General features: G+C 64.1%; 51 protein-coding genes and 1 tRNA gene (2 of these 52 only partly in view). 34 read left to right on the top strand and 18 right to left on the bottom strand.

From position 1 onward, the window contains the following. Window positions 1-352, top strand: partial view of a bifunctional phosphopantothenoylcysteine decarboxylase/phosphopantothenate--cysteine ligase CoaBC gene (gene coaBC / locus KOL99_RS10865; RefSeq protein ID WP_216510498.1) — the end only. The gene continues 872 nt to the left of window position 1, outside the view; the window shows 352 of its 1,224 coding nt (coding positions 873-1,224); its start codon lies off the left edge, out of view; it ends in the stop codon at window positions 350-352. 95 nt (window positions 353-447) lie between these two features. On the opposite strand, the gene KOL99_RS10870 is transcribed toward coaBC, so the two are convergent. After that, complete coding sequence (locus tag KOL99_RS10870; RefSeq protein ID WP_216510499.1) at window positions 448-1,368, bottom strand: zinc dependent phospholipase C family protein; 921 nt, start codon at window positions 1,366-1,368, stop codon at window positions 448-450. A gap of 34 nt (window positions 1,369-1,402) precedes the next feature. On the opposite strand from KOL99_RS10870, the gene KOL99_RS10875 reads away from it, so the two are divergent. Further along, on the top strand, window positions 1,403-2,083 hold the full coding sequence (locus KOL99_RS10875) for a uracil-DNA glycosylase family protein (RefSeq protein WP_216510500.1): 681 nt from the start codon (window positions 1,403-1,405) through the stop codon (window positions 2,081-2,083). On the opposite strand, the gene KOL99_RS10880 is transcribed toward KOL99_RS10875, so the two are convergent. After that, window positions 2,080-2,496, bottom strand: a complete 417-nt coding sequence (locus tag KOL99_RS10880) for a hypothetical protein (RefSeq protein WP_216510501.1) — start codon at window positions 2,494-2,496, stop codon at window positions 2,080-2,082. The two genes, KOL99_RS10875 and KOL99_RS10880, sit on opposite strands and share 4 nt — an antisense overlap. A 170-nt stretch (window positions 2,497-2,666) precedes the next feature. Between KOL99_RS10880 and KOL99_RS10885 the strand changes: the two genes are divergently transcribed. Then, window positions 2,667-2,987, top strand: coding sequence for a BON domain-containing protein (locus tag KOL99_RS10885; protein ID WP_216510502.1), 321 nt, complete (start codon window positions 2,667-2,669; stop codon window positions 2,985-2,987). A 295-nt stretch (window positions 2,988-3,282) separates the two neighbouring features. Here the strand turns inward: KOL99_RS10885 and KOL99_RS10890 are convergent, their stop codons facing one another. Then, window positions 3,283-5,322 carry an amylo-alpha-1,6-glucosidase gene (locus KOL99_RS10890; protein ID WP_216510503.1) on the bottom strand — a complete coding sequence of 680 codons (2,040 nt, stop codon included), beginning with the start codon at window positions 5,320-5,322 and terminating at the stop codon, window positions 3,283-3,285. Next, the gene (gene treZ / locus KOL99_RS10895; protein ID WP_216510504.1) at window positions 5,319-7,196 is read right to left on the bottom strand and encodes a malto-oligosyltrehalose trehalohydrolase; all 1,878 of its coding nucleotides are present in this window, start codon (window positions 7,194-7,196) and stop codon (window positions 5,319-5,321) included. The genes KOL99_RS10890 and treZ overlap by 4 nt, the downstream gene beginning before the upstream one ends. Window positions 7,197-7,529: 333 nt before the next feature. Here treZ and KOL99_RS10900 point away from each other — a divergent pair, with 333 nt between their 5' ends. From KOL99_RS10900 to KOL99_RS10980, 17 genes are all read left to right on the top strand, one after another. Next, complete coding sequence (locus tag KOL99_RS10900; protein ID WP_216510505.1) at window positions 7,530-8,651, top strand: NAD-dependent epimerase/dehydratase family protein; 1,122 nt, start codon at window positions 7,530-7,532, stop codon at window positions 8,649-8,651. Continuing rightward, on the top strand, window positions 8,648-10,714 hold the full coding sequence (locus KOL99_RS10905) for an NAD-dependent epimerase/dehydratase family protein (protein WP_216510506.1): 2,067 nt from the start codon (window positions 8,648-8,650) through the stop codon (window positions 10,712-10,714). Before KOL99_RS10900 ends, KOL99_RS10905 begins: the two co-directional genes overlap by 4 nt. Next, a complete protein-coding gene (locus tag KOL99_RS10910; protein ID WP_216510507.1) occupies window positions 10,714-11,685 on the top strand; it encodes an MDR/zinc-dependent alcohol dehydrogenase-like family protein in 972 nt (323 codons plus the stop codon). The genes KOL99_RS10905 and KOL99_RS10910 overlap by 1 nt, the downstream gene beginning before the upstream one ends. Before the next feature lie 13 nt (window positions 11,686-11,698). Next, the gene (locus KOL99_RS10915; protein WP_216510508.1) at window positions 11,699-12,700 is read left to right on the top strand and encodes a Gfo/Idh/MocA family protein; all 1,002 of its coding nucleotides are present in this window, start codon (window positions 11,699-11,701) and stop codon (window positions 12,698-12,700) included. A gap of 213 nt (window positions 12,701-12,913) precedes the next feature. Next, entirely contained in the window at window positions 12,914-14,059 is a 1,146-nt protein-coding gene (locus tag KOL99_RS10920) for a glycosyltransferase family 4 protein (protein ID WP_216510509.1), read from the top strand. 2 nt (window positions 14,060-14,061) lie between these two features. Next, the gene (locus KOL99_RS10925) at window positions 14,062-15,174 is read left to right on the top strand and encodes a CgeB family protein (RefSeq protein ID WP_216510510.1); all 1,113 of its coding nucleotides are present in this window, start codon (window positions 14,062-14,064) and stop codon (window positions 15,172-15,174) included. Window positions 15,175-15,306: 132 nt separating this feature from the next. Then, entirely contained in the window at window positions 15,307-16,416 is a 1,110-nt protein-coding gene (locus tag KOL99_RS10930; protein WP_216510511.1) for a CgeB family protein, read from the top strand. Further along, window positions 16,413-17,468 (top strand): CgeB family protein, encoded by a 1,056-nt coding sequence (locus KOL99_RS10935; protein ID WP_216510512.1) that lies wholly within the window; start codon window positions 16,413-16,415, stop codon window positions 17,466-17,468. The genes KOL99_RS10930 and KOL99_RS10935 overlap by 4 nt, the downstream gene beginning before the upstream one ends. Continuing rightward, entirely contained in the window at window positions 17,465-18,262 is a 798-nt protein-coding gene (locus KOL99_RS10940) for a TIGR04290 family methyltransferase (protein ID WP_328760134.1), read from the top strand. Before KOL99_RS10935 ends, KOL99_RS10940 begins: the two co-directional genes overlap by 4 nt. Before the next feature lie 257 nt (window positions 18,263-18,519). Continuing rightward, the gene (locus KOL99_RS10945) at window positions 18,520-19,332 is read left to right on the top strand and encodes a TOBE domain-containing protein (RefSeq protein WP_216510513.1); all 813 of its coding nucleotides are present in this window, start codon (window positions 18,520-18,522) and stop codon (window positions 19,330-19,332) included. 115 nt (window positions 19,333-19,447) lie between these two features. Next, the gene (locus KOL99_RS10950; RefSeq protein WP_216510514.1) at window positions 19,448-20,314 is read left to right on the top strand and encodes a substrate-binding domain-containing protein; all 867 of its coding nucleotides are present in this window, start codon (window positions 19,448-19,450) and stop codon (window positions 20,312-20,314) included. Then, a complete protein-coding gene (locus KOL99_RS10955; protein WP_216510515.1) occupies window positions 20,315-21,013 on the top strand; it encodes an ABC transporter permease in 699 nt (232 codons plus the stop codon). Then, entirely contained in the window at window positions 21,010-22,110 is a 1,101-nt protein-coding gene (locus KOL99_RS10960; protein ID WP_216510516.1) for an ABC transporter ATP-binding protein, read from the top strand. Before KOL99_RS10955 ends, KOL99_RS10960 begins: the two co-directional genes overlap by 4 nt. Window positions 22,111-22,186: 76 nt before the next feature. Next, a complete protein-coding gene (locus KOL99_RS10965; RefSeq protein ID WP_216510517.1) occupies window positions 22,187-22,522 on the top strand; it encodes a DUF2845 domain-containing protein in 336 nt (111 codons plus the stop codon). 171 nt (window positions 22,523-22,693) lie between these two features. Next, window positions 22,694-23,257 (top strand): manganese efflux pump MntP, encoded by a 564-nt coding sequence (locus KOL99_RS10970; RefSeq protein WP_216510518.1) that lies wholly within the window; start codon window positions 22,694-22,696, stop codon window positions 23,255-23,257. Between the two features lie 178 nt (window positions 23,258-23,435). Then, window positions 23,436-25,154 (top strand): hybrid sensor histidine kinase/response regulator, encoded by a 1,719-nt coding sequence (locus KOL99_RS10975; RefSeq protein ID WP_216510519.1) that lies wholly within the window; start codon window positions 23,436-23,438, stop codon window positions 25,152-25,154. Between the two features lie 11 nt (window positions 25,155-25,165). Next, the gene (locus KOL99_RS10980; protein ID WP_216510520.1) at window positions 25,166-25,606 is read left to right on the top strand and encodes an EamA family transporter; all 441 of its coding nucleotides are present in this window, start codon (window positions 25,166-25,168) and stop codon (window positions 25,604-25,606) included. 9 nt (window positions 25,607-25,615) lie between these two features. Here the strand turns inward: KOL99_RS10980 and KOL99_RS10985 are convergent, their stop codons facing one another. Beyond that, window positions 25,616-25,891 carry a DUF2917 domain-containing protein gene (locus KOL99_RS10985; protein ID WP_216510521.1) on the bottom strand — a complete coding sequence of 92 codons (276 nt, stop codon included), beginning with the start codon at window positions 25,889-25,891 and terminating at the stop codon, window positions 25,616-25,618. 200 nt (window positions 25,892-26,091) lie between these two features. Beyond that, entirely contained in the window at window positions 26,092-27,069 is a 978-nt protein-coding gene (locus KOL99_RS10990) for a GlxA family transcriptional regulator (RefSeq protein ID WP_216510522.1), read from the bottom strand. A gap of 197 nt (window positions 27,070-27,266) precedes the next feature. Here KOL99_RS10990 and KOL99_RS21995 point away from each other — a divergent pair, with 197 nt between their 5' ends. Both KOL99_RS21995 and KOL99_RS11000 read left to right on the top strand, forming a co-directional pair. Continuing rightward, window positions 27,267-27,494, top strand: a complete 228-nt coding sequence (locus KOL99_RS21995; protein ID WP_216510523.1) for a DUF4160 domain-containing protein — start codon at window positions 27,267-27,269, stop codon at window positions 27,492-27,494. Next, entirely contained in the window at window positions 27,491-27,934 is a 444-nt protein-coding gene (locus KOL99_RS11000) for a DUF2442 domain-containing protein (RefSeq protein WP_216510524.1), read from the top strand. The genes KOL99_RS21995 and KOL99_RS11000 overlap by 4 nt, the downstream gene beginning before the upstream one ends. 70 nt (window positions 27,935-28,004) lie before the next feature. Here KOL99_RS11000 and KOL99_RS11005 read toward each other — a convergent pair whose 3' ends face one another. Beyond that, window positions 28,005-28,508 carry a ferritin-like domain-containing protein gene (locus KOL99_RS11005; protein WP_216510525.1) on the bottom strand — a complete coding sequence of 168 codons (504 nt, stop codon included), beginning with the start codon at window positions 28,506-28,508 and terminating at the stop codon, window positions 28,005-28,007. 226 nt (window positions 28,509-28,734) lie between these two features. Between KOL99_RS11005 and KOL99_RS11010 the strand changes: the two genes are divergently transcribed. Beyond that, window positions 28,735-30,354 carry an NADP-dependent glyceraldehyde-3-phosphate dehydrogenase gene (locus tag KOL99_RS11010; protein ID WP_216510526.1) on the top strand — a complete coding sequence of 540 codons (1,620 nt, stop codon included), beginning with the start codon at window positions 28,735-28,737 and terminating at the stop codon, window positions 30,352-30,354. Window positions 30,355-30,360: 6 nt separating this feature from the next. On the opposite strand, the gene KOL99_RS11015 is transcribed toward KOL99_RS11010, so the two are convergent. From KOL99_RS11015 to KOL99_RS11025, 3 genes are all read right to left on the bottom strand, one after another. Further along, on the bottom strand, window positions 30,361-32,973 hold the full coding sequence (locus KOL99_RS11015) for a GGDEF/EAL domain-containing response regulator (protein WP_216510527.1): 2,613 nt from the start codon (window positions 32,971-32,973) through the stop codon (window positions 30,361-30,363). A gap of 318 nt (window positions 32,974-33,291) precedes the next feature. Beyond that, window positions 33,292-33,368: transfer RNA gene (locus KOL99_RS11020), tRNA-Arg, on the bottom strand. Window positions 33,369-33,446: 78 nt separating this feature from the next. After that, the gene (locus tag KOL99_RS11025) at window positions 33,447-34,145 is read right to left on the bottom strand and encodes a DUF1573 domain-containing protein (protein WP_216510528.1); all 699 of its coding nucleotides are present in this window, start codon (window positions 34,143-34,145) and stop codon (window positions 33,447-33,449) included. Window positions 34,146-34,300: 155 nt separating this feature from the next. Between KOL99_RS11025 and KOL99_RS11030 the strand changes: the two genes are divergently transcribed. Further along, window positions 34,301-36,313 carry a DUF3426 domain-containing protein gene (locus KOL99_RS11030; protein WP_216510529.1) on the top strand — a complete coding sequence of 671 codons (2,013 nt, stop codon included), beginning with the start codon at window positions 34,301-34,303 and terminating at the stop codon, window positions 36,311-36,313. A 72-nt stretch (window positions 36,314-36,385) separates the two neighbouring features. Here the strand turns inward: KOL99_RS11030 and KOL99_RS11035 are convergent, their stop codons facing one another. Together KOL99_RS11035 and mutS are read right to left on the bottom strand one after the other, a co-directional pair. Further along, entirely contained in the window at window positions 36,386-37,651 is a 1,266-nt protein-coding gene (locus tag KOL99_RS11035; protein WP_216510530.1) for an N-acetylmuramoyl-L-alanine amidase, read from the bottom strand. A 26-nt stretch (window positions 37,652-37,677) separates the two neighbouring features. Continuing rightward, the gene (gene mutS, locus KOL99_RS11040; protein ID WP_216510531.1) at window positions 37,678-40,287 is read right to left on the bottom strand and encodes a DNA mismatch repair protein MutS; all 2,610 of its coding nucleotides are present in this window, start codon (window positions 40,285-40,287) and stop codon (window positions 37,678-37,680) included. 286 nt (window positions 40,288-40,573) lie between these two features. Between mutS and KOL99_RS11045 the strand changes: the two genes are divergently transcribed. Genes KOL99_RS11045 through KOL99_RS11055 form a run of 3 tightly spaced genes read left to right on the top strand, consistent with a single transcriptional unit; the run spans window position 40,574 to window position 44,405 of the window. Further along, the gene (locus tag KOL99_RS11045; protein ID WP_216510532.1) at window positions 40,574-41,860 is read left to right on the top strand and encodes a nucleotide sugar dehydrogenase; all 1,287 of its coding nucleotides are present in this window, start codon (window positions 40,574-40,576) and stop codon (window positions 41,858-41,860) included. Window positions 41,861-41,876: 16 nt separating this feature from the next. Next, the gene (locus KOL99_RS11050; protein WP_216510533.1) at window positions 41,877-43,214 is read left to right on the top strand and encodes a putative sensor domain DACNV-containing protein; all 1,338 of its coding nucleotides are present in this window, start codon (window positions 41,877-41,879) and stop codon (window positions 43,212-43,214) included. Window positions 43,215-43,235: 21 nt separating this feature from the next. Continuing rightward, window positions 43,236-44,405, top strand: a complete 1,170-nt coding sequence (locus tag KOL99_RS11055; protein ID WP_216510534.1) for a glycosyltransferase family 4 protein — start codon at window positions 43,236-43,238, stop codon at window positions 44,403-44,405. 66 nt (window positions 44,406-44,471) lie between these two features. Here the strand turns inward: KOL99_RS11055 and dinB are convergent, their stop codons facing one another. From dinB to lexA, 3 genes are read right to left on the bottom strand one after another with little or no spacing between them, the layout of a single operon-like run. After that, window positions 44,472-45,701 carry a DNA polymerase IV gene (dinB, locus tag KOL99_RS11060; RefSeq protein ID WP_216510535.1) on the bottom strand — a complete coding sequence of 410 codons (1,230 nt, stop codon included), beginning with the start codon at window positions 45,699-45,701 and terminating at the stop codon, window positions 44,472-44,474. A 3-nt stretch (window positions 45,702-45,704) separates the two neighbouring features. Further along, entirely contained in the window at window positions 45,705-45,950 is a 246-nt protein-coding gene (locus tag KOL99_RS11065; protein WP_216510536.1) for a hypothetical protein, read from the bottom strand. Between the two features lie 4 nt (window positions 45,951-45,954). Next, entirely contained in the window at window positions 45,955-46,560 is a 606-nt protein-coding gene (gene lexA, locus KOL99_RS11070; RefSeq protein ID WP_216510537.1) for a transcriptional repressor LexA, read from the bottom strand. A gap of 270 nt (window positions 46,561-46,830) precedes the next feature. Here lexA and KOL99_RS11075 point away from each other — a divergent pair, with 270 nt between their 5' ends. Next, window positions 46,831-48,093 (top strand): porin, encoded by a 1,263-nt coding sequence (locus KOL99_RS11075; protein ID WP_216510538.1) that lies wholly within the window; start codon window positions 46,831-46,833, stop codon window positions 48,091-48,093. A gap of 50 nt (window positions 48,094-48,143) precedes the next feature. Here KOL99_RS11075 and KOL99_RS11080 read toward each other — a convergent pair whose 3' ends face one another. Next, the gene (locus tag KOL99_RS11080; RefSeq protein WP_236026058.1) at window positions 48,144-49,007 is read right to left on the bottom strand and encodes a ChaN family lipoprotein; all 864 of its coding nucleotides are present in this window, start codon (window positions 49,005-49,007) and stop codon (window positions 48,144-48,146) included. 135 nt (window positions 49,008-49,142) lie between these two features. On the opposite strand from KOL99_RS11080, the gene KOL99_RS11085 reads away from it, so the two are divergent. The 4 genes from KOL99_RS11085 (at window position 49,143) to KOL99_RS11100 (ending at window position 52,898) form a co-directional block, all read left to right on the top strand. Next, entirely contained in the window at window positions 49,143-51,188 is a 2,046-nt protein-coding gene (locus tag KOL99_RS11085) for a M1 family metallopeptidase (RefSeq protein ID WP_328760145.1), read from the top strand. A gap of 265 nt (window positions 51,189-51,453) precedes the next feature. Beyond that, window positions 51,454-52,272, top strand: coding sequence for a flagellin N-terminal helical domain-containing protein (locus KOL99_RS11090; protein WP_216510539.1), 819 nt, complete (start codon window positions 51,454-51,456; stop codon window positions 52,270-52,272). A 56-nt stretch (window positions 52,273-52,328) separates the two neighbouring features. Next, window positions 52,329-52,562, top strand: coding sequence for a hypothetical protein (locus tag KOL99_RS11095; RefSeq protein WP_216510540.1), 234 nt, complete (start codon window positions 52,329-52,331; stop codon window positions 52,560-52,562). A gap of 132 nt (window positions 52,563-52,694) precedes the next feature. Then, window positions 52,695-52,898, top strand: coding sequence for a GSU3473 family protein (locus KOL99_RS11100; RefSeq protein ID WP_216510541.1), 204 nt, complete (start codon window positions 52,695-52,697; stop codon window positions 52,896-52,898). Between the two features lie 520 nt (window positions 52,899-53,418). Here KOL99_RS11100 and KOL99_RS21630 read toward each other — a convergent pair. Both KOL99_RS21630 and KOL99_RS11110 read right to left on the bottom strand, forming a co-directional pair. Next, complete coding sequence (locus KOL99_RS21630) at window positions 53,419-54,075, bottom strand: PEP-CTERM sorting domain-containing protein (RefSeq protein ID WP_236026060.1); 657 nt, start codon at window positions 54,073-54,075, stop codon at window positions 53,419-53,421. 371 nt (window positions 54,076-54,446) lie between these two features. Continuing rightward, window positions 54,447-55,160, bottom strand: coding sequence for a CAAX prenyl protease-related protein (locus KOL99_RS11110; RefSeq protein ID WP_216510542.1), 714 nt, complete (start codon window positions 55,158-55,160; stop codon window positions 54,447-54,449). 331 nt (window positions 55,161-55,491) lie between these two features. On the opposite strand from KOL99_RS11110, the gene KOL99_RS11115 reads away from it, so the two are divergent. Both KOL99_RS11115 and KOL99_RS11120 read left to right on the top strand, forming a co-directional pair. Further along, window positions 55,492-56,577: a GNAT family N-acetyltransferase gene (locus KOL99_RS11115; protein ID WP_216510543.1), complete on the top strand. Its 1,086-nt coding sequence runs from the start codon at window positions 55,492-55,494 to the stop codon at window positions 56,575-56,577. Between the two features lie 19 nt (window positions 56,578-56,596). Continuing rightward, window positions 56,597-56,654 carry the beginning of a hypothetical protein gene (locus KOL99_RS11120; RefSeq protein WP_216510544.1) on the top strand. The gene runs 464 nt beyond the window's last position, so only the first 58 of its 522 coding nucleotides appear in the window; it begins with the start codon at window positions 56,597-56,599; the stop codon falls past the right edge of the window.

The raw sequence follows: 56,654 nt of genomic DNA on the forward strand, positions 1-56,654 counted from the left end.
CCAGGAAAGCCTCACCATCGAACTGGAGAAGAACCCGGACATCCTGGCGGAGCTCGGCGCCGACAAGGGGGAGCGGATCCTGGTCGGTTTCGCCGCCGAGACGCAGGACCTGGTCCAGAACGCGGGGGCGAAGCTCAAGGGGAAGAACCTGGATCTGGTGGTGGCCAACGACGTCTCCCAGGAAGGCGCGGGTTTCAACGTGGACACCAACATCGCCAAGCTCTTGTTCAGCGACGGTCGCGTCGAGGAACTCCCCATGATGGGGAAAGAGGAACTGGCGGGGGTGATCCTGGAAAACGTGGCGACGTTGCGCGGGGAAAAGCGGGGCGCGGGCGACCGGAAGACGTCCTAGCAGGGAGCGGCATCGCTGTAGGGGCGAATAATCATTCGCCCACGCCTTTTTGCAGGAGCATCGAACCTGTTGCTAAGGTGGGTTAAAGAGATGCGCTACTTCGACAGAATCTGCAGCAGCAGTTCCGGCTCGCAGATCGCTTCCTTCAGTTTCAGCTTCAATTCGTCGAGCTCGGCGTAGGCCTGGGGTTTTGTTATCTTTCCGGTGCGGTACAAGAGCCTCAGGTTCTTGCGCACCGCTTCCGCCGCCGCCAGTGCCCGCTCGCCGGTCGGATCGGCGTGGAAGAAGCGGGAGGATTCGTCGTTGTTCAGGAAGTCGAAGACCGCTTCCTGGGCCAGCTGCATGTACTCATCCCGGTCGTTTTCCTCCAGGGCGTAGCGCGAGGTGTCGGACAGGGTCTGCAGGATGCTCTGCCATTTCTCCAGGCGGCTCACCAGCAGGATGGAGTTGAAGATCTTCTTGTTGGTGCCGAAGGAGAAGATGGTGTCCGAGAGGACCTTGCGCAGCAACTGGTCGTTGCTGCTGAAGTGTTCCAGCGAAACCTTCTTCGCGGTCTCCCAGATCTCCTTTTCCACGTAGTTCTCGAAGCGCATCTCCCAGTAGGCGTGTTTCAAGGTGAGCGACGAGAAGCTGCGCATCACCTTGTAGGGGACATAGTAGTTGTGAGCGATGCAGTCGGCGGCCAGGTGGGAGAGGTACCCGTAGGCGCAGGCCTGCTGCGCGGGATCGCCCGCCTTGTCCAGGACACGGTGCCCGATGCGCCAGCGATGGCAGTGCTGCAGGTAGTGGGTGAACTTCTTGCCCAGGGTGATGTCGGCGGCGATGGTGCCGTAGAGGAAGTCGTAGGGATGTGCCGCGATGATGGCGGCGACGGCAGGTTTGAGCGCGTCGAGATTGTTCAGCACGTTCATGCCGAGCTGAAGGTGCACACCGGCGCCCCAGGCGAGGGCCTGTTCGGGGAGCGCCAAAACCAGCAGGGATGTGACGAGCAGTAAAAGCGGCATGCTTTCGAGCATAGTTAATGAAACCGGAAATGTAAAGGGGTTTGGGATGGCGGAGATGGAGGAGCGGGAGCTGTTGTTGCGCTCGCTGAAGGGGTACCTGGTGGACCTGGCCGACAGCGGCGTCGATGAGCTTGCCTACGGCTGCGGGCCCAGCACGGTCCCACCGTTGGCGGCAGCTGTTTCCGGGCCGACCGCCGCTCCCGCGGTTGCGGCCGCCGCGGGTCCGACTGCTGAGCCCGCCGAGCCCATCGTATCCGCCGGACCCGCCGGACCGCCGGTATCCGCCGCGTCAGGCGAGGAGCCGCCGTGCCGCCAGGACGGCGACCCGCGGGCACGCCTGCTCTTCCTGATGACGGGCCCCGGGTACACCGGAGCGGCCGGGGACCTTTTGGCAAAGATCATCGGCGCGATGAAATTGAGCACCGACCAGGTCTGCCTGCTGAGCTTCGATGCCGGCGCCGACGCCGACGCCATGGCGCGCGGCGTCGCCCAAAGGCTCGATGCCGTGGCACCGGAGGTGGTGGTTACGCTGGGTGAGGAGGCGACCCGCCTGGTCCTTGGCGGGAAAGCTTCCCTGGAGCGGGTGCGTGGCCAATGGCAAGACGTTGGGGGGAGGGCGGTGATGCCGACCCTGCACCCCGAGCTCCTGCTGGAGGACGAGGGGCTGAAACGCCACGTATGGGAGGACATGAAGCTCGTCATGCGCCGGCTGGCGGGTGCATCCTAGCGCGGGGTGGCGCACGACTTCAACCTGCCGGTTTCGAACAGCGCGATGGGCTGCTGCTCGACGCAGGTCTTGCCGTCCACCTCGACCCGCGTGGCCAGGACGCAACTTTCCAGCTTGCCGGAAGGGTAGAAGCTGATCAGGCCGTACTCGTTGCAGGCCAGCCCATCGTAATAGAAAAAGTTCTTGGTGATGCAGCTTTTCAGCATCCCTAGCTCATAGAATTCCGCAGTCGAGAGGAGGTTGCAGGTCACACCGCTCAAGAGAGTGATGTCTTTCAAGTTGCACGACCTGAGATCGCCGTTGGGATAGTAGACGATGTCCGAGCCCGGATTGCAGATGGACGCGTCCAACGCCACTGCCCGCTCTGTCCCGACAGCCAGCAGGAAAAACAGGATCAGCAGTATCTGCTTCATAGATCACCTCCAGTGACCGTGTTGGCTCCCCCCCTCGATTCACCCCGCCAAGTATAGAATCCTCGTCGAATTATTCAAATCAAGCCGGTCCCGATTCTTGACTCTCTCCTTTGATTGGCTATCCTTAATCGGCTTCGAAGCACCAAAATTCCGCGAGAAAGGAGATCGTCATGGGAAAAGCAAAACGCATCGTCACGGTCCTTATCAGCGCTTGCCTGCTCACCTCCTTGGCCGGGTGCAGCCACACCCACACCACGAAACATGAAACGGCCGGGGAGTACGTCGATGACTCTGTCATCACCACCCGTGTCAAAGCCGCCATCTTCGACGAACTGGCGCTGAAGACCTTCCAGATCAACGTGACCACCTACCAGGGTGTGGTGCAGTTGAGCGGGTTCGTCGACTCGGCAGTGAATGCCAGGAAGGCCGGTGACATCGCCCGCGGTGTGAAGGGAGTAAGGGAAGTGAAGAATGACCTGATCACCAAGTAGCGGCACAAAAGAAAAGCCCCCTCCCTTGCGGGAGGGGGCCATTGCCTGTTAGTGATGTGCCCTGCTGTGTGATTTGCTCTGGCCTGCCTGCCCGCCTGCTTGTTGTTTAGACCTGCCCGATTTTCCGGATTCTCCGGATTCCTCACCGCCACGCTCTTTCCCGAAGGACTTCATGACGTCGGCCATGTTGCCGTATTCACGGTCTTCCATTTTCTGGATTTCATCGAGGACCTAGGCGAAGGCCGCGGTGAGCGTGGTCAGAAGCGCCGTGATCTGGAAGATCCGCATCCCGCCGTTACTGCGCGGTCTTCAGCCAGCAGCGCAGCATCTCCGCCACGCTCCAGGCCTGGGCGATGCAGCCCCTCGGGTTGTAGGGGTGCTCGGCGTCGAAGATCTCGCTGATGGAGCCGATGCACTGCTGGTTCAACTGCTGCACCAGGCCGTCCAGGAAGGTCCGCGCCGCGCCGACATCGTCCGGGTGGAGCTTGAGCCAGGAGTCGATGAAGGTGCCGATGAGCCAGGGCCAGACGGTCCCCTGGTGGTAGGCGGCGTCGCGGGCCCTGAGGTCGCCGTGGTAGGTCGGCTTGTAGTCGGGGTGACCGGGGGCGAGGGTGCGCAGACCGACCGGCGTCAGCAGCCGCTGGCGCACCGTTTCCAGTACGTTGGGCCAGCGGTCCCGCTCAAGGACCGGGTAGGGGAGCGAGATGGCGAAGAGCTGGTTCGGGCGGCAGGCGTTGTCGTCGCCGAGTTCGCCGTCCACCACGTCGTAGAGATAGCCGCCGTCGCCATACCAGAAGCGCTGGTTGAAGGATCGGTAGGTCTGGTCGGCGTAGGCGCCCAACTGGCGCGAGTACTGTTCGTCCCCCAACTGCTCGGTCCACTGCTGCATCAGGCGCAGGGCGTTGTACCAGAGCGCGTTCAACTCGACCGCCTTGCCGCGCCGGGGCGTCACCACCCAGTCCCCGACCTTGGCGTCCATCCAGGTGAGCTGGTATCCCTCGGCCCCCTGCTTCAGGAGGCCGTCGCTTGGATCGACGCCGATGCCGAAGCTGGTGCCGCCGAGGTGCCGGTCAATGATCTCGCGCATCTGGGGCATGATCATGTGCAGCGTGGCGCGGTCGCTGGTGTACTCCAGGTAGCGGTTCAGGGCGTGGAAGAACCACAGGCTCGCGTCGGCGGTGTGGTAGAGCCCCTCGCTGTGCCCCTCGGGGAAGAGGTTGGGGATGAGTCCGTTCTTCACGTAGTGGGCGAAGGTGCGCAGGATCCACCCCGCCTCGGTGTGGCGCCCCGTGGCCAGGGTGAGCCCCTCCAGCGAGATCATGGTGTCACGCCCCCAGTCGGTGAACCAGTGGTAGCCGGCGATCACGGTGCAGACCTCGTCCCCCATGGCGTGGGCGCGCACGCTTTCCTTGTGGCGGCCGGCCGGGGTGATGATGAACTGGTCGGTGGCCAGTACCAGTTCGGCGGGGAGTCCCTGGCGCGCCCTCGGGTCGGCAGCCGCCAACAGCAGCCGGCGCCGCTCCCGCTCCATCTCCAGGGCGGCCGCCGGGGCGAGCGCCGCGATGGTCTCCCAGGTTTCCGTCGAGGCGGTGAGCGCCGCGTCCTGGCCGATGCCGAGGTCGACCGCGAAGTAGCCGGCGGTCCAGAGCGTCCCGAGAGAATCGTAGCCACGGGCGCTCTCGACGTCGTAGAAGATGTCGGTACTGTGTTTCTCCTCCAGGGTGAAGTTCCCCCTGTGGCCGTCGATCACCAGGCGCAACTGCGGCGAATTGGCGCCGGAGGAGATCTGGTAGCGGTTCTGCACCGCGGTGAACATGTAGGGATCGTCGGAGACCTGATCCACCGAGGCGTCGTGGGGCCGGAACTGCAGGTAGGGCTGCAATTTCAGGCGCACCATCTTCTCCCCGGAGATGAGGCGGTAGATGAGGTGCACCGTGTTTTGCCGGTGCACCATGACCAGTTGCTTCTCGATCACGGTGCCGTTGATCTCGTAGCGCCAGACCGGCAGGCCGTCTTCGAGCCTAAATCCCGTCAGGTACTCCATGCCGTGGAAGTCGAGCCCCGCCTCCTTCTGGTCGCCGCCGAAGCGCACCATGGTCCCGTCGGGAAAGCGGATCGCCTCGGTGAGCCGGTTCAGCATCACGATGCGCCCCATGGGGGAGGGGTAGGCGGCGATGAGCAGGCCGTGGTAGCGCCGGGTCAGCGCGCCGCAGACGGTCCCCGAGGCGTACCCCCCAAGGCCGTTGGTCAAAAGCCACTCCTGCTCCAGGAGTTGCCGTGTCTTCACTTCCTCGTCGTTGCGGTCGAAATGGAATTCCCGGGTCACCGTGGTCATGACTGGTCCCCTCCCTTAGGCGCCGGAATCAGTACCAGCGTTGCATATCCCTGCAGGCGCCAGAATTTCTCGGTGTCGAGCTTCGCTGTGCCGGAACCGCCGTACTCGACCCGTTCACTGCTCCAGAGTACCTCCCAGGCGCGCCCCAGCGGGGGCGCCAGCATCGGCTCGGGGATCGGCACCAGGTGCTGTTCACGCCCGAGGTTCACCAGCACCAGGCGCTGTTCCTCGTCAAGGAAGTAGCGCAGCAGAAAGCCCGAAACCCCGAGTACTGCCCCCTCGATGTGGCAGGCGTAGCCACGGCTAAAGACCGGGTCCTCCCGTCTCAGGCGGATCAGGTCGCGGTAGAGCGCGTAGACCTTGCCGTGGCGCTCGCGCTCCCTCAGGTCGAGGCGCGACTGCTGGAAGGTCTCCAGTTCGTAGGGCTTGTCGATGGTGTCGATCACCTCGGGGGAATCGACGTTGGTGAACTGCTTCAGGAACTCGATGCGGCCGGCGTGGACCTGCTGCGAGGTCTCCCGGCTTAAGTCGGCGAAGTACAGGAACGGCGCGCTGGCGGCGAACTCCTGCCCCTGGAAGATCATGGGGGTCTGGGGCATGAGGAACAGCACGGCGGTCATGGCCCTTAGTGCCGCCGGGTTGGTCAGCCGGTCGATGCGGATGCCCCAGGCGGAGTTGCCGATCTGGTCGTGGTTCTGAATGTAGTTGATGTAGCTGCTGGGGTTGTTCCCCATGGTGGGGGAGCCGCGCAGTTTCCCCTGCCAGAAGTAGAACTGCCCCTGGTACAGGTAGCTCCACTTGGCGCAGGAGATCATTTCCTGGGGGGAGCCGAAGTATTCGGAGTAGTAGGCGTCGTGGTAGCCGGTGAGGGCGACGTGGGCGCTGTGGTGGAAGTCGTCGTTCCAGACCGCGTCCATGCCGAAGCCCCCTTCCTCCCTGGGGCGCAGGCAGCGGTAGTCCTGGTCCTCGTTCTCGGCCACCAGCAGCAGGCGGCGCTGGCCGGCGCGTTCACGGGCCCGGCTGGTGATGTCCCCCAGGATATGGATCTCCGAGTTGTCGATGATGGCGTGGGTGGCGTCGAAGCGCAGGCCGTCCAGGTGGAACTCCTCGATCCAGTAGGCCGCGTTGGTGATGAAGAACTCGCGCACAGCTTCGTTGTGCCTGCCGTCAAAATTCATCACCTTGCCCCAGTCGCTTTCGTTCTCGCCGTAATAGTATTCGGAGAAGCGAGCCAGGTAGTTCCCCTCCGGGCCGAAGTGGTTGTAGACCACGTCCAGCAGGACGCCCAGGCCAAGGCCATGGGCGCGGTCAACGAAGCTGCGCATTTCGTCGGGCGTGCCGTAGAGCCGGGTGGGGGCGAAGTGGTTGACCCCGTCGTACCCCCAGCCGAACCTGCCGGGAAAGTCCGCCACCGGCATCACCTCGACCATCGTTATGCCGAGATTCTTGAGCGCCGGGAGCTGCTCCTCGGCGGCCCGCCAGGTCCCTTCCATGGTGAAGGTGCCCAGGTGCAGCTCGTAGATGACGTGCCCCTCGCGCTCCACCCCCGGCCACCCCTCGTCGCTCCAGGCGAAGCTTGCGGGATCGACCACCTGGGAGGGGCCGTGCGGGCCTTCGGGCTGGAAACGGGACGCCGGGTCGGGGAAGCTCTCGCCGCCGTCCAGGCGGTAGCGGTAACGCGAGCCGACCTGCGCCTCGCGGCAGACCCCGGAAAAATACCCTTCCTCCTCGGGGGCGAGTCCGGTCGCCTGCAACTCGGGGGAACCCTCGAGCACCACCTCCACCTCCCGGTGCCCGGGAGCCCAGACCCGGAAATGCGCCCCTTGCGTCGTTATTTCCGCCCCGATCGGCATCCGTCTCTGAACCGCTGCCATCGCCCCTCCCGAGCCGTGAGTGTCCTGAAAAATTAACACGCTTTAAAATAACACACTCCGCGAATTTTAAAACCGAAGCGGCGGCACGCCGTCTTCATGTGCCTTGGTTCCTGTCGCTGGAAAGTCGCCAGCGACGCAACTGCTCGGGGCGGGAGGGGAGGCGATGAGCCCCATCTCCGCCATCTTACTGGGGGAAAGAGCGATTTTTTGCGGCAGGTGGTTTGACAGAAAAACCGTCACTGTTAGTATTGAGTTTTGTTAATTTGAATCTATTAACTTGCTGCTAATTAGATGACCGCTACCGCAGATATCTCACCCCTCAGGGAGGATCCTATGTCAGGGAGCGTTCTTATCACGGGTGGGGCCGGATTCATCGGTTCCCACCTGGCGGACGAACTGCTGCGTCACGGCTACCGGGTGCGCGTGCTGGACAGCCTGGTGCCGCAGGTTCACGGCCCCGATGCCGGCCGCCCGGCGTACCTCGATCCGGAGGTCGAGCTGATCAAGGGGGACGTGCGTGACCCGGCGGCGGTGCAAAAGGCGCTGGCCGGCACCGAGGCGGTGTTCCACTTCGCCGCCATGGTGGGGGTAGGGCAGAGCATGTACGAGATCGAGCGCTACACCTCGGTGAACAACTGCGGCACGGCGGTGCTGCTCGAGGCGATGGCGCAGGTCCGCGGTGAGCGCAAGTTGATCGTGGCCTCCAGCATGAGTATCTACGGGGAAGGACGCTACCGGGACGGCAGCGGGGCGTACTACGACGACGTGAGACGGGAGGTAGGCCAGTTGCAGGTGGGGAACTGGGAGCCGCTGCTTGGAGATCGCGAGCCGCTCATTCCGGTCCCGACACCGGAAGAGAAAGCCCCGTCGCTCGCCTCGGTGTACGCCCTCTCAAAGTACGACCAGGAACGCATGGCGCTCATCGTCGGGGGATGCTACCGGATCCCGGTGATCGCGCTGCGCTTTTTCAACGTCTATGGCACCAGGCAGGCGCTTTCCAACCCCTACACCGGGGTGCTGGCCATCTTCGCCTCCCGGCTCATGAACGGCAACCCGCCGCGCATCTTCGAAGACGGTCGGCAGCAGCGCGATTTCGTCAGCGTGCACGACGTGGTCACCGCCTGCCGGCTGGCGCTGGAGGTGGACCAGCAGAAACAGCAGCTCTTCAACATAGGAAGCGGCGCCAACATCTCCGTGCTGCAGGTGCTGGAGCGCTTCTGCCAGGTGCTCAACATGGACTCCGTCGAGCCCGAGATCACCGGCAGCTACCGCGCCGGCGACATCCGCCACTGCTTCGCCGATATCAGCAGCGCCCGGGAGGTGCTGGGCTACGTCCCCAGGGTCAACTTCGAGGAGGGGCTCAGGGAGTTGGCGGGATGGCTGGAGGGTGAGGTGGCGATAGACCGGGTCGCCCAGGCGCACGCTGAGCTGGCCCAACGGGGACTGACACTATGAGCCGGCCGGGTGTGGAGTCGCTGCCGGAGAAGTTCGGCATGGTCGAATGGTTCCGTCCCGGCGAGCGGGAGCGGGTGGAGCGGGTCCTTGCCGACATGAAGAAGCTCGGGGCGAAGCGGTTGCGCACCGGCATCTCCTGGGCCGACTGGTACACGAGCGAGGGGCGGGAGTGGTACGACTGGCTGGTGCCGCGCCTTTCCCGCGAGGTGGAGCTCCTTCCCTGCGTGCTCTACACGCCGCCGTCCATCGGCATCGAACCGAAGACCTCCTCCCCGCCGAAAAGGGGCAGGGATTACGCCGATTTCATCGATCTCTTCATCACCGCCTTCGGAGAGCACTTCGAGTACGTGGAACTTTGGAACGAGCCCAACAACTTAAGCGAATGGGACTGGACCCTGGACCCGCACTGGACCGGCTTCGGCGAGATGATCGGGGCGGCGGCCTACTGGGCCAGGAAGCGCGGCAAGAAGACCGTGCTCGGCGGGATGAGCCCCATCGACGGGCACTGGCTCTGCCGCATGTTCGACTTGGGGGTGATGGAGTACATCGACGTGGTGGGGATCCACGGCTTCCCCGACATCTTCGACTACACCTGGAAGGGGTGGGGGAGAAATATCGCGATGGTGCGTGAGATCCTCGACGAACACGGCGCCCCCTGCGAGATCTGGGTCACCGAGGCGGGCTTCTCCACCTGGCAGCACGACGAGTTCAAGCAGGCCCGGGTCTTCCTGGAGTTCCTGGAGGCGCCGGCGCAGCGCCTGTACTGGTACGGCGCCGACGACCTGGACCCGGGGCTGGCCGCGGTGGACCGGTTCCACCTGGACGAGCGTGAATACTATTTCGGCTTTCGCAAGGCGGACGGCACACCCAAGCTGCTCTACCGCCTGCTCGAGGAGGGGAAGGTGACGGCCCTGAAAAAGGTCGGGGAAGTGGCGACGGCGGCACCGGTGCAGATCGGTGCAACCGGGGACAGGGCGATCCTGGTCACCGGCGGCGCCGGCTTCATCGGCACCAACCTGGTGCACCGCCTGACCCGCGAGGGAAAAAGGGTCATCGTCTACGACAACCTGTCGCGCCCCGGCGTGGAGGAGAACCTCCTTTGGCTCAAGGAGAACTGCGGCGACCGGCTCGAGGTTAGGATAGCGGACACCAGGAACCACCTGGCGCTGCACGACGCCATCGCCCAGTGCTCCCACGTGTTCCACTTCGCCGCCCAGGTCGCCGTCACCACCAGCATCGACAACCCGGCCGCCGATTTCGCCATCAACGGGCAGGGGACCTTCGCCCTTTTGGAGGCGATCCGCACCGCGAAGGAGCGTCCCTCGCTGCTGTTCACCTCGACCAACAAGGTCTATGGCGGCATCGAGGGGTGCCGCATCCGCAAAAACGGCACCCGCTACCAGCCGCTCGACCCGGAGCTCAGGCGCTACGGCTTCGGCGAGGGGACACCGCTTGATTTCCTGAGTCCCTACGGCTGCTCCAAGGGGTGCGCCGACCAGTACGTGCTCGACTACGCCCGCAGCTTCGGCATCAGCGCCGCCGTGTTCCGGATGAGCTGCATCTACGGGCCGCACCAGTATGGCACCGAGGACCAGGGGTGGGTGGCACACTTCGCCATCCAGACGCTGAAGGGTGAGCCGATCACCCTCTACGGCGACGGCTACCAGGTGCGCGACCTCCTCTTCGTCGAGGACCTGGTCGACGCCATGTGCCGCGCCGCGGCGGTGATGCCGGAGATCTCCGGCCAGGCCTTCAACATCGGGGGCGGCCCGGAACGCGCCGCGAGCCTTTTGGAGCTTTTGGACCTGCTGCGCGACCTGCACGGCTCCCTGCCCCCGATCAGCTTCGACGACTGGCGCACCGGGGACCAGCGCTACTACGTCTCCGACACCAGGAAATTCGCCGCGGCGACCGGGTGGACCCCACGGCACTCGGTGCGGGAGGGGGTGGAGCGGCTTTACCGCTGGCTGTGCCAGTCGATGGGTACGCCGCCGCGCGGCGCCGAGAGCGCCATAGATGGGAAGAGAAAAAGCTACCCGGCTTCGGCAGTGGAGGCGATGTGATGAGCGAGATGATGCAGGCGGCGGTGATCACCGGACCGGGCGAGGCCGCCGTGGAGTTGGTGCCCCGTCCGGAACCGCAGGCGGGAGAGGTGCTGGTGGCCCTGGAGGGATGCGGCGTCTGCGCCTCGAACCTCCCCTTGTGGCAGGGGCGCAGCTGGTTCAATTACCCGGCCCTTCCCGGCGCACCCGGGCACGAGGGGTGGGGGAGGGTGCGGGCCCTGGGAGAAGGGGTGCAGGGAGTGCGGATCGGCGACCGGGTCACCTTTCTCTCCTACAACGCCTACGCCCAGTACGACCTGGTGCGGGATGACGCCCTGGTGAAGATCCCGGCCTCGCTGGACGGGCAGCCTTTCCCGGGCGAGCCGGTCGGCTGCGCCATGAATGTGTTCCGGCGCTCCGCCATCGAACCGGGGCAGACCGTGGCGCTGATCGGCGCCGGCTTTTTGGGCGCCATCTTCACCGCGCTCGCCACGGCGCGCGGCGCGCACGTGATCGCCATCTCCCGCCGCGGCTTCGCGCTGGAGCTCGCCAGGCGCTGCGGCGCCGAGGAGACCGTGGTCCTGGACGAGCACCAGCGGGTCATGGACCGGGTGCGGCAGTTGGCCGGGGAGCGCGGCTGCGACCGGGTCGTGGAGGCCACCGGGCACCAGTGGCCGCTGGATCTCGCCGGGGAACTGGTGCGGGAAGGGGGCAAGATCGTCATCGCCGGCTACCACCAGGACGGGCTGCGCCAGGTAAACGTCCAGCTCTGGAACTGGAAGGGGATCGACGTCATCAACGCGCACGAGCGCGACCCGCGCGTCTACCTGGAGGGGATGCGCGCCGGCATTGCCGCGGTCGAGTCGAGGATGTTCCCGCTCAAGGAGCTGATCACCCACAGTTTCGGCCTCGACGAACTGGGGCGCGCCTACCAGGCGCTGGAAGGGCGTCCCGACGGCTTCCTGAAAGGGATGATCCGCATCGAGCATTAGGAAAGGGGAAGGGATGAAGAAGAAACAGGCATTACCGAGGCTCGGCTTTCTCGGCACCGGCTGGATCGGCCGGCACAGGATGGAGGCCATCGTGAAAAGCGGGGAGGCCGAGGTGGCCGCCATCGCGGACCCCTGCCCCGAGAACGCCCGGGACGCGGGGACGCTCGCTCCGGAGGCGCCGATCGTGGAGTCGCTGGAGGAGCTGCTCGAACTCGACCTGGACGGCGTGGTCATCGCGACACCGAGCGCGGGACATTGCTACCAGTCGCTGCGCGCCCTGGACCGCGGCCTGGCCGTTTTCTGCCAGAAGCCCCTGGGGAGAAACGCGGAGGAGGCGCGGCTCGTGGTGGGGGCGGCGCGGGCGGTGAACCGGCTCCTCGGGGTCGATTTCTCCTACCGTTACACCGACGCCATCCAGAAGATGCACCAGCTGGTGAGTTCGGGCGAGCTGGGGCAGGTCTACGCCGCCGACCTCGTCTTCCATAACGCCTACGGCCCCGACAAGGACTGGTTTTACGACCCGGAGCTCTCCGGCGGCGGATGCCTCATGGATCTGGGCAGCCACCTGGTCGACCTTGCCCTCTGGTTCTTCGGCTACCCCCAGGTGCGCAGCGTCTCCAGCTCGATCTTCGCCGGCGGTGAGCGGCTGAAGGTCGGTTCCGGCAAGGTCGAGGACTACGCCGTGGTCTCCCTGGTGCTTGAGGACGGTCACGCGGTGCGGGTGGCCTGCTCCTGGAACGTCTCGGCGGGACGCGACGCGGTGATCGAATCGAGTTTCTACGGCACCCACGGCGGCGTGAGCTTCAAGAACGTGCAAGGTTCCTTCTACGACTTCGTGGCGGAGCGTTTCCGCGGTACCTCGTCGGAAACCATCGCCGCCCCCCCGGATGAGTGGGGGGGGAGGTGCGCCGTCGCCTGGGCGCGCCAGTTGAGATTAGGAGGGAACGGCTTCGATCCTCAGGCGGAGCAACTGGTCCGGGTGGCCGAGGTGCTCGACGCCGCCTACGGCAGATGATCAAGGTAAACCGGTAAATAGATACACCGATACAGCGATACGACGATACGCCGCGCCAGGCGGCGCTGCAGCAAGCCCCCCGGCTTCAGCCGGGCATGGGAGCGGCTGTCGCGCCGCCTGAAACGGCCGCTTCATCTCATGAGATGAAGAGGGCTTAGTGGCTAATATTTCGACCGATTCTTTAACCACGCTCCATCCTGGGATTTTTTATTCATGAACAAAGCCGTTCCCCCCACAGCTGCAAACGATGCTCCCCTTGCCGGTGCACCGGGATTGATACTGATGACGGCCGATCCCATCGGGGGGGTCTGGAACTACGTCCTGGAACTTTGCCGCGGACTGGCCCCCCACGGGGTCAACATCGCCCTCGCCACCATGGGGCGCCCCCTTTCCCCGGGGCAGCGCCGGGAGGTGGCGGACGAGGCCAACGTCACCCTGTTCGAGAGCGGGTACCGGTTGGAGTGGATGGACGACCCCTGGGTCGACGTGGAGAAGAGCGGCGAGTGGCTCCTGGCCCTTGAGGCGGAGCTCAAGCCCGACCTGGTGCACCTAAACGGCTACGTCCATGCCGCGCTCCCCTGGCGCAGCCCGTGCCTGGTCGTGGCCCACTCCTGCGTCCTCTCCTGGTGGGAAGCGGTGCGCGGCGAGCAGGCGCCGCAGCGGCTGGACGACTACCGGGCCCGGGTCTCCCGGGGGCTGGCCGCTGCCGACCTGGTGGCCGCCCCCTCCTCGGCGATGCTCGACTGCATCAGGAGGCTTTACCTGCCGCTCCCCGACGCGCAGGTGGTCTACAACGCCCGCGGTCGCACCCGGTTTCGTCCCGGCATGAAGGAGGATTTCATCCTCTCGGTGGGGCGGGTCTGGGACGAGGCCAAGAACATCGGCGCCCTGGTGCGTAACGCTTACGATCTCCCCTGGCCGGTGTACGTGGCGGGTGAGATCAACCAACCCGGCGGCGGGGCGGCCAACGTCGATGGTGTGAACCGGCTCGGCTTCCTGGCCCCGGAATCGCTGGCACCCTGGTATGCCGCCGCCGCCATCTACGTGCTCCCGGCGCGCTACGAGCCTTTCGGCCTCACCGTTCTCGAGGCGGCCCAATCCGGCTGCGCCCTGGTGCTCGGTGACATCCCCAGCCTGCGCGAGCTCTGGGATGGCGCGGCCCTCTTCGTCGACCCGGAGTCGGCCATGGACCTGCAGAAGCAGCTGCGGGCCCTCTGCGCCGACCGCAACCGCCAGGCGAGCTTGAGGGAGAAGGCGCTGGAGCGAAGCCGCAGCTTCTCCGCCGCCAAGATGACTGACGGCTACCTCGATCTCTACAGTCGGCTGCGCGGCGGCAGCGCTCCCCGGGAGGAAGGCTGACCATGCGCATCGCGATGTTTTACCACTCCATCCTTTCAGACTGGAACCACGGCAACGCCCACTTCCTGCGCGGCATCGTCACCGAACTGGGCCAGCTCGGGCACCAGGTGACGGTCTACGAGCCGGAGAACGGCTGGAGCTACAGCAACATGCTGCGCGACAGCGGCGACGCGGCCCTGCGCGGCTTCGAGCGCGCCTATCCCGGCCTTGCCGGCACCCGCTATCGCCTGGATGACCTGGACCTGGAGCACGCCCTGGCGGGCGCCGACCTGGTGATCGTCCACGAGTGGAACGAGCATGAGCTGGTCCGCCGGATCGGGGCGCACCGCAAAAAGGGTGGTCGCTACCGGCTCCTGTTTCACGACACCCACCACAGAAGCGTCACCGACGAGCCGGCCATGGCGGCCTACGACCTCTCCGGCTTCGACGGCGTTCTGGCCTACGGCGCGAGGATCAGGGAGATCTACCTGGCGCGCGGCTGGGCCAAGCGGGTCTGGCTCTGGCACGAGGCTGCCGACGTGCGGGTCTTCCGCCCCCTGGAGTCTCCCGACAAGGTCGGCGACGCGGTCTGGATCGGCAACTGGGGCGACGACGAGCGCAGCCAGGAGATCCGGGAGTTCTTCGTGGAGCCGGTGCGGCGGCTGCACCTGAAAGGGGTGGTGTACGGCGTGCGCTACCCGAAACAGGCGCTGCAGCTCCTGGCCGAGGCGGGGATCGGCTACGGCGGCTGGCTCCCCAACTTCGAGGTGCCAAGGGTGTTCAGCCGGTTCCGGCTCACCGTCCACATACCGCGCCGCCCCTACCTGGAGGCCCTGCCGGGCATTCCCACCATCCGTCCCTTCGAGGCGCTGGCCTGCGGCATCCCGCTGGTCTCCTCCCCCTGGGTCGACAGCGACGCGCTTTTCACCGGTGGCGCCGATCTCCTCTACGCCCGGGACGGGCGCGAGATGGAACGGCAGATGCGGAGCCTGCTGCACGATCCGGAGCTGGCCAAAAGCCTTGCCGAGCACGGCAGACAGACCATCCTCGCCCGGCACACCTGCCGCCACCGCGTGGAGGAACTGCTGGCCATCTGCCGGGAACTTGGCCTGGGAACTGGGGATTCTCGACTGTAGGCAGGTAGAGTTGTCAACTACGGGAATGCACGTGAACTAACGTCCCCTTCTTTGCGAAGGGACCGGGGGGATCTGTTCGTAGCTGCAGATAGGTATCGGGCTTCAAATCTCTCTTTTCAGAAAGGAACCACCATGGCTGCACCCCTCAACATCGCCTTCTTCGCCTCGAGCCTGGTCTCCGCCTACTGGAACGGCGCGGCCACCTACTACCGCGGCATGGTGCGGGCCCTGTCCCGCCTCGGTCACCGCATCACTTTCTACGAGCCCGACGCCTACGAGCGGCAGGCGCACCGGGACATCGAGGACCCGGACTGGGCCAAGGTCGTGGTCTACCCGGCCACCGAGGACGGGGTGTTCCGCTCCCTTGAGGCCGCCCGGGGCTCCGACCTCATCATCAAGGCGAGCGGGGTCGGCGTCTTCGACGAACTGCTCGAGCGCGAGGCGCTCCGCCTCAAGTGCGTCGGGACCCAGGTGATCTTCTGGGACGTGGACGCGCCGGCAACGCTGGAGCGGATCGGCGGCGACGTCAACGACCCCTTGCGCGCCCTCATCCCGCGCTACGACCTGGTGCTCACCTACGGCGGCGGCGACCCCATCGTCGCGGCCTACCGCCGTTTCGGCGCGCGCGGCTGCATCCCCATCTACAACGCGCTCGACCCCGACACCCACTACCCGGTCCCCCCGGAGGCGCGCTTCAAGGCTGACCTCTCCTTCCTGGGCAACCGCCTCCCCGACCGTGAGCGCCGGGTGGACGCCTTCTTCCTCTCGGTGGCCCGCAAGCTCCCAAGCCGCAGCTTCCTGCTCGCCGGCAGCGGCTGGGAGGACAAGGATCGCCCCGGCAACGTCCGGTACCTGGGTCACCTCGGGACCGGGGACCACAACGCCTTCAACTGCAGCTCCAGGGCGGTGCTCAACGTGAGCCGCGACGGCATGGCGCGCAACGGCTTCTCTCCTGCCACCCGCGTCTTCGAGGCCGCCGGCGCCGGCGCCTGCATGATCACCGACCGCTGGGACGGCATCGAGGAATTCTTCGAGCCGCAGCGGGAGATCTGTGTCGCGCAAAGCGGGGACGAGGTGGTCGAGGTCCTGGAACGGCTCACCCCGTCGGTCGCGGCGGCCATGGGGACGCGGGCCCTGGCGCGGGTACGGGCGCACCATACCTACGCGCACCGGGCCAGGCAGTTCCAGGAGATCTTCGCCGCCGGCCCGACCGATCACGGCTACATCGGAGGGGCGCCATGAAAATCGTCGTTTTCGGCCTGTCCATCACCTCCTCCTGGGGCAACGGCCACGCCACCACCTACCGCGGACTGTTGCGGGAGATGGGCCGGCGCGGTCACGAGATCCTGTTTTTGGAGCGGGACGCCCAGTGGTACGAGACGCACCGCGACCTGCCGGAACCTCCTTTTTGCACCACGCTGATCTACAAGTCGCTGGACGAGCTCTTCGCCGACTACGGCCCCGAGATCTGCGACGCCGACTGCGTCATCGTCGGCTCCTACGTCTACCAGGGGATCGAGGTGGGCACGTGGGTGAGCAAACACGCCAAGGGGATCAAGGCCTTCTACGACATCGACACCCCGGTGACCCTGGCCGCCCTGGCGCGGGGGGAGTGCCAGTACCTGAGCGAGGCTCTCATCCCCTGTTACGACCTGTACCTCTCCTTCACCGGCGGGCCGACCCTGGACCACATCGAGCGCCACTACGGTTCCCGCGCGGCGCGCGCCCTGTACTGCTCGGTTGATCCGATGGTGCACTTCCCGGTGCAGATCACTCCGCGCTGGGACCTTGGCTATCTCGGCACCTACAGCCGCGACCGCCAGCCCGGCCTGGAGCAACTGCTCTGCCAGCCGGCCTCGTCGTGGGAGAAAGGGCGCTTCGTGGTCGCCGGGGCGCAGTACCCTTCCGACCTCACGTGGTCCAAGAACACGATGCGCATCGAGCATCTCCCCCCGGAATGCCACAGCGAGTTCTACAGCTCGCAGCGCTTCACCCTCAACCTGACCCGCAAGCAGATGCAGATCGCCGGCTACTCCCCGAGCGTGCGACTCTTCGAGGCCGCTGCCTGCGCGGTCCCCATCGTGAGCGACCACTGGCCCGGGCTGGAGCAGTTCTTCGTGCCGGGGAAGGAGATCCTGCTCGCCTCGGCAAGCCAGGAGATGCTGCGCATCCTGCAGCGTTTTCCCGACGACGAGCGCCGCGCCATCGGCGAGCGCGCCCGCGCCCGGGTGCTGCAGTCCCACTCGGCCGCCTGCCGCGCCGAGGAACTCGAGGAGTACCTGACCGCGCTGTGAAAGAGAGGAAACGGATGACCCACGCCAAACCGAGAACCGTGGAAGACGACATCAGGGACCTTTCCCCCTGGTTCCACAACCTGCACCTCCCCGACGGCACCGAAACCGCCCCTGACCATTTCCTGGGTGACTTTCCCCGTTTCAAGTGGCGCGAGATATCGGCGTGCGTCCCCGAGGACCTGACCGGGTGGAGCGCCCTCGACATCGGATGCAACGCGGGTTTTTATTCCTTCGAGCTGGCACGCCGCGGCGCCCGGGTGCTCGGCATCGACTGCGACAACCACTACCTCGACCAGGCCAACTGGGCCGCAGGGCACTACGGCCTGCAGCACCTGGTGGAATTCCGCCAGATGCAGGTCTACGACCTCGCCCGGGTGAAGGGGAAGTTCGACCTGGTGCTGTTCATGGGGGTGTTCTACCACCTGCGCTACCCGATGCTGGCGCTCGACATCGTGGCGCAGAAGGCGGCCGGGCTCATGCTGTTCCAGACCATCACCATGCCCGGCCGCGCGGTCGCCGGACAGCCCGACTTCTGGATCAACGAACGCGAAGCGCTGCACGACGAGGGGTGGCCCAAGATGGCCTTCATCGAGGAGCGCTTCGCCGGGGACCCGACCAACTGGTGGATCGCCAACCACGCCGGGGTGGAGGCGATGCTCCGCTCGGCGGGGCTCAAGATCGCCGGGCATCCCGGCGACGAGATCTACCTCTGCCACCCCGACCCGGAGCACCCTTCCTGCATGACCACCTGGAACCGCTCTGAATACCTCTCGGCCACCAACGCCGGCGAATAGCCGGCGTCGCCTTCGGCTGCTCCGCTCCCCGCCACGCAACCGGCCGATTTGCCGTTTGAATCAAGGTATACACAACCAGCGCGCACTTTTTGTGTTTACGCTATAGCGTTTATGATATAACGTTGAGTCCGTAACGAGAGAGGCGGGTAGCATTCCCGGACTTTACTCTCAGTGATATCACCGTATACTGGGCCGATACCTGCAGATGCCTGTGCAAGAAGACTCGTCACAGTCTCTGCTTCTACACGAGGTGTGCATTGAGTCGTAGCGCAAAAAGCGGCATAGAGCTCGAAGGGGCTCTCTGGTTTCACAAGGATGAGCAGAAGTTCCTGGGACTGGACCGGATCGCGCTCTTGAGTAGGATCGACGAGCTCGGTTCCATCACCAAGGCGGCCAAGGCCGTCGGCATCAGTTACAAGAACGCCTGGGACCTGGTCAACATGATCAACAACCTCGCGGAAAAGCCGCTGGTGGAGCGGGTGACCGGCGGCAAAGGGGGAGGGGGGACGACCCTCACCGCCTACGGCAAGGAAGTGGTCAAGCAGTACGGCGTGCTCCAGGAAGAGCACCGGAGGTTCCTGGAGAACCTGGAGGGAAGGCTCGGCGACAGCGCCAGCCTGTACCGGCTTTTGAGGAGGATATCCATGAAGGTAAGTGCCCGTAACGTTTTGTCCGGAACCATCACCAAGATAACCAAGGGTGCGGTCAACGCGGAGGTGACCTTGGCCCTCACCGGCGGCGCGCCGCTGGTCGCCGTGATCACCAACGGCGCCGTCGAAAACCTCGCTCTCAAGGAGGGAAGCTCGGCCTACGCCATCATCAAGGCCAGCTCGGTCATGGTCGGCACCGACCTGCACGACGCGAAGATCAGCGCCCGTAACGTCATGTGCGGCACCGTGGCCAAGATCGTGGAAGGTCCGGTTTCCACCGAGGTCGACGTCGAGGTGGGAGGGGGCAACACCATCAGCGCGGTCATCACCCACGAAAGCGGCACGAGCCTCGGCCTCAAGGTCGGCGCCCACGCCTGCACCCTGTTCAAGGCCTCCAGCGTCATCCTCGGGGTGAGTTGACGTGAAAGGGGGGAAGGGCTGTGCCGTTCCCCCCTTTTTCAGGCCACCCGCTGTAGCAAGCACACCATAACGGTTGGTACCGTAGCAGGGTGAACATCATAAAAGGAGTTTGACAATGACCCGAATTTTCAGAATCTTGCCGCTGTTTGTCGCACTGTTCCTGCTCTCCGCAGTCGCCTCGGTCTCCACCGGGTGGGCCGCCGAGCAGAAGAACCTGATCCTCGCCACCACCACCTCGACCCAGGATTCCGGCCTTCTGGACGTGCTGATCCCGATCTTCGAGAAGCAGACCGGCTACTTCGTCAAGACCATCTCGGTGGGGAGCGGCCAGGCCATGAAGATGGGGGAAAAGGGTGAGGCGGACGTGCTCCTGGTGCACTCCCCGGACGCGGAGAAGAAGTTCGTGGCCGAGGGCTTCGGCGTGAACCGCAAGCTCGTCATGCACAACGACTTCATCGTGCTGGGACCGGCCAACGACCCGGCCAGGATCCGCGGCGCCAAGACCGCCGCCGACGCGCTGAAGAACATCGCCAAGACCAACGCGCTCTGGCTCTCCCGCGGCGACAACTCCGGCACCCACGCGAAAGAGAAGGGGCTCTTCAAGGCCGCCGGCATCAACCCGGAAGGTCAGAAGTGGTTCCAGCAGACCGGCCTGGGCATGGGCGAGACCCTGAACGTCGCCGCAGAGAAGAAGGGGTACCTCCTGGCTGACCGCGGCACCTACCTCGCGCTCAACAAGAAGGCGCACCTGGGGCTGGAAATCATGGTCCAGGGCGAGCCGAAGCTCCTCAACATCTACCACGTCATCGAGGTGAACCCGGCCAAGTGGCCCAAGGTGAACAGCGCCGGCGCCAGGGCCTTCGCCGACTTCATGGTCTCCAGGAAGACCCAGGATATCATCTCCACCTTCGGCAAGAAGGAGTTCGGCTCCCCGCTCTTCTTCCCGGATGCCGGCAAGAAACCGGATTCACTGGGGCTGTAAATGGACGTAATTCTCGAAGGTCTCACCAAGGCGTTCCAGCTCCTCGCGTCGCTCGACCGCGAGGTGCTGGGCATCGCCTTGCTGTCACTCAAGGTTTCCGGGCTCGCCACGCTCTTCTCGCTGGTGATCGGTCTTTCCGTGGGGACGCTGGTGGCGCTCACCAGCTTCCCCGGCAAGAAGATCCTGGTGAGCGTGGTGAACACGGGGATGGGGCTGCCGCCGGTGGTGGTGGGCCTCTTCGTGTCCATCATGCTCTGGAGAAACGGTCCTTTAGGATACCTGGAGCTCCTCTACACCCCGACCGCCATCGTCATCGCCCAGACCGTGATCGCGACCCCCATCGTCATGGGGGTCACCATCGGCGCCATGCAGAACCTCCCGGCGAACCTGAGGCTGCAGATCCTCGCCCTGGGCGCGACCCGCGTGCAGCTGGTCTGGATGCTGATCAAGGAGGCGCGACTGCCGCTCATGGCCGGCGTCATGGCCGGCTTCGGCGGGGTCATCTCCGAGGTGGGCGCCTCCATCATGGTCGGCGGCAACGTGAGGGGCTACACCCGCGTCCTCACCACCGCGACGGTGATGGAAACGGGAAGGGGCAACTTCGACATGGCCATTGCCCTGTCGGTGATCCTTCTGCTATTCTGCTTCGCCGTCAACTACATCCTCACCTACATCCAGCAGCGGGAAAGACCAAGATGACGCAGCAACCAAACCTGCTTGACCTGAAAGGGCTGAGGGTTGATCGAGGCGGCGTGACCGTGCTCGACGTACCCTCTTTTTCTTTGTGCCAAAACGAGTTCGTCTCGCTGATCGGCCCCAACGGCGCCGGCAAGTCAACCCTGCTCCTGTCGCTTTTGGGGCTCATGAAGCGGCAGACCGGCACCGTAACCTATCGGGGGAGCGCCGTCACCTCCCAGGCCCAGTGGCTCGACCTGCGCCGCCGCACCGCCATGGTGCTGCAGGAGCCGCTTCTGTTCGACAGCACCGTCTTCGACAACGTGGCCAGCGGCTTGAAGCTCAGGGGGCTTGGGCGCGCCGAGATCAAGAGCCGGGTCGCGACCTACCTGGAGCGCTTCAACCTCGCCCACATGGCGCAGCGCTCGGCGCGCAGGCTCTCCGGCGGTGAGGCCCGGCGGGTGAGCCTCGCGCGCGCCTTCGCCGTGGAGCCCGAGGTGATTTTCTTCGACGAGCCCTTCGCCAATCTCGACCCGCCCACCAGGCAGGCGCTCACCGAGGACATGGACCGCATCATCCGTGACCGGGGCATCGCGGCCATCCTGGTCACCCACGATCAGTCCGAGGCGCTCAGGATGTCGCAGCGCATCGTGGTGATGAACCGCGGCAGCATCGTGCAGCAGGGGACGCCGGCCGCCGTCATGAACCATCCGGTCAACGAATTCGTGGCCAACTTCGTAGGGATGGAAACCATCCTGGAGGGGGAGGTGGTCAGTAACCGGCAGCAGCAGTTGGCGGTCCGGGTCGCCGGCCGGGAGATCGACACGGTGGGGGACGAAGCGCCCGGCGTGCAGGTGTACTGCTGCATCCGCCCCGAGAATGTCACGGTGACGGTCGGGCATCCCGAGGAAAAAAGCAGCGCCAGGAACCACTTCCAGGGGCGCATCGTCGAAATCGCCGCCATGGGGCCGTTTCTGAAGCTGCGGCTCGACTGCGGGTTCCCGCTCACCGCCTACGTTACCCGCGAGTCGTTCACCGAACTGGCGCTGTACGAGGGGATGGAGATCCACGCCTCCTTCAAGGCCACCTCCGTTCATCTCATCTCCAGGCGGGCGGCGTAATTAGCGCTTTGCAAATGATCGCTTGTGCCTTATATTCCTACCTGTTTTGCCAACAGGAGGATCAGGAGGATAACGCATGAAAAACGCCCGTACCGTGATTGTCTCGCTCTCCGTCGTGATGCTGGCCGCCCCCGCCTTTGCCGATGGTGACACCATGAGGTGCAAGGGTGGCATCGTGTCGGTCGGCGACTCCGCGGGAGAGGTGCTCGCCAAGTGCGGCCAGCCCGCCACCACCACTCAGAGTTCCAAGAAGGTGGTGCAGAAGGATCAGCCGTACGCCTCGACCAAGACCATCACCAACATCATCGTCGACAACTGGATCTTCAACTTCGGTCGCAACGAATTCCAGTACCAGCTCGAGTTGCAGGACGGCCGGGTCTCCCGCATCCAGAGCCTCGATTACGGCTACTGAGCCTCGTGACGCGTGCCTCCTCCCTCTCCCTCTGGGAAGGGGCGGGGTGAGGGCATTTAAACGAGGAATCAGTGACCCGTATGGCAGCGCCCCCACCCGGCCTGCGGCCACCCTCTCCCGCAGGGCGAGGAGATGGACTGCGCCGGGAAACTGACTAACGCTGGAGTTTTAATGGATTGGATCAGCATTTTGGGCATCGCCCTGGCCCTGGCCATGGATGCCTTCGCCGTCGCCCTGGCTACCGGCGCGGTATTGAACCCGGTCACCGGGCGGCACCTGTTCCGCCTCGGCTTTCATTTCGGCCTGTTCCAGGCGCTCATGCCCATCGCGGGGTGGCTGCTCGGCCTCACGGTCCAGAAGTGGATCACCGCCTATGACCACTGGATCGCCTTCGCCCTCCTGGCCTACGTCGGTGGCAGGATGATCGTCGAGGCCTTCGAGGAGGACGATGACACCTCGCCGTCGGACCCGACCAAGGGGCTCACCATGGTGATGCTCTCGGTCGCCACCAGCATCGACGCCTTCGCCGTGGGCCTGTCGTTGGCCATGCTCGGGGTGAGCGTTTGGGTTCCTTCCGTGATCATCGGCCTGGTCGCCGGGGTCCTGACCGTCACCGGGATGCTCCTGGGGCGCCGGCTCGGGGACAACTGGGGCAAGCGCGTCGAGGTCTGCGGCGGTATCGTGCTCTGCCTGATCGGGCTCAAGATCCTCCTGGAGCACACGCTCTTGAAGTGAAAAAAATAGAAGTTGTTGCCCCCCGCTTACGCTCTCTGTCCATTCCAAGTTGTGCAAGTCTTATTGCTGTGAACGTATAAATAAGCTTGAACTGTCATAAAAGCCCAGTATATTTTCCCAATCAAAGTAGCCGCTCGTCCGAACCTGATGTAAGAACTGGTCTGTAACAGAGGGCCGAGTGACAGATTCTCTGAACCCCAGCGAAGAACTGTATCGCTTCATCATCGATACGATCCCCCAGATCGTCTGGACCGCCACGCCCGATGGCGCCCAGGACTTCGCGAACCTGCGCTGGTACGAGTTCAACGGCCTGATTCCCGGCGAGCCCGACCCCGAGCCATGGCGCAGCATCCTCCATCCCGACGACGTCGAAATCACCGCCCGGAAATGGAAACACTCCCTGGAGACGGGTGAGCCTTACAGCTGCCTGCACCGCAACCGGAGGTTCGACGGCCAGTACCGCTGGGTCCTGTCGCGGGCCGTCGCGCAGAAGGACGCGGACGGCCGCATCGTGCGCTGGATCGGCAGCGGCACCGACATCACCGAACAGAAGGTGGCCGAGGCCGAGCTGATCAGGTACCGGGACCACCTGGAAGACCTGGTCCGGGAGCGGACCGAGGAGCTGGTGGCGGCCAAGGAGCGGGCGGAGGTGGCCACCCGCGCCGTCCTCGAGGCCAACGACCAGCTGGAAATGCGGGTCGAGGCCCGCACTGCGGAGCTGAGAAGGACGGAACGGGAACTGCGCCAGGCGCAGAAGATGGAAGCCATCGGCACGCTCGCCGCCGGTATCGCCCACGACTTCAACAACATCCTCACCTCTATTCTCGGCTTTACCGACATGGTGCTGCACAAGGTGCCCGAGGGGGGTACCGGTCGGGCGGAGATGCAGCAGGTCTTCATCGCGGCGCAGCGGGCGGCGGACCTGGTGCGGCAGATCCTCAGTTTCAGCAGGCACAGCGAACAGGAAAGAAAGCCGGTGCACTTCTCAGGCGTCATCGACGACGCCTTCCGGCTGCTGCGCCCCTCGCTCCCCACCTCGATCGCCATGGTCAAGGATGTCGATGTTCCTTCCGATGCCGACAAGGTACTCGCCGATCCCACCCAGTTGCACCAGGTGCTGATGAACCTCTGCACCAACGCGGCCCACGCCATGCTGCCGGAAGGCGGCACCCTCACCGTCTCGCTGCACGCTGTCCCGGCAGGTTCTCCCCTGCTCGCCCCATACCCCTTCCTGGCCCCCGTGGATCACCTGCACCTGTTGGTGCGCGACACCGGACGCGGCATGGAAAGCCGCATACTGGAGCGGATCTTCGATCCCTACTTCACCACCAAGCCCGCGGGGGAGGGGACCGGCCTCGGTCTGGCCGTGGTGCAGGGGATCGTCAAGAACCACGGCGGCGTGATCGTGGTGCACAGCGAGCCGGGGGGTGGAACCTGCTTCGAGGTGTTCCTGCCGGCGGTTTCCCTGGAGATTCAGCGCGAAGAGGAACTGCCCGAGCAACTGCTGCAGGGAAGCGAGCGCATCCTGTTCGTGGATGACGAGGAGTCGCTCACGGTACTCGGGCAGGGGATCCTGGAGAACCTGGGCTACAGCGTGGTCATTGCCAGTAACAGCGTGGCTGCGCTCGATCTCTTCCGCGCCGATCCCTCGGGCTTCGACCTCGTCATCACCGACCTCACCATGCCCGGGCTGTCCGGGAAGGCGTTGGCCAGGGAGATCACGACGCTGCGCCCCGACATTCCCATCATCCTCTGCACCGGGTACAAAGAGACCGTCGACGAAAGGGATGCCGAGTACGGTATCCGCGCCTGCCTGATGAAGCCGTACACGTCGAGGACCCTGGGGCGGACCATCCGACAGGTGCTGGATCAAAAAAGCGATTCGCGTGAGCCATAAGGAGGTCAGGCATGTGGAACTACGTAACCCAGGCCCTCACCGCGCTGGTGAGCTTCGCTTTCATGGTGCTGTTCATGACCGCCGCGGTCAAACGCGGCGTCTCGGTCCAGTTCTCCATGCTGGTGCTCTCGCTGGTGCTCACGGTTAGCTTCGCCGCCTGGTCGGCGGGTGACTGGGGGATGTGGCCGGCCTGGAAGTCGGCGCTGCCCCTGCTTATCGCGGCGGGAGCCTGCAGCGTGCTCGGCAACTGGGCCATGTTCCTCGCCACCTCGTCGAGCGCCAACGCGGGGTACGCGCTGGCCATCATCGGCTGCCAGTCTGCCCTGGTGCTCTTGCTCTCCTGGTGGTTCCTGGGGGGCGAGATGCACTGGCTGCGACTGGTGGGGATCGCGACCTGCATCCTGGGCGTGGTGATCATCAGCTGGCCGGTCGCCCCGGCGGTGAAGGGGTAGCGGGGAAGGTCAGGCGGTGCGGGGGGAGGTGTCGGGCCAGGCCGTGGTGATGTGCAGCCCGGCGCGGCGCTCGCGGCAGGTCACGGTGAGGGTGGCGGGGGTGACCGCCTCGATGATGAGCGTCTCGCCGCGCAGCACCGCCAGGCGGGTTCCCTCCTGCAGGCAGTAGTCGCGGGTGTCCGAGGAGCGGGTGAGCCAGATCGCCCCGGCGACCAGCGACAGCGATTCGATGGCGTCATCGGTTCGCAGGGTGACAATCTCTCCTTCAGCCAATAGGTAGCGCATACAAACCTCCTCTTAGAACTTCTCTCAAAACGCTCATCCGGGAACTTCTGAGCCACTATCTTATGTTCACGAAGCAGATGGTGGTGGGGTGCAGCAAAGAGCAAATCCCCCCTGTCCCCTTCGCAAAGGGGGGGACGCCAGAGCACATGTACCTCTCGTGGTCACACTCCCACACTTCTCGAAATTCTCAGACGGACCCCTCAAAACCGGGTCCGGTAGGCGAGAGGGGTGACGCCGATGTCCCGGATGAAGGTGCGCCGCATCTGCTCGGCGCTGGTAAAGCCGCTGTCACGGGCGACCCGCTCCAGGGGCAGGGTGGTCTCCTCCAACAGGGCGACCGAGCGCTCCAGCCGGAGCTGGTCCAGGTACCTGGCCGGCGTCTTTCCCGTTTCGCGCAAGAACACCCGGGCGAAGTTGCGCGGACTCATCGCCGCCCTTTGCGCCAGGTCCTCCACCGTCGCCTTGCTGCACGGGTTCTCCCTGAGCCAGGCGAGGAGCGGCGCCATCTGTCCCCCCTCGACCATCTGGGCCCGGAGCTGGGTGCTGAACTGGGCCTGGCCCCCCGGGCGCTTCAGGAACATCACCAGGCGCCGCGCCACCGCGAGCGCCGTCTTCCTCCCGAAATCTTCCTCCACCAGGGCGAGCGCCAGGTCCATCCCCGCAGTCACCCCCGCCGACGTCGCCACCGAACCGTCGCGCGTGTAGATGGCGTCGTTCTCCACCAGCACCTCCGGGTAGTCGCGCCGCAGCCGCTCCAGGTCCATCCAGTGGGTGGTGGCCCGCTTCCCCTTTAACAGTCCCGCCTCGGCCAGGATCAGTGCCCCCGTGCAGACCGAGACCAGACGCCGCGCCCGCGGCCCCTCCATCGCCAGCCAGGAGATGAATCCTTCGTCCTTCATGACCTTGTCCAAAGCATCGTCCGGGCTTCCCGGAACCAAGATGGTGTCCGCCCTTTCAGCAATGTCCTGCCAGGCGTGGTCCGCCACGATGCGCACCCCCGGGCAGGTGCTGAAGGGGCCCGCCTTGTCCGCCAGGATCACGACCCGGTACCCCGGGCGCTGCGGCTCCATCTCGCCCAGGCAGCGGTTCAGCATGTTGAAGACCTCGATGGGCCCGGTTACGTCTAAGAGTTCAGCCCCTTCGTAGCCTGCTACCGCGATAGTGATAGGCGCGTCCATGGCACCTCCCGTTTCAGTCGTTGCTAGCCTGCCGGAATCATTGCACAACACCCGTTCACGTTCAAGGACAACGAACCAGCAGATCCTGCCATTTTTGCGCAAGACCCACAGACCGACTGTCGTCGCAAGTCACACAGCAGGAGGGAGTCCGGGCTGTGGGCTTGACATGGTGAAACCATTTCGCTACTATTCCTGCCATGCCAACCATCATCCGCTTTAGTACAAGCAGGTTGACCATCTACCCCAATGAACACGGTACACCTCACTTCCATTTGGAATTCATGGACGGTGACCGTTGCTCTGTTGCTATTGAGACGTTGGAGATATTGGTTGGTATCGTGAACCCGGCAAAGAAGATGGCCGAAGCTATGACGTGGGCGAATCAGGCTCTGCTGCTTGCTAAATGGGAGGAAATAACCAGATGAACAAACCGCCACGGATCGAAGAAGTTACTGCAACGGCACCTGCCAGTCTCGAAATTCGCTGGACTACCGGTGAAACCATGCAAGCTGATATCGGCGACTGGTTGGCCCGCTTCACTCTCCTGATGCCGATCAAAGATCCAAAACTCTTTGCCACGGCTCACGTAGGTTGGTATGGGCACAGCGTTGCATGGGGAGACGACATCGAACTCGGCGCCGACGAACTCTACAATCGCTGCAAGGCGCAGGCAGGTGAACCCTCTCCCGGGGAGTTCAATGAGTGGATGAAGCGCAACGATCTTTCGTTGTCAACCGCTGCAGAGGCACTTGGCATGACACGCAGGATGATCACTCATTACCGAACCGGTAGTAAGCCGATACCTCGCAGCATCTGGCTCGCCTGCATCGGGTGGGAGACCATAAAGCACAGGAATGCGGCGTGATTAACGAGAGGATACAGAAGCAAAAAGCCCCGTCCGTTCGGACGGGGCTTTTTGTATATCGATGGTTCAGCTACCCCTTCATCGCCCCCACCAGCAACTCGTAGTCCTCCAGCAGCGACTGCAGGTCTTCCTCGTGCTCGACCTCCTGCTGCAGGATGGTGAGCACCATGTTGTAGGTGACCGGATCCTTCTCGCGGGTCAGGTCCAAAAGCCGCTTGTACACCCCGATGGCGCACTGCTCCCCCTTGATGTTCTGCTCCAGGATGGTCTTCACGAAGGGATCGTCCGGCGCGTCGTAGCCGCAGTTGGTGAACTTGTACCACTCTTCGGGTTTGGTGACCGGGGACCCGCCCAGCTGGATGATGCGCAGCGCCACCATGTCGGCATGGGCCAGCTCCTCGGTGGCATGCACCAAAAGCTCGGCGCCGACCGCGTCCTTCATCGGCCCCTTCACCAGCTTGGCACCCAGCCAGTACTGGTAGTAGGCGAACCACTCGTCGCAGAAGGCGCGGTTCAACAGCGTCAGGAGTTCCTCGACGTCCATGCCGACTATTTCACGTCCCTTTGATCCCATACCCATATCTCCTTTGGTCGTTTCTGTGTCTTTGGGGAATAGCGCAGACTCAAAGGAGTATACTGGCGCTTTGTCATTGCGCAATCGCCCTCTGTGTCTCCCGCGACACCATCAAACAGGTTGACCCTGCTTCTGTGTTGGCGTATAGCTCATGAGTGACGCACACCGTCTACCAGAGGCCGGATCGAGCCGTCCGGCAATCACGTCTGTCAGCAAGGAAGGCAAAGTGAAGAAGAAGATCGCAGGACTGTCCCCGCTGCCGCAGGAAATCCCCGCTCCCTATCGCATAGAAAAACCAATCCGTCAGGACTACTACCTGATCGGCGGAGAGCTGCGCCGCTGGGATGGCCCCATGCAGGAGGTGCTCTCCCCGGTGCAGGTACTCGAGGCCGGCGAGCCGAAGGCGCAGAGGGTAGGGGAGGCGCCCGCGCTTTCCGTGGCGGCGTCGCTTGAGGCGCTCGACGTCGCCGTCGAGGCCTACGACAACGGCCGGGGCGCCTGGCCCACCATGTCGGTCGGTGAGCGCATCAGCTGCGTGACCTGCTTCAGCCGCGCCGTGCAGGCAAAGCGCGCCGAGGTGGTGAAACTCCTGATGTGGGAGATAGGCAAATCGCTCCAGGAGGCGGAGGCCGAGTTCGACCGGGCGCTCGCCTACCTGAAGGACACCGTCGAGGCGCTCAAGGAACTGGACCGCGTCTCGTCGCGCTTCGTGATCCAGCAGGGGATCATCGGCCAGATCCGCCGCGCCCCCCTGGGCGTCGTGCTCTGCATGGGCCCCTACAACTTCCCCCTGTACGAGACCTTCACCACGCTGATCCCGTCGCTGGTCATGGGCAACACCATCATCCTAAAGCCCCCCCGCTTCGGGATACTTCTGTTCGAGCCGCTTCTGGCAGCCTTCCGCGACTGCTTCCCGGCCGGCGTGGTCAACACCGTGTACGGCGACGGCGAGGTTGTGCTCCCCCCCCTGATGGCGACCGGCCGCGTCGACGTCCTGGGCTTCATCGGCACGAGCCGCGTGGCCGACGCCTTGCGCGCGAGCCATCCGCGTCCGCACCGGCTGCGCTGCGTGCTCGGCCTCGACGCCAAGAACCCGGCCATCATCCTTCCCGACGCGGACCTCGACCTCGCCGTCGAGGAGTGCGTCTCCGGCGCCCTGGGCTTCAACGGCCAGCGCTGCACCGCGCTCAAGATCATCTTCGTGCACCGCGCCATCGCCGAGCCGTTCCTGGAGGGGATGGCGCGGGGGATCGCGGCGCTCAAGTGCGGCGTTCCCTGGCAGGAAGGGGTCGCCATCACCGCGCTCCCCGAGCCGGAGAAGCCCGAGTACCTGGAGGGGCTTTTAAGAGACGCCGAGGCCTATGGCGCCCGCGTGGTCAACCCCGGCGGCGGCACGCGAAGCGGCTCCTTCTTCTACCCGGCCCTTTTGTACCCGGTGACCGACCGGATGCGGGTCTACCACGAGGAGCAGTTCGGCCCGGTGGTCCCGGTGGTGGTCTACGACGACCTGAAGGAGACCATCGACTACGTGGTGCGCTCCAACTACGGCCAGCAGGCGAGCATCTTCGGCCGGAACGAGGAGCAGCTGTCGCAGCTGATCGACGCCCTGGTGAACCAGGTCTGCCGCATCAACATCAACAGCAAGTGCCAGAGAAGCCCGGACAGCTTCCCCTTCAACGGCCGCAAGAACTCCGCCGAGGGGACCCAGTCCGTCGCCGACGCCCTGCGCGTCTTCTCGATCAGGATCGTGGTCGCCGCCCGGGAGACCGACGCCAACCGCGACATCATCACGGGCATCGTGAAGGAAAGAAAATCCCACTTCCTCTCCACCGATTACATCCTCTGACGGGGTTCAGCTCGTGGCGGGAGTGACGGGGCGGGGGGAGTGTTTGAGGTAGGGAACGATCTCCTCCGGCGGGAGGGGGCGGCTGAAGTAGTAACCCTGCACGATGTCGCAGCGCTGCCCAAGGAGGAAGCGGCACTGGGCCTCGGTTTCCACCCCCTCGGCGACGACTTCCTTGCCCAGGGTGTGTGCGAGCGCGATGGTTGCCGCGGCGATTTCGGCGTCGTCGGTGTCGGTGTCGATGTCCTGCACGAAGGAGCGGTCGATCTTCAACCGGTGCACCGGAAAGAGTTTTAGGTAGCTCAGCGACGAGTAGCCGGTGCCGAAATCGTCGATGGCCAGTTCCACCCCCATCTCCCTCAAGCCGCGCAGGTGCAGGATGGCCTCCGCAGGGTTGTCCATCGCCGAACTCTCGGTTATCTCCAGCTCCAGGAGGTTCGCGGCGATCCCGGTCTCGCGGAGGATCTCCAGCAACAGGGCGGGGAGGTTGTTTTGCCGGAACTGGCGCGCCGAGAGGTTGACCGATACCCTGAGTGGCGGCAGCCCCGCCTCGAGCCAGCTGGCGAGCTGGCGACAGGCGGCTTTCAGCGCCAGCTCTCCTATGGCGACGATCATACCGGTTTCTTCAGCCACCGGGATGAAGCGGTCCGGCGTCACCAGCCCGTGGGCCGGGTGCTGCCAGCGCAAAAGCGCCTCCACCCCGACCACCCGTCCGCTGCTCATCTCCACCTGCGGCTGGTAATGCAGCAGGAATTCGCCCCGCTCGATGGCCACCCTCAGGTCCCCTTCCAGGACCAGTCTTTCCTGCACCGTCTCGTTCATCTCCTGGGTGAAAAACTGGAAGTTGTTACGCCCGCCGGCCTTGGCGTGGTACATGGCGAGGTCCGCGTTCTTCATGAGTTCCTGGACCGTCTCGCCGTCGTCCGGGAAGATGCTGATGCCGATGCTCGGGGTGACGCTCAGCTCGTGACCTTCGACGTAGTAGCTCTGGGAGAGGGCATGCTGGATCTTCCCGATCGCGTGCGCCGTCGAGACGTTGGAGCGGATCAGGGGGAGCCCCACCACGAACTCGTCTCCGCCCAGCCGTGCCACGATGTCCGCGCTGCGTACCGATTCCAGGAGGCGCCCCGCCACCTGGAAGAGCAGGTGGTCGCCCACGTGGTGCCCCAGGGAATCGTTGATGTTCTTGAACCGGTCCAGGTCGATGAAGATCAGTGCCAGCCGGTTGGAGCAGCGCTTGGCGAGTTCCAGGGAGTGCCCCAGCCGCGCCATCAGGCTGAAACGGTTGGGGAGCTTGGTGACGGGGTCGTAGTGGGCCAGGTACTCGATCTTCTGGGCGTGCTGTTCCCGTTCTTGCAGGCGGCGTGACGTCTCTTCGAGGAGTGCCCGCTCCACCTCGAGCCTCTGGTCCTCGCGGCTCATGTTGCCGAGCGCGAAGGAGATGTCCGCCCCCATCTGGCGCAACAGTTCCACCTGTGGGCGGTCGAAGTAGTTTTTCTTGTCCGCGTAGAGGGTGAGGGCCCCGATGATGCGTCCCTCCTGCTGCAACGCGATGCTCGCCGAGGCGCGGATGCCGTAGGCTCTGCCACGCTCGTGCCAGGGGGCGGTGATGGCGGCGTCAAGGAAGTCGTTGCAGATGTAGAAACTGCCGTTCTTGATCGCGCTGGCCGTCGGGCCGCTCCCGGTCGGTTCCTGGTCCAGGGTGATGGTGACGCCGTTTAGGTAGGCGGTGGTCCCCCGCGCGGCGGCCACCCGCAACGCGGTCCCGGCATCGTTCACCAGCCCCACCCAGGCGAGCTTGAAGCAGCCGTGGTCGACGGCGATGCGGCAGAAGTCATGGAACAGCGATTCCCGGTCCTTGATGTGCACCACGGCCTTGCTCGTCTCCGAGAGCACCGAGTGCAGCCGGTTCAGCCTCCGCACGCATTCCTCGGCGCTTTCCCGGTCGGCTATCTCCTGTCTGAGCTCGTTGATGGTGTTTCTGAGTTCCCCGGTCCGCTTGGCGACCCTCGTCTCCAGCTCCTCGTTCAGCCTTCTGAGCGCGTCCTGCGTCTTCGAGATCTTCTGGTTCTTCTCCACGGCGAGTTCGTAGGTGGCCAGCAAAAGGTCGATGATCTGCGGCTTCGAGGCGGTGATGGCGTACCGGTTGCCGTAGTAGTTGCAACTGACCGTGCCGTCCTCGGCGGCGACGCAGCACCCCTGGTCACGCCGCAGGGCGGCGGCGACGCGGGAGAGCAGGATGTCCTTGTGGTAAGGCTTGGAGATGAAATAGTTGGCCCCGGCCTCGAGACTGCGCAGCACGTGGGTAGGGTCATTGAGGTGTGTGAGCAGGATGACCGGGAGCTGGCTGGCCTGCTTGAGCCCCCTGATCCGGCGGCACAGTTCGAAACCGTCGATGTCGGGCATGAGGACGTCGGAGATGACCAGGTCCGGCGCCGTCGCGTCGATCACCAGCAGGGCCTCGGTGGCGTCATGGCAGCCCAGCACGCGGTATCCCTCAGCCGACAGCAGGTGTTCCAACAGCTTCGCCTGCGTCGGGCTGTCGTCGACGAGCAGTATGGTGCACCCCTCCGCCGCTTCCTGCCGGTCCGATCGCCGTGCGTCTTTGGTGGCGCTAGCCATCTCTTCCCCCACGTGATGCTCAGCAGGTAACTGGCACGCTCGTGCCGCGGGGTTCGCCGCCCCGAGCCATTGCCCCGCAGTGGGGGCGCACCCCCCGCCGTTTGCGGACTTTTTATTAATATCGTTTTATTTTTATCTGGCAAGGATGAAAGTCCGACCAGAGCGGGCGGATGATTCGAGCGATGGCGAGATCACCCTGTGTGACAGGTGTTGCCGGCGTTGGTGAGTTTGTGAATTTTGTGCGGCAGGAACGAAAATGCTCCAGGTGTGTTCGCGCTTTCGCTGACACGGATCCTGGAGCATTCGTCGTTTTGAAAATGGTGGGCGAGATGGGATTCGAACCCATGACCCCTGGCTTCGGAGGCCAGTACTCTATCCAACTGAGCTACCCGCCCGGGAAAGAACTCATTACTACACTATTTTGAGAACCAACTCAAGATGAAACTTTAAAAAAAGCGCTAGCCTTGGTCGGCTCACTTCGGCATTGAGGCGTACACCGGGACGGTGATTTCCTTCTTCTGCGGATGACTGGTGGTGATATGCAGGTACCCGCTCAGTATTTTCGCCTCGGGTTTCGCCTGCACCGAAATCTCGATCGTGCCGCTCTCTCCAGGCTTCAACTCGGCTTTCCTGATGGTCGGCCTGATCTGCAACGAGGAGGAGGTGACGCTCACGTTCAGCAGCTTCACGGTGACGTTACTGTTGTTGGTGACGCTCACCTTGGCCAGGGTGGCGGTGCCGCCGCTCACCGCGCCGAGACTCACCTGCCGCGGCGTCACCTGCAACTGCTCGAGCACCGTCCCCTCGATGGTGAAGGTGTAGACCGGGGTCTTGCCGGCGTTGCTGCTGAGGGTGACGGTCTTATGCACCTTTCCGGAGAACGAGCCGGAATCGAAGGTGACCTCGAGTTCGGCGCTTTTCCCGGGGGAGACGACCGAGGTGGAGGGCTTGGCGGCGGTGCAACCGCAGGAGGCTTCGAGCTTCTTGATCTGCAAAGGAGCATCGCCGGTGTTCTTGATGGTAAAGGTGTGCTGGACTTTCTTACCCTGGGCGACGGAGCCGAAGTTGAAAGTGCCGGCTTCGACCATCAATTCCGGTGCCGCAAAGGCGAGGGTGGCTTCGCAAAGGATCGCGATCAAAAGCAAAGGGTACACAACGCGTAGGTGTTTCATGGTGTTCCTCATATAGTTTCGCTGGGATGCGGCACACCGGGTATTTATACCACAAAGGTGTCGGAGCGACCAGAATGATTGACACTATAATTTGCTTCTGTTATAGGAAACCGTTGAGAAAATTAATGGAAGATCCAAAACATCCGGAGGGGTCGATGATTCTCCAATGCGACCAGTGCAATACGAAGTTCAGACTCGACGATTCCAAGCTGAAGCCGGGCGGCGTGAAAGTCCGCTGCTCCAAGTGCCGGCACGTTTTCGTAGCCGGTGCCGAGCAGAAGGCGGAAGAGTCGGACTTCGATGCGCTGTTGTCCGGACTCGGGGCCCCAACCCCGGCGCAGGCTGGAGAGCATCCGCCCGCCGCGCAGACCACCCAGGAACCGTCACCTCCCGAACTAGGAGCTGAGGCCACCCAAACGCAACAGGATACCCTTCCCGATTTCGGGTTCGAGCCCCAACCCGCCTCCGCGCCGACCGTGGCCGCAGGTGCGGAGGCTGCCGGCGCGGATGACTTCGATTTCGGCGACATGAACCTGGAGACGGGCACGCCGGCTGGTAAGGAAGCTCCCGCACCCGCCGACGGCGCCTTCGACGAGTTCGAGTTCAGCGAGGAGCCGGTCGCAGCCGCACCGAGCGCCCCGGCGACGTCGAATCTTGATTTCGGCGAACTCTCCTTCGATGAGACCCCGCCCGCTGCCCAGGCGGAGTCCGCCCCGGCAGCCACGGCTTCCTCACTCGACTTCGGCGAGCTTTCCTTCGATGAACCCGCCCCGGCGGCGAAGGAGGAGGCAAAGCCCGCGGCTGCAGATGCGCTGGAGTTCGGCGAACTCTCCTTTGACGAGCCCGCACCCGCTGCGAAGGAGGAGGCTGCGACCACTACCCCGCCCGCCGAGGACGCCTTTGATTTCGGCGAGTTCTCCTTCGAGGAGAGTTCCGCACCGGTCCAGGAAGCCCCCCCGGAGGCGCCTGCCGCAGCGGATTTCGGCGAGTTCTCTTTTGAGGAGAGCCCCGCGCCGGAGAAGGCGGAGGCCGCACCCGCCGCGGAATCCCCGGTTGAATTCGGTGATTTCTCCTTCGACGAGCCGGCAGCTGCTCCGAAGGAAGAACCTGCCCCCGCTGCCTCCGGCGACTCCTTTGATTTTGGCGACTTCTCGTTCGAGGAGCCGGCACCTGCCGCCCGGGAAGAGCTGGCCGGGCCGGAGGCGGGATCCTTCTCGTTCGAAGAGGGTGCCGCGGCCGAGGCGCCCGCCGAGGAAGCGGCCGAAGCGAGCGCTTTCGCTCCCGAGAGTGTGAAGGCTGCCGCGCCGGTGCAGGACGAGGAATTCAGCTTCGGTGACTTCTCTTTTCCCGATGCTGCCAAGGCCGAGCCCGAACGCGAGGAAGCCGTTCCGGCCGCGGTTGCCGCCGCTGGACTCGCGGGAGCCGCTGCGGTCGGCGCAGCCCTCGACAAGGAGGAGCCGGCAGCCGCCGGTGAGACCTCCGAGCCCAAGCCCGCGGCCAAGTCCTCCCTCGACTTCAGCTTCGGCGACAAGCCGTTCGCCGCCGCCGTCCCCGAGGAAGGGTTCGATGACGAACTCCCGCCGCTGTCGATCTCGTCGAGGCGCAAGGGGCGTTCCGCCCTCACCATCGCGATCGTCGCGATCTGCGTGGTCGTCGTGCTGGCGCTGAGCGGCGCCGGGTTGTACCTGCTGCAAAGCGGCCCGGAGGCGATGAAGAAACTGGACCAGTTCGGCATCGGTTTCGTCGCGAAGTGGTTCGGGATGGAGGTCCCCGAGGAGGGGCGCATCACCATCAAGAACGCACTGGCTTCCTTCCACCAGAACAAGGAGGCCGGCGAACTCTTCGTGGTGAACGGCGAAGCGGTCAACTCGTTCCGCAAGGCGCGCGCCTCCATCCAGGTGAAGGTGAGCATCTTCGACAAGGCGGGCAAGGTGCTGCTGCAAAAGACCGCCTACTGCGGCAACCGCCTCTCCGCGGAGCAGTTGAGCACGCTCCCCATGACCAAGATCGAGTCGATCATGAACAACCAGTTCGGTGACTCGCTCTCCAACCTCGGCGTCAAGCCGGACCAGTCCATCGGCTTCGTGGTGGCCATCGCCAACGTGCCCAAGGAGGCCGCCGATTTCGGGGTCGAAGTGGTCGGCTCCACGGTGGCCGCAGGACAGTAGGGAAAACAATCAACCAGCGATAAAAAAAGGCCGGCATATGCCGGCCTTTTTGCGTTTGTGGTGCCAGGTGGCTCACCCCTTGTTCAGGGTGGTGATGTACCCCTTGATCCCGGCGAGGATGCCGTCCGCCGTGAGCGCCTGGTAGTGCGGGTCCTTGAGCTTCTGCTCGTCGCGATCGTTGCTTAAAAACGCGGTCTCCACGAGGATGCTGGGCATGGTGGCGCCCACCAGGACGTAGAAGGGGCCCTGCTTGACGCCGAGGTTCTTCACCGTGGGGTAGCCGGTCTGCGCCTTCTTGTAGAGCGCCTTTTGCACCTCGTCGGCCAGGTGCGCGGAGTCGTTCAGCTTGTAGTTGGCCATCAGGTCGAAGAGGATGGCCTGCAGCGTGCTGACCTTTTCCAGCGAGGTCCCGTTCTCCTTGGCGGCGAGCTGGGCCACCTTCTCGGTCTTGGCGAGGTTCAGGTAGTAGGTCTCGATGCCGTTGGCGTTGCGGTTGAGCGAGGCGTTGGCGTGGATCGAGACGAAGAGGTCGGCACCCACCTTGTTGGCGATGGCGGTCCGCTCCTGCAGCTCGATGAACACGTCGGTGGACCGGGTCATGACGACGTCGATGCCCAACTCCTCCCGTACCTTCTGGGCCAGGTCCAGGCCGATCTGCAGCACGATGTCCTTTTCCCGGGTCCCCGACGGGCTCACCGCCCCGGGGTCATGCCCGCCGTGCCCCGGGTCGATCACGATCCTGCGGATGCGCCCCGGCTTGAACTTCGCCTGCTTTGCTTTCTCCGCCGGCTTGGTCTTTTCCGGAGGGTTGATCTTTTCGACGCTTTTCGGCTCGGCCGGGGCGCTCTCGATGACCTCCTTGGAGGCGGAGATCTCCTGGCGGCGATCCCCCTTAACGTCAATGATGACGCGGTAGGGGTCGGAGAAGGTGAAGACCTTGTACTCCTTGATGCTGTCCAGGTCGAGCACCACGCGCACGGTGGAGGCTGCGAACTGGGCGATGCGCACGCTCTTCAACAACCCGTCGCCGATGGTGAGGTCCTTGACGCCGGGGTTGAGGTGGGTCCCCTGCAGGTCGAGGTAGAGCCGGTTGGGGAGCTTGTGGTGCTCGAAACGCACCTCCTGGTCCAGGGTGATCGACACCCTGGTGTAATCCGGGGTGGACCAGTGCTTCAACTCGGTGACCGGCACCAGGGGGGCGCCGGGGGCGGCCTGGGCGGTGCCGTTCCAAAGGGGCGCGAGCAGCAAGGAGCCCTGCGCCGCCACGGCCCGGCAGGCAAGCCAGCGACAGTAGGGGGCGGCAAGCCCCAGGTATTTGACGAATTCCCTGCGCTTCATGCGGCTTGACCTCTCGTCGGTGCCATTTAGATCATCCTCTTCAGTTCGTCCACCAGGTTCAACGCCTCAAGCGGCGTCAACAGCGCCACCTCCACGCCTTTAAGTCGCTCCCGGATCAGGTCCTCGCCCGCGCCGAAGAGCGAGAGCTGGGGGGAGGGGGGCGGGTTCTTCTTGCCGCGCGCGAGCCTCGGCACGCCACCCTCGCCGTACTCACCCTTCTCCAGGTTGGCGAGGATCTCCTTGGCACGGTCGATCACGGCCTGGGGGAGCCCGGCCAGGCGAGCCACCTGGATGCCGTAGGAGTGCGAGGCGCCGCCGGGGACGATCTTTCTCAGGAAGATGATGCGTTCGTTCCACTCGCGGACCGCGATGTTGAAGTTCTTGATGCCGGGGCGGGTGACGGCGAGCTCGGTGAGCTCGTGGTAGTGCGTCGCGAAGAGCGTCTTGGCCGCGTGCGCCTTGTTGTCGTGCAGGAACTCGGCGACGGCCCAGGCGATGGAGACGCCGTCGAAGGTGGAAGTGCCGCGGCCGATCTCGTCCAGGATCACCAGGCTCTTCGCGGTGGCCCCCCTCAAGATCGCCGCGCTCTCCATCATCTCGACCATGAAGGTGGAGTGGCCGCGCGCCAGGTTGTCCGAGGCCCCGACACGGGTGAAGATGCGGTCCACCAGCGGGATGCGCGCCCTCTCGGCCGGCACGAAGCTCCCCATCTGCGCCATCAGGGTGATCAGGGCCACCTGGCGCATGAAGGTCGACTTACCGGCCATGTTGGGGCCGGTGATGATGATGAGCTGGTTCTCGCCGTTGTCGAGCAGGGTGTCGTTGGGGACGAAGCGCTCGGAGGAATACATGTCCTCGATGACCGGGTGCCTCCCCTCGGTGATGGAGAGCTCGCTCCCGTCGTGCACCTCGGGGCGGCAGTACCCCTTGTCGTGGGCGAGTTCCGCCAGGGAGGCCAGGACGTCCAGGCAGGCCAGGCGGTCGGCGCTCCTGGCGATTCTTTCCCCCTGCGCCGCTGCCGCCTCGCGCACCTCCTGGAACAGGTTGAACTCGAGGTCCTTGATACGGTCCTCGGCTCCGAGCACCTTCTCCTCGTATTCCTTTAGCTCCGGGGTGATGTAGCGCTCGGCGTTGGCCAGGGTCTGGCGCCTGATATAGTCCTCGGGGATGGCGGAGACGTTGGCCTTGGTCACCTCGATGTAATAGCCGAACACCTTGTTGTAGCGGATCTTCAGCGAGGAAATCCCGGTGCGCCCCTTTTCCTGGGCTTCAAGCCGCGCGATGAACCCCTTACCCTCGCGGCTGATGGCGCGCAGCTCGTCCAGCTCGGCGTTGTAGCCGTCGGCGATGATGCCGCCGTCGCGCAGCACGAAGGGGGGATCATCGACGATGGCGCGGGTGATCAGGTCGCAGATCTCGGCAAGCGGGTCGATGCCGTCGTTCAACTCCTTCAAGAGGGGCGCGGCCAGGGCCGCCACCTGCTCCTTGATGGCAGGCAGGCGGGAGAGCGACGCCTTGAGCGCCGCCAGGTCCTTGGCCGACGCCGAGGCGAGGCTGATGCGCCCGTTCAGCCGCTCCAGGTCGTAGACCCCGGACAGAAGCGTCTTAAGCTCGGCGCGCACCCCGGGGAACTCGATCAGCTCCTGCAGCGCGTCCTGGCGGCCGCGGATCTTCTCCTGGTCCATAAGCGGGTAGTTGATCCACTGCTTGAGCTTACGCCCCCCCATGGCGGTGACGGTCCGGTCCATGAGCCCAAGGAGCGATCCCTTCCTCTTGCCGTCGGCAATGGTCTGGGTCAGCTCCAGGTTGCGCCGGGTCGACTCGTCCAGGAGCAGGTGCTGGTTTTGGTTGTAGGGGGTGATGCCGGTTACGTGCGGGGCGTTCCCCTTCTGGGTGTCGACCAGGTAGTGCAGCACGGCGCCGGCGGCGAGGAGCGCGACCGGCAGGGCATGGCAGCCGAGCGTCTCGGCGGTGGCCCCCTTGAACTGGTTGCCGATCAGGCGGTTACAGTAGTCGCTGTCGTAGACCCACTCCTCGAAGTAGGTGACGCTGCGGTCGGCGGCGGCTTGCGCCATCTCCTTGGCCCGTTGCGGCTCCCGGAAGGCGGAGGGGAGGATGATCTCGCGCGGCGCGATGCAGGCCACCTCGGCCAGTGCCGCCTGCAGTCCGGAAAGTTCGGTGACCCGGAACTCGCCGGTGGAGAGGTCCAGGTAGGAGAGGCCGTAGCAGTCGCCGTCGCAGCAAAGGGCCAGGAGGTAGTTGTTTTCCTTGGGGGAAAGCGACGCGTCCTCGACCACGAGACCGGGGGTGATCACCTTGACCACCTCGCGCTTCACGATCCCCTTGGCGAGCTTTGGGTCCTCCGCCTGTTCGCAGATGGCGACCTTCTCGCCCGCCTCAACCAGTTTGGCGATGTAGGGGGCGCAGGAGTGGTAGGGGACTCCGCAGAGGGGAACCTCGGAACCGTCGGCGTTCTTGTTGCGCGAGGTGAGGGTGATACCGAGAATGCGGGAAGCCTTCACCGCGTCGTCCAGGAACATCTCGTAGAAGTCGCCGCATCTAAAGAAGAGGATGGCGTCGGGGTGTTCTGCCTTAATCTCGAGGAACTGCCGCATCATGGGCGTCATTTCAGACATTTGGAAACCTTTTCGGGGGAAGAGAAACGCGGGGCATCTTAACAAAATCGCAGGGGCATGTAAAGCTTCCGCACCCCGCAAAGTCGCGGTATTTCCCGCCTCCGGGACGAAAGCGACATTTTTTCATCTCCTCTCTGGAGCTTTACGGCAAATATCTTAAAATTGCCTAATGTTTTTTGCGGTGCCCGGGGCGCGGCGGCGTGCAAGGCCGCGGATACCCGGCCAACGGTGACGCACGCGACAGCGGACCGGCACCACCAGGGAGTGCCGGTAAGGGAGGTGCAGCATGGGGCATGAACGCAAGATCTCGGTGGTGGGGTTGGGCTACGTGGGGTTGCCGGTAGCGGTGGCCTTCGGCAAGGTGCGGCGCACCATCGGCTTTGACATCAGTACGAGACGGATCGACGAGCTGCGCTCGGGGTGCGACCGGACTGGCGAGGTCCCGGCCGAGGAACTGGTCCGCGCGCAGATCTGCTACACCAACAGGATCGATGACCTGCGCGAGGCGGATTTCCACGTGGTGGCCGTTCCCACGCCGGTCGATCCGGCCAACCAGCCGGACCTCACCTTGCTCTGCGGTGCCTCCGAGACGGTTGGGAAGGCGCTCAAGAAGGGAGACATCGTGGTCTACGAGTCCACCGTCTACCCCGGCGTCACCGAGGAGATCTGCGTGCCGATCCTGGAGCGGGTCTCGGGGATGAAGAGCCCCGAGGACTTCACCGTCGGGTACAGCCCGGAGCGGATCAACCCCGGCGACCGGGAACATACTTTCACCAGCATCCTCAAGGTCGTCTCAGGACAGGACACCCGCACCCTGGACGTGATCGCGTCGGTGTACTCCGAGGTGGTGGTCCCGGGGGTGCACCGTGCCCCCTCCATCAAGGTCGCCGAGGCGGCCAAGGTCATCGAGAACACCCAGCGCGACTTGAACATCGCCCTCATGAACGAGCTGGCCCTCATCTTCGACCGGCTCGGCATCGACACCAGCGAGGTGCTGGCAGCGGCGGGGAGCAAGTGGAACTTCCTCAACTTCAAGCCGGGGCTCGTCGGGGGGCACTGCATCGGGGTCGACCCGTACTACCTCACCTACCAGGCGGAGAAGATCGGGTACATCCCGCAGGTGATCCTGGCCGGCCGGCGCATCAACGACGGCATGGGGAAATTCGTGGCGCAGCGCGCGGTCAAGGAGATCATCCGGGCCGGGCACCACGTGCTCGGCTCCTACGTCACGGTGCTGGGACTCACCTTCAAGGAGAACTGCCCCGACCTCAGGAACTCCAAGGTGGTGGATATCCTCAACGAGCTCGGGGACTACGGCCTGAAGGTCCAGGTCTGCGACCCGATGGCGGATCCTCAGGAAGCCCGGAGCGCCTACGGCGTGACCCTCAAGCAACCGGACCGGCTGCAGCCGGCGGTGGCGGTCATCGTCGCGGTGGCCCATGACGCCTACCGGCAGTGGACGCCGGCCAAGTTTGCGAGCCTCATGGTCGAGAACCCGGTCCTGATCGACGTGAAGGGGATATACGACCCGAGGCAAATGGCGGCCGCCGGGATCAGGGTTTGGTGCCTGTGAGGGCGTGGAGGGCTGGATGAGAGAGGGACACAGCTACCCAAGGGAACTGGTTGCCTTCATCTACGCCAGGTGGCGCGACGAGCCCTTCGTGGACCGGGTCTGCGGCGGGGGGGAGCAGGGGAGCCTGCAACTCCCCGAGCGCGCGGTGCTGGAGCAGGTCATCTCCACCTGCTACCAGGCGAGCCTGCTGCGTGAGGAAGAGCGCCCGGTCATGTTCCGGCTCATCATCAGGGACTCCTACCTCTTCCCTGCCCAGGAGGGTCCTCCCACCGGGATGCACCGCCTCATCTTCTCCAGGACGCGCCCCTTCAACGAGTATGAACTGCACCGGCTGGCTCCCGCCGCCGACTTCTACCGGACCCTGATCGGCATCTTCATCGACCCCGCTCTGGGCGCCCAGATCTGGGGGCTGCTCCACTCCGGGACCCGCTGGATGCACGCCGTCTACGGTGGCCGCAAGACCTCTCCACCCATGCCGCCGAGCCTCGTGGTCTACGTCACCGGCCCCGGTCAGATCTCGGTTTGCATCGGGGACGAGATCATCGCCTCGTTGAACGGTGGACAGATCAACTGTCCAACCCTAGACGTCTTCAACTCCGGCTGGATGAGAAAAAGCCTCGCCCCCTTGAACGACGAGACCTTCGCCCTGCACCGCACGGCACGCCAGCGCTCCGAGCGCCCTTGGGCCGACCTCGACCCCGAGTTGGGCAGCAAGATCGGGCAGCAGGCCATTCGCCGCATCATCAGCGTTATCAGGAATTCCAACCACGGGGGACTGCTGGTCTACCTGCCGGCCGAGATGGCCGAGGAGATCATGGAACAGAACCCGTACCTGACCTTGAAGTATCAGTTCCTTGAATTCGATTCGCGGCAGCGCTTCCTCTCGCTCACCCTGCGCATCATGAATACCCTGGCCGAGATCAACGGGGCCGCGGTGGCGGAGGGGAGGACGGTAGGGTGGAGCGAGTACGTCAACAGCAAGAATGAGAACATCGCACTTCTGGACGAGGCGATCTTCGACGTGGCCCATTTCATCGCGGCGCTCTCCGCCGTGGACGGCGCGGTGGTCATCACCAAGCGGCAGGAACTGCTGGGGTTCGGCGGGGTCATCTCGGGGGACCTGGACAGTGTGGGGATGGTGGCGCACGCCCTGGACACGGAGGGGGAGCAGTGCGAGTCGGTCCTGAGTGAAGGGGTGGGGACCAGGCACCGCGCTGCCTACCGTCTGTGCCAGAGGCTGCACCAGGCCATCGCCATCGTCATCTCCCAGGACGAGAGCGTCCAGATCGTGCGCTGGCATAACGGTTCGGTCACCTACTGGGACCAGGTTCCCACCGGTGTGCCGGGATTTTAGCGAAAATCGGGAGAGCACGTCATGGCAAGCGATATCAACGTGGTTTTCATGGGGAAGTTCGGGTACCCCGCGGGCATGGCGTCCACCAAGAGGATCCAGCACTTCCTGGATTACCTGAACGGCGTCTCGGCCAGCACCAAGGTGCTGCAGCTAAGGGCCACCGGGGCGGTCGCGGCCGAGGAGCGGGCGGGGAACTATCTTGGCACCGACTACCTGCGCATCGGCGCCGACATCAAACTGGACCTCACGCTGATCCCGGCATTGTTCAGGTACCACAGGGAAGGGATCGCCGCTCTGCGACGGTGGCGGGTCGCCGCAGGGAAGAACGTACTCTACAGCTACGGTGGCGTCACCGTCGAAAGCGTGTTCTTGATCCTGGCGGCCAAACGCCTTGGATACCGCGTCATCTTCGACATCGTCGAGGACAACACGTTCATCGACGACAAGCTGAGCCTCCCCGGCAAACTCCGGTGGCTGGCTGGCGAGGTGTTGGACCGGTTCTTCCTGGGGCTCGCCGACGGCGTGGTGGTGATCTCCAACTATCTCAAGGACCTCTACGGCAGGAAGGTGGCCGCGTCGGTGCCGTTGTGCCTGATCCCGATTTCGGCGAAATGCGAGGCGGAGAGTCGCGCGGGGAGGGAACCGGGGCCGATGAAGGTGGTCTATGCCGGATCCTTCGCCAAGAAGGACGGCATCGAGCAGCTCCTGGACGCCTTCGAGAGTGTCCAGGAAAAGAAGGGGAACTGCATCCTGATGCTGTGCGGCACCGGCACCAGCGTGAAGCTGTACCAGCCGCGCATCGCCGCCAATCCCGCCATACAGTACGTCGGCTACCTGGAGGACACGGCCTTCTACCAGTTCCTGCAGGGGGCCGATGTGCTGTGCGTCACCCGGACCGGCTCGACCTACGCCAATGCCGGTTTCCCCTTCAAGCTTGGCGAGTACCTCGCCACCGGCAACCCGGTCATCGTCTCCGACGTGGGCGACGTCCGGCGTTACCTAAGCCACATGGAGGACGCCATCATCGTGGAGCCGGGCAACGTCACGGCGATCGCGGGCGCCCTCGAATACTGCCTCGACCACCCGGAAACGGCGGCGAAGATCGGCCTGAGCGGGGCCGACAAATGCAGGCGCTACTTCGACCCGACCGCCAACGGCCGGTTGTTGCTGCAACTGATACGAAAGCTGTGACGCCTCACCCGCGGGCGGGTGCTGTCACCGCTAAACCCTGCCCGGCGTAAGGGCCCGGCGGAGCGGTCAGTCCGCATCGACGTTACGCACCCCCTCCGGCTTCCAGGCCGGCGAGATGACCTTCGCGCCGCATTCCTTGCCCAGGAGGGTGCCGAAGGTTACCGAAAAATCACCGAATTTGTTGTTGACGTTGTCCATGGCGCTCGCCACGAGCGCCTTTTTTCGTTCGCTCTCGAACAGCGGCAGCTGTTCCGCCTGGTGGGTGAGGTTGGTGATGCGCACCCCCAAAAGGCGCACCGGCTGGGCCAATTCGAGCTGGTCCAGGATCTGTACCGCGTCCCGGTAGATCTCGTCGCTGTTGTTGGTGGGGGCCGAACGGCTCACCTGGCGGGAGAAGGTGGTGAAGTCGGGGTAGCGGACGGTCAGGGTCACCGTCTTGCCGGTAACCCGGTATTTCCTGGCCCTTCGTCCCACCATTTCCGAGAGCTGCAAAAGTACCGCCAGTATCTCCGAGCGCTGGCAGAGGTCGGTATCCAGCGTGGTGCTGTGACCGACGCTTTTGACCTCCTCGGCCTCCTCCTCGGGCACCACCGGCGCGTCGTCCACCCCGAGCCCCATGTAGTGCAGCCTCTCCCCGGTCACCCCGAACTTCTTTTTCAGGATATGCACGGGGAATCGCGCCAGTTCGCCGCAGGTTCTGATGCCGAATCCCGCCAGCTGCTGATGGGTTTTCGCCCCGATGCCGCACAGCTGCTGGATCGGCAGCCGCTCCATGACCCGGGCGACCTGGTCCGGCGCGATCACGGTGAGTCCGTCCGGCTTCTGCATGTCCGAGGCCAGCTTGGCGAGGAGCTTGTTGGGGGCGATTCCCACCGAGCAGGTGAGGCCGAAGCGATCGCGGATGCGCTCCTTGATCATCCCGGCGATCGCCTCGGCGGAGCCGAAGAGGCTCAGGCTGCCGGTCACGTCCAGGAACGCCTCGTCGATGGAGAACACCTCCACCAGCGGGGTGTACTCGCGCATGATGGCGATGATCTGCTTCGAGGTGTAGCTGTACTTCTTGTTGTTGCCGACCACGAAGATCAGCTCCGGGCACTTCTGGCGCGCCTCCCAGCTGTTCATGCCGGTTTTCACGCCGAAGGCGCGTGCCTCGTAGGAGCAGGTGGTGATGATGGTGCGCTTGGCGGCGCCGATCACCGCGACCGGTTTCCCCTGCAGGGCGGGGTTCGACTGCTGCTCCACCGACGCGAAGAAGGCGTTCATGTCGATGTGCATGATGATCCTGTGCTCTGCCACGTGCTACCGCTCCTCGACCCCCACGAGGGTCCAGTTCTGATCGGAGGTGTCGTACACCAGCTCATAGAGGTTGCTGTGGTCGCAGACCGCGAAGTGCAGGCGGTTGGCGCTCCCCACCGAGTCCTTCCAGAAGTAGGAGAGGTGGCTGACCACGCACTTTTGCCGGCGCCATTCGAACCAGACCGGCCGGATGCCGGCGCCGGGGGCGAAGATGGCCGCCACCCGAATGCTGTCGCACAGGCGCTGCATGAAATTACTCCATCTGCCGGTAGATGCCAACTACTTTCCCGACGATGGAGACCTCGCCGTCACCTTCCTCGATGAAGATGGGTTCGTAGTTGGGGTTCTCCGGCTGCAGGCGAATCCGGTTCGCCTCCCGGTAAAAGCGCTTCAAGGTCGCCTCCCCCGCCACCATGGCGACCACGATGTCCCTGTTGTTGGCGTCAGGCTGCGGGCGCACCAGCGCCAGGTCCCCCTCCTTTATGTGGGCGTGGATCATGGAGTCCCCCTTGACGCGCAGGAAGAAGGTCCCCCCCTTGTCCAACTGCGAGCGGTCGATGGTGAAGTGCCCCTCCACGTCCTCGATGGCGGGGTGCAGCGCTCCCGCCCGCACCGTCCCCACGATGGGAAGGCTCGCCCCCTGTCCCTGGCTGTTCAGCGTGATACCCCTGGTGCTCCCCTCCTGGCGGCGCAGGTACCCCTTCTTCTCCAGGGCCTCCAGGTGCTTCAGCACGCCGAGGGTGCCGCTCACGCCGAGTCGCGCACCGATCTCGCGCAGGGTGGGAGGATAGCCGTTGGCCTCGACGTGCCGGACTATGATATCCAGCACTTCCTGTTGTCTTGATGTGAGCTGCTCCATCGCTGCCTCCTTCAGGTTGTCTGATGGTAACCTTACCAGATGGTAACCATCCCCTGTCAATATCAAAATGTAGACCTCGCCGGCTTCTTGAGTATTAGTGTTTTCCAATTATAGTGTAGCGGTGTTCGGGGACACCCGGCGTCAGCCAAGCTCGAAACGGAGGCAGACATGGCGAGAGAACTCTGTGTGGGAATCTGGGTGGGACTGTGGGGGAGGAGTGGCGTGGACAGGGACGATGGGGGCGTAGAGCGGTGGCCCGGGGGGCGAGGCGTGACACGGTGGCGCCGACGCGGCGTGCTGCCCGCCGTGGCGCGTACGACCTGCCTGCTCCTGCTTTCGTACTCGCTTTGCCTCGCGGCAGAGGAGCCGGTGTACCACACCCCGCTTGCCGGCGAGGCGAAGCGGGTGACGTTCATGGGTCGGCAGGTCGATATTCCCGCGGTGGACCGCGCCGACATGACCTCCATCACGGTGGGGGCCTCGCTCCTGGCGCCCGCGCAGGGGCAGAGCCCGATCATCCCGGTGGCCGCCCTGTACCATCGGCGCATCACCGATCAGAGCTACCGCCGGGCCATGGTGGCGGTCTTCGTGAACGAGCTCGATTACCTGCGCGACCTCGGCGGATGGGACCTCGTGGCGCAGTTCGAGAACGACACGCTGCCGGTTGCGGGAAGGGAACTGCGCGACGGCGAGGAGGTCCGCGGCACCGCGCTCTACCACGGCATCCTGCTCGGCTCGCTCGGTGCCGGCTGGCGCCGCCCGGTCGCTCCCTTCCAGGTCGACAACGACCTCAGGGTGCAGCTGGTGGCGCGGGGAGGCTACTTCTACGCCCACCCCGAAAAGGACACGGCGCCCGGTCTCTGGGTCCCCCCCAACACCCCGCTCTACGGGGCGAGGCTGCGCTGCCGTTACGACGGGCTGCGCCGAAACCTCCTGGAGTTACCTCACGAGGGGGTGGCGACCGGCTTCGATGTCGACTACCTGCACCGGGACAGGTGGCGCGGCGAGGGGGGAGGGGCCGATCGCGGCGACCATGACTATGCCCAGGTGGAGGGGCACCTGGTGGCGGCAACCGGGGTGCCGGGGCTCTCCGAACGCAACCGGTTCCTGCTGAGCCTGTACGGCGGCTTTACGGCGCTCGGAAAGGGTGACCGCTTCAACGCCTTCCGCCTCAACGGGGCTCCCTTTCCCAGTGAGCAATACGACCTCGCCTGGCCGCACTACTCCGGGGTGATCTACGACCGGGTGCTGGCCCGGGGCTACGCCACCGCCAGCGCCGGCTTCCGTCGCGAGCTCACCTTCTTCCTCTACCTGAGTACGCTGGGGTCCTATATCTGGGCGGACCGCTCCAGCGCCGTCGGCAACAACCGGGTCGACTTCGACGAGATGCACGGCGCGGCCGCCACCGTGGCCCTGGACAGCGCCTTCGTCTGGGATTCTTCGCTCTACCTGGCCTGGAGCTGGGAGTCGGGGGTGATGCGCAACGGCCGCTCGGGCAACGGCGTCACGCTGATGTGGAACAAGCTGTTCTGAGGGAAAACTTGCAATCGGCGGGGAATGGCCTTAATCTGGCACAGCCCCCCTCACGGGGAGGGGAAGCTGACCAGGTAGTCGACGGCATCGGGAGAGGCCTTCCCCCCGGTGAATTCCTTGATCTCGGGCATCACCGCGAGGGTGGAGAGCTTGGCGCCGTTGCGGGAGAGCTGCTCCGGGACGGCGTTTTTCACCGCGTGCCAGACCCCGGCGAGCACCACGATCTTGGTCTTGGGCTCCTTCTTCAGGTACCGGTTGATGTTCATGGCCATGCCGGAGTTGCGCACGGTCTGGGCTTCGCAGAAGTACTCGAAGACGCGACCTTTGGCCACGTGCTTGAAGACCTCCCCGAAGGACTGCTTCAAAAACTCCGTGTGCGGGTTGTTGAGGTCGCACATGGTCCCCTCGGGGAGATTCTTGCGCTCCTCCGGGGTGAGCGAGGCGTAGCCACCGCGCGATACCTTGATCACCAGCTCCTTGGGGACGTTCAGGGCGATCATCGGGATCTTGTTTTCCCGGGCGAACAGGAAGATGTCGCGGTAAAGGCGCCAGTCGTAGGACCAGTTCCTGGCGAATACGGGGCGGAAATCCGCCTCGGACATGGTTCCGGCTACGAAGGCGTCCAACTCCTTTTGGCAGTCCGACTGCATCACCTCCACCCCTATCGCCAATGGCTGTTTGCGCGTCTTGAGCTCGCGGATCACCTCCAGCTGCAGCTCGTGGTGCGGCGCCTGGTCGTGCACCTCCCCGATCAGTACCAGGTCGGCCGCTTCGGCTTTGGCGATAAGCTGCTGCAGCGTCACGGACTGGCGGTCGCTGACGCGGGTGATGGTCTGGCCGGCGCGGGCGCTCAGGGGGAGCGTCAAGGTGCAGAGGATGACGAAGATCAGGGCGATGGTCTTGGGCATGGTCATCTGGGGTCCTCGGGTCCGTTGGAATGGGAAGCTGCAGCCTACACCAACGACGCTTAGATCACAACTTTAATTGCTTCTCGCCCGACGCTGCGAGAGGCGCCAGGGCGCGGGGTGCCGTGCCGCCAGGAGGTGCTTGTGAGGCTTTTAACGGTGCTGTCTTTCCTTGTTGTCACGCTGCTTGCCGCCGCGTCCCCCCGCATCGCCGCTGCGACCGGGGCTCCCGCCGTGCTGAGCCAGGAGATCGCGGTCAGTCTCGATCCACCGCGTCACGAGCTACGCGGAGAGAGCCGCATCGTCTTCGCGCCGGGCAGCCGCGCGGTGCGACTGAGGCTCGCCAGGGAGGCCCGGGTGGCGTCGGTCCGCTGCGGCGGCCGCGACCTCCCCTTCACCTTCCGCTCCGGCGCCATCGATCTGGAACTGCCCCCCGGGGAGGAGAGCGTGGCGGTCTCCTACCGGGCGAGCTTCAACGACCAGGTTTCCCGCCACCCGGCGGCGGGCGAGGACCCAAGTTACGGCGTCAACGCGGCCATCGGCAGCGAGGGGACCTTCCTGGGGGGGGGCGCCCATTGGTACCCGGTCCCGGAACAGGTCCCGGCCAGCCGCACCATCACCATCACGGCGCCGGCCGGAATCGAAGCGGTGACCTTCGGCGCCCGGCTCTCCAGGGAGACCTCCGGCGGTGCAACCCGGTCGAAGTGGCAGGAGGCGAGGCCGGTGGGTGGACTGTCGCTGTGCGCGGGGCCCTACCTGGTCGAGGAACGAAAGGCGGCGGGGGTGACGCTGTACAGCTACTTCTACCGCGACAACGCCGAACTCGCGCCGCGCTACCTCGATGCCGCCGCGAAATACCTCACCCTGTACCAGGAGCTCTTCGGTCCCTATCCCTTCGAGAAGTTCGCCGTGGTGGAGAACTTCTTTCCCACCGGCTACGGGTTCCCCTCCTTCACCCTCCTGGGGGGCTCGGTGATCAGGCTCCCCTTCATCGTCGACACCAGCCTGCCGCACGAGATCGCCCATTCCTGGTGGGGCAACGGCATAGACGTCGACCTGTCCGAGGGGAACTGGTGCGAGGGGCTGGTCACCTACCTGGCCGATTACCTCTTGAAGGAGCGCCGCTCTCTGGCCGAGGCGGCGGAATACCGCAGGCAGCTCCTGATCGATTACGCTTCGTTGGTGACTCCGGAAAACGAGTTCCCCCTGACCGCCTTCGTGAGCCGCAACGATCCCCCCTCACGCGCCATCGGCTACGGCAAGGCGGCCATGGTGTTCCACATGATCCGCTCCCGGGTCGGCGACGAGCCCTTCTTCGCCGCGCTCAAGGACCTCGCGCGGCAGCGGATGTACCGCTCCGCCACCTGGAGCGACCTTTTGCGCGCCTTCGCGCAACGCTCCGGCAAGGATCTCTCCGACTTTAGGGCGCTGATCGAGCGGAAGGGGGGGGCGCGGCTCTCCCTGGACGACGCGCGGAGCAGCCAGCACGGCGCAGCTTGGCAAGTGGTGGGAGAGGTGAGACAAGCCTCCCCGTACTTCGCGCAGGGGGTGCCTTTACGCCTGGAGACCTCGGCGGGGGCGCTCTCCCGGCTCATCCCGGTTTCCGCGCGGCAAGCGACACCCTTCGACGTGGCCGCGCCAGGGGAGCCCCGGCGCCTGCTCCTCGACCCGGACGCCGAGATCTTCCGTATCCTCTCGCCCGGCGAGATCCCCGCCACGGTGAACAGCGTCAAGGGGGCCGCCAATCTCATCGGGGTGGTCACCAGGGGGTGCCGAACCGACCGGGGGAGCTTGCGCGCCTTCCTCGCCTCGCTCTCCCAGGGGAGGGCAGCGATCGTGGACGAGAGCGAACTGGGTCCGGAGCAGGCGGCGGGGCATGATCTCCTTTTTTGCGGGGTCCCCGCCGACGCCTCGCTCCTGCCTGCGGGCGCCGAACCGGTCCCCCCCGGGGAGACGGGGCAGCCGGACAGCCTGCGCTTCACGGTGCTGCAGCGGCGCGCCCCAGCCAAGGGGGTGGTGGCGCTGTTCGAGCCAGGCTCGGCGGCCGCGGCGGCCCAGTACGGCCCCAAGGTGACCCACTACGGCAAATACGGCGTCCTCTTCTTTTCCGGCGGCACCAACCGTCGCAAGGCGACCGCTGCGGCCGCCGACGCGGAGGTGGTGGTGCGCTTCCCCGTGCAGGCCCCGTAGCACGGTCACCGGCGCCTTCCCCGTCGCGGGGGGGCGCCGGTACTCCCTCCCAATACCTCTTCCAGTTGATCCCATCGCAGTTTTTCGTTGACTTTTTCGAATGAAAAAATATTTAAGTTATACTTCCCCAGGTCGATAAGCAGACTATCGTGCGTGCGGAGGAGGCGCCGAACTGGCCACTCTGCGACCTTTTTCCGTGCGGGACCACGCCACGGTTGGAAAACCACCGGCAGAACGCCGGGTCGCCCAGAAAAGGAGTAACGCCATGACCGTTAGTGACATCTCTTTGACCGCCGGCATGAGGACCAACCTGCTCTACCTGCAGAACACCAGCCAGCTTCTGAACCGGACCCAGCAGAGGCTTTCCTCGGGCAAACAGGTCAACAGCGCCCTGGACAACCCGACCAACTACTTCGCTGCGCAAAACGCGAACCAGCGCGCCAGCGACCTCTCCGACCGCAAGGACGGCATGTCGGAGGCGGTGCAGACCGTCAACGCCACCAACGCCGGCATCACCGCCATCACCGGCCTGATCAACGCAGCCAAAGGCGTGGCCCAGTCCGCACTTTCCACCAGCGACACCACCGTCCAGTCGAAACTGGCCAACCAGTACAACACCATCCGCAGCCAGATCGACAACCTCTCCTCCGACTCCGGCTACCGCGGTCTCAACCTGTTGAGCAGCATCAACACCCTCACGGTGAACTTTAACGAGGATGCCAGCTCGACCCTCGACGTAGTGGGTTTTCTGGCCAACTCAGGCGGCCTGAGCCTCAGCGCGGCCAGCAACAACTGGCAGACCGTTTCCGATATCACCACCGATACCGCGAAGATGGATACCGCCATCTCGACCCTCAGGGTCAACACCCAGGCCCTGGCCGCCAACCTGAACATCATCACCACGCGGCAAAGCTTCACCAACGAGATGATCAACACCCTGCAGACCGGTGCCGACAACCTGACCCTCGCCGACATGAACGAGGAAGGCGCCAACATGCTCATGCTGCAGACCCGCCAGTCACTGGGCACCACCTCGCTGAGCCTATCCTCGTCTGCAGCCCAGTCCATCCTCAAGCTGTTCTAGCCTCTCCGGGCGGGATGGTACAGCCATCCCGCTTTTCCCCGGGATAAGGAGCGGGTATGAAAAAATCACTGCTTACGCCGGCGTGCCTCCTGCTCCAGGGGGGGGCGCCGACCGGGAGCAACCCCGGCTTGCCTGTCGCGGCGGCAACGGCAGGGGAAGACGGCGAATGCGCCGTAGGTCTCAGGGAGGAAGCGGCCAACATGCGGCGTCTGGTCCAGGCCCAGCAGAAAGCGCAGACGCCCTTGGCGGACTCGTCGATACAGGCCCGCGTGGTCCTGGGACAGTTCTAGCGTGGCGGGGTAACTCCATGACAACCTGCATGTTTTGGGTAAAAGGGGTCTGATAATTGCAGACGCTTCAACTAAAAGAGTCATAACCAGAAACTGGGCTGGGGGCAAACGCCGCAGCGCGAGGGGGCGGTTATGCTGGTGCAAGTGAATTGGACAAATAAGAGGTACGACTACGTAAAGGACTACATGTTGGACAGCCTGATCAAGGCCGGTGTCGTGGCGCGATTCCTGCGTTCCTCCGGTTGGGTGACCGTGGGGGTCGATCCGATCCGGGCTACCAGCAAGAAAAATTACAACGGTCCGGAAAGACGGCACATGGGAAGGGCTGCTGCGTAATGTGGTCGGATGTCGGGTTATTTTACAGGAGCCGTTGACTTGTGTCGGGACAATTGACAGTACCCGACAATAGGTGAGCGGGAAGTTTCACTTGTTCGAAATTGCGTTTAATAAGGCGATGCCTGCTGGGCATCGCCTTTTTGTTTCAACGGTAAGGCTGGGTTGGATTTCGCGGCCTTGCCGCGGATGGCCAGTATGAGGAAACCGGTACAAAAGAGCATCGTGGGGCGGTTGCAGGGCCCGGATGGGAGCGGTGGAGGCGGGCCAGGCGTTGATTCCAAGTACTGGCGGGGCGACTATGTACTACAGGTGTGTGCTGAAGTCGAAGCTGTTCAGAACCCCCGGGCCCAGGAACAGTACATGTGTCGGCTGAGGGGGAACGCGTTGTCTGTGCATAAAAGATAAGGGCGTGGCAGAAGAAGCAACGCCCTTATCCTATCAATCGTCTTGACATCATCCGTCCTCATGCAGATTGTGCAGAACGTGCAAGTCCGAGCATATCGACGACAATTGCATGTAATTACGCTTCTTTGTTCATGCGGCGCTTCCCGAAGACGGCCAGTCCCAGCATGCCAACCCCAAGCAGCATCACCGTTCCAGGCTCAGGAACCGGCGGCGTTTCCTTCAGGTATGAGAAATCGATCTGTTTTACCTCTTTGAAACTTTCGTCTTCAGTGGTGAAGATCATAACTGATTTCAGCCAGTCACCATCGTTCGAAACGACACCGATTCTGCCGATGTCGGCGTTCGCTTTGAATTCGCCATATTCGAAATCCCACACCACGTCGAAGGCGTCCAGCACTTTGACATATATGAAACCATCTTGGACCAGCTGTGCCCTGAACGAAAAATCGCCGTATTTGGTGTCATCCGCAGGTGTAAAGGTCAGGGCCGTGAGCAGACCCTCTTTTATTGGTTTGATGTTGGCGTAGCCACTCCCGGTGTCTACAGTGCCGGTTGTGGATACATCTATTATTGTACCCTTATCAGGATCATTCGATCCGACACTACCGGAGAAAAGGCTGACGTCCTTGTTAGCATCGATGATGTAAAATTTTTCACCGCCAGGATCAGTATCTTTTACAAAAGAATACGCATGCACACTAGCAGCACCCACAAGTAAGTTAAGCACGAAGAGGATAGCGACATACTTGGTAACTTTAGCCAATGTTTTCATACACTCCTCCTTATAGTTTTCTTCTCTCCTGTTGTATCAATGCCCCGGACTTATATACCGGAATATGCAGTAAGGGTGCCGCTTGTAATGTGTTGTTATCTTTACAGAAAAATAGACGCGATTTTTTGTGTAAAGTAAATCGACAAGAAATGGTTCCCGAAAAGGGGAGGAGCGACCCACCAAACTGCTCAGTGGAGGCCGGATTTCTCAGTGGAGGCGGGCCTTCGGAGCTTACGGGCGGTAACGGCTAAGGAGGCCCGCCCGAGTGTAAAGAAGGCCGACAAGGCTTTCGGGTCTCTCCTGTTGTCGGGGGCAGGACCAACCGATGCCTTGCCGATTTCTTGAATTGTCATGATTCACGGGAGAGTTGGCTACCAGAGGTACCACTTGCCGGTTGCCAGGACGTAGCAGGCGAGGGCGAGGTTCGTGACGGCATGGGCGAGGACACAGAGGATGATGCTGCGGGTCCGGTAACAGATGATGTTGTAGATGGCGCCGGCCGCCATGCCGGCGACGATCAGGTGGTGTTCCAGTCCGAAAAGGACCGTGGTGAACAGGAAGGAGGGCCAACTGAAGTCACCGATCCGCACCGACCAGAATCGTGGGCGAATGAGGTAACGCAGCAGGAACGAGCGCCAGAAAAGTTCCTCCATGACCGGGACGACGAGCACGGCTCCAACGACGCGCAGGCCGGTCATCACGACTCGCACCGCTCCCTCGGGCAGAAGCGCCGGCGCGAAAGGGGGGGGGGGTGGGGCCACCTGGACGGTCCAGGTGATGGATATCCAGACGACGAAGGTGACCACCCCGGCGAGCACGACCGCGGCGCTCCTTTTCAGGTCGCGCAGGTCTTCCAGGCGCAGTTCAAGGTACTTGTCGCGGCAGACGACAAGGAGCGCCGCCACGGAAAGAATCTTGACCGGGTACAGGTAAAGGTGTGCCGCGGGGGGGATCAGCAGCGCACCCGCCTGCTGTAGCACGCCCAGCGCCTCCTGAATGGCGATGAACCCCATGTACAGCGCGAAGGGGAGGACGCGGCAGACCGCCTCTCCGTTAAACCGTGTCTGGGGCTGGGCGTGGACCATGGTTCTCCCTTTGAGCGAGGTTTCGGCCGGAGCGCGGGAGTAATTTTAGCAGGGACAGGAAGAAATGAAAGCGCAAATGTAAACAGTGGCTTACTATGTTATGACAATAATAAATAATTAATCTATCTCGTGCAAATACTGCGCTGTATTTGATAGATACAACCCGACCGCGGCTCTCTCATTGGCGAATATAAATAGTAGTTTAGTTAACTTGATCTTAGCAAGCTTCATTGTAGACTTTACACCATCAACCAGCAAACGTTTCCGAGACAACCGGCCCATGTCCCCGAGAGTGTACCCTTAGGCGCAGGTCCTATCACGGCAAGAGGCAATGAGCGAGCTGTCCGTCACCGTCATCGATACCCCGGAGAAACTGCAAGGGCTGGCACCTCGGTGGAACGAACTGCTCGCAGAGTCGGTGGCCTCCGGTGTGTTCCTGACCTGGGAGTGGATCACGGCGTGGCTTGGCTGCTGCCTCGGAGAGAGGCGCGAGCTCTTCATCCTCTGCTTCACGGAGCGGGGCCGGCCGGCCGGGGTCGCTCCCTTTTACCGGGAGCGGGGGCGAGGGACGTTCGGAGTGCGCACCATCCGTTTTTTGGGGGCGCCGGAGGGGGGGAGCGACTACCTCGACGTGGTCTGCCGCAGGGGATGCGAGGACCAGGTGGCCGACGCGCTGTACCGGTTCCTCATGGGGCAGGGGAGGGGGGAGTGGGACCTGCTGCACCTGCAGGACATCCCCGCAGACTCGATTTTCCTGCTCCGTTTCCTCGAGCGGGTGGACGAGGCAGGACAGTACCTTGAGCTCGCTCCCGGTGCGTTCTGCCCCGCGCTGGAGTTGGGGGAGAGCCGGGAGGACGGGTGGCCGCGAGCGGCTTCCAACGGCTGCCGGAGAAAGTACCAGAAGGAGCTCGCCCTGCTGGAGAGGGAGGGGGAGGTGGTTCACCTGGTGGAGGAAAACGCCGGGGCGGCGTCGCTGGAGCGCTTCTTCCGCCTCTACGGGGCTGCCTGCGGCAGGCCCGGCGCGAGACTCCTCTCCCTGCTTCAGGGGTACCTGGAGCGCGGCGGTTCTTCGGCGGGACTCAGGGTCGACACCCTGGCCTGCCAGGGGAAGGAGATCGCCTCCCTGCTCCACTTCCGTTACCGGGACTCCCTGTTCCTGTACCTGGTGGCGGTGGACAAGACGTTCAACCCCAAGGTCAGCGTCGGGCACGTGCTTCTTGGCAAGTGCATCCTTGACGCGGGGCAAAACGGGTACCGGCGCTACGATTTTCTCAAGGGGGCCGAGCCGTACAAGTTCCACTGGGCCGCCGGCGGGCGCCGCAGCCTCCAGGTCAGGTTGTGGCGCAAGACCCCCAGGGGGGTCGCCGCGGCCTTTGTGAGGATGGCCCGCCAGGCGGGAAAGCTGCTCCTTAGGTAGGGAGCGTGGAGGAGACGTCATGCAAGGGGGCGGCAAGTGCCAGTTGCAGGTGGTGTACCACTCGGGCGGTCCCCTCA

The sequence above is a fragment of the Geomonas azotofigens genome (assembly GCF_018919395.1).
In the GTDB taxonomy this organism is placed as follows: Bacteria; Desulfobacterota; Desulfuromonadia; order Geobacterales; family Geobacteraceae; genus Geomonas; species Geomonas azotofigens.

Excerpts from the sequence above, each read along its gene's own strand:
- KOL99_RS11055 (WP_216510534.1), top strand. The coding sequence starts at position 43,236 with ATGGCAAGCGATATCAACGTGGTTTTCATGGGGAAGTTCGGGTACCCC.
- mutS (WP_216510531.1), bottom strand. The coding sequence starts at position 40,287 with ATGTCTGAAATGACGCCCATGATGCGGCAGTTCCTCGAGATTAAGGCA.
- KOL99_RS10870 (WP_216510499.1), bottom strand. The coding sequence starts at position 1,368 with ATGCTCGAAAGCATGCCGCTTTTACTGCTCGTCACATCCCTGCTGGTT.
- KOL99_RS10875 (WP_216510500.1), top strand. The coding sequence starts at position 1,403 with ATGGCGGAGATGGAGGAGCGGGAGCTGTTGTTGCGCTCGCTGAAGGGG.
- KOL99_RS11115 (WP_216510543.1), top strand. The coding sequence starts at position 55,492 with ATGAGCGAGCTGTCCGTCACCGTCATCGATACCCCGGAGAAACTGCAA.
- KOL99_RS11045 (WP_216510532.1), top strand. The coding sequence starts at position 40,574 with ATGGGGCATGAACGCAAGATCTCGGTGGTGGGGTTGGGCTACGTGGGG.
- KOL99_RS11005 (WP_216510525.1), bottom strand. The coding sequence starts at position 28,508 with ATGGGATCAAAGGGACGTGAAATAGTCGGCATGGACGTCGAGGAACTC.
- KOL99_RS10935 (WP_216510512.1), top strand. The coding sequence starts at position 16,413 with ATGAAAATCGTCGTTTTCGGCCTGTCCATCACCTCCTCCTGGGGCAAC.
- lexA (WP_216510537.1), bottom strand. The coding sequence starts at position 46,560 with ATGGAGCAGCTCACATCAAGACAACAGGAAGTGCTGGATATCATAGTC.
- KOL99_RS10970 (WP_216510518.1), top strand. The coding sequence starts at position 22,694 with ATGGATTGGATCAGCATTTTGGGCATCGCCCTGGCCCTGGCCATGGAT.
- KOL99_RS11035 (WP_216510530.1), bottom strand. The coding sequence starts at position 37,651 with ATGAAGCGCAGGGAATTCGTCAAATACCTGGGGCTTGCCGCCCCCTAC.
- KOL99_RS10915 (WP_216510508.1), top strand. The coding sequence starts at position 11,699 with ATGAAGAAGAAACAGGCATTACCGAGGCTCGGCTTTCTCGGCACCGGC.
- KOL99_RS11080 (WP_236026058.1), bottom strand. The coding sequence starts at position 49,007 with ATGACCATGCCCAAGACCATCGCCCTGATCTTCGTCATCCTCTGCACC.
- KOL99_RS11110 (WP_216510542.1), bottom strand. The coding sequence starts at position 55,160 with ATGGTCCACGCCCAGCCCCAGACACGGTTTAACGGAGAGGCGGTCTGC.
- KOL99_RS10990 (WP_216510522.1), bottom strand. The coding sequence starts at position 27,069 with ATGGACGCGCCTATCACTATCGCGGTAGCAGGCTACGAAGGGGCTGAA.
- KOL99_RS10985 (WP_216510521.1), bottom strand. The coding sequence starts at position 25,891 with ATGCGCTACCTATTGGCTGAAGGAGAGATTGTCACCCTGCGAACCGAT.
- KOL99_RS10925 (WP_216510510.1), top strand. The coding sequence starts at position 14,062 with ATGCGCATCGCGATGTTTTACCACTCCATCCTTTCAGACTGGAACCAC.
- KOL99_RS10965 (WP_216510517.1), top strand. The coding sequence starts at position 22,187 with ATGAAAAACGCCCGTACCGTGATTGTCTCGCTCTCCGTCGTGATGCTG.
- KOL99_RS11095 (WP_216510540.1), top strand. The coding sequence starts at position 52,329 with ATGAAAAAATCACTGCTTACGCCGGCGTGCCTCCTGCTCCAGGGGGGG.
- KOL99_RS11030 (WP_216510529.1), top strand. The coding sequence starts at position 34,301 with ATGATTCTCCAATGCGACCAGTGCAATACGAAGTTCAGACTCGACGAT.
- KOL99_RS10910 (WP_216510507.1), top strand. The coding sequence starts at position 10,714 with ATGAGCGAGATGATGCAGGCGGCGGTGATCACCGGACCGGGCGAGGCC.
- KOL99_RS11025 (WP_216510528.1), bottom strand. The coding sequence starts at position 34,145 with ATGAAACACCTACGCGTTGTGTACCCTTTGCTTTTGATCGCGATCCTT.
- KOL99_RS11100 (WP_216510541.1), top strand. The coding sequence starts at position 52,695 with ATGCTGGTGCAAGTGAATTGGACAAATAAGAGGTACGACTACGTAAAG.
- KOL99_RS10980 (WP_216510520.1), top strand. The coding sequence starts at position 25,166 with ATGTGGAACTACGTAACCCAGGCCCTCACCGCGCTGGTGAGCTTCGCT.
- KOL99_RS11050 (WP_216510533.1), top strand. The coding sequence starts at position 41,877 with ATGAGAGAGGGACACAGCTACCCAAGGGAACTGGTTGCCTTCATCTAC.
- KOL99_RS10900 (WP_216510505.1), top strand. The coding sequence starts at position 7,530 with ATGTCAGGGAGCGTTCTTATCACGGGTGGGGCCGGATTCATCGGTTCC.
- KOL99_RS10890 (WP_216510503.1), bottom strand. The coding sequence starts at position 5,322 with ATGACCACGGTGACCCGGGAATTCCATTTCGACCGCAACGACGAGGAA.
- KOL99_RS11015 (WP_216510527.1), bottom strand. The coding sequence starts at position 32,973 with ATGGCTAGCGCCACCAAAGACGCACGGCGATCGGACCGGCAGGAAGCG.
- KOL99_RS10955 (WP_216510515.1), top strand. The coding sequence starts at position 20,315 with ATGGACGTAATTCTCGAAGGTCTCACCAAGGCGTTCCAGCTCCTCGCG.
- KOL99_RS10920 (WP_216510509.1), top strand. The coding sequence starts at position 12,914 with ATGAACAAAGCCGTTCCCCCCACAGCTGCAAACGATGCTCCCCTTGCC.
- KOL99_RS10930 (WP_216510511.1), top strand. The coding sequence starts at position 15,307 with ATGGCTGCACCCCTCAACATCGCCTTCTTCGCCTCGAGCCTGGTCTCC.
- KOL99_RS11065 (WP_216510536.1), bottom strand. The coding sequence starts at position 45,950 with ATGCAGCGCCTGTGCGACAGCATTCGGGTGGCGGCCATCTTCGCCCCC.
- KOL99_RS10880 (WP_216510501.1), bottom strand. The coding sequence starts at position 2,496 with ATGAAGCAGATACTGCTGATCCTGTTTTTCCTGCTGGCTGTCGGGACA.
- KOL99_RS10905 (WP_216510506.1), top strand. The coding sequence starts at position 8,648 with ATGAGCCGGCCGGGTGTGGAGTCGCTGCCGGAGAAGTTCGGCATGGTC.
- KOL99_RS10960 (WP_216510516.1), top strand. The coding sequence starts at position 21,010 with ATGACGCAGCAACCAAACCTGCTTGACCTGAAAGGGCTGAGGGTTGAT.
- KOL99_RS10950 (WP_216510514.1), top strand. The coding sequence starts at position 19,448 with ATGACCCGAATTTTCAGAATCTTGCCGCTGTTTGTCGCACTGTTCCTG.
- KOL99_RS11000 (WP_216510524.1), top strand. The coding sequence starts at position 27,491 with ATGAACAAACCGCCACGGATCGAAGAAGTTACTGCAACGGCACCTGCC.
- KOL99_RS10885 (WP_216510502.1), top strand. The coding sequence starts at position 2,667 with ATGGGAAAAGCAAAACGCATCGTCACGGTCCTTATCAGCGCTTGCCTG.
- KOL99_RS21630 (WP_236026060.1), bottom strand. The coding sequence starts at position 54,075 with ATGAAAACATTGGCTAAAGTTACCAAGTATGTCGCTATCCTCTTCGTG.
- KOL99_RS21995 (WP_216510523.1), top strand. The coding sequence starts at position 27,267 with ATGCCAACCATCATCCGCTTTAGTACAAGCAGGTTGACCATCTACCCC.
- treZ (WP_216510504.1), bottom strand. The coding sequence starts at position 7,196 with ATGGCAGCGGTTCAGAGACGGATGCCGATCGGGGCGGAAATAACGACG.
- KOL99_RS11090 (WP_216510539.1), top strand. The coding sequence starts at position 51,454 with ATGACCGTTAGTGACATCTCTTTGACCGCCGGCATGAGGACCAACCTG.